This is a genomic window from Burkholderia sp. 9779_493 (assembly GCF_015712215.1).
GTDB lineage: Bacteria > Pseudomonadota > Gammaproteobacteria > Burkholderiales > Burkholderiaceae > Burkholderia > Burkholderia cenocepacia.
The window spans coordinates 1-41,753 of sequence record NZ_JACCQA010000048.1 but is presented as its reverse complement, the minus strand read 5'-3'; the positions used below and the strand labels follow the sequence as shown (position 1 = coordinate 41,753).

Here is a 41,753-nt window from a genome sequence, read left to right as displayed (position 1 = left end):
CTTCCGCTCGTTGGGTCTTCCGTCGCTGGGTCCATCGCCGATCAACTGATCCGAACCGCCGTGTACGGACCCGTACGCACGGTGGTGCAGGAGGGGTCGGGCCGCGAGGCCTGCCCCTATCCTAATTACCGTGGCAACCGCGGCCTGTTCTCGACCGTCCCGCCACCCCGCCCTAGACCCGCCCCAAACTCGGCCGCTTCGGGTCATACGTCCACCCCGGCACCAGATACCGCATCGCGACCGCATCATCGCGCGCCGTACCACCCACCGCGTTGTACAGCGCATGCGCGGCCTCGACCTGCGCGATGTCCAGCTCGATGCCGAGCCCCGGCCGTTCGGGCACGGCCACCTTGCCGCCGACGATCGCGAGCGGTTCGCGCGTGAGCCGCGCATCGCCTTCCTGCCAGATCCAGTGCGTATCGATCGCGGTGATCGTGCCGGGCGCGGCCGCCGCCGCATGCGTGAACATCGCGAGCGACACGTCGAAGTGGTTGTTCGAGTGCGAACCCCATGTGAGTCCCCAGTCGCGGCACAGCTGCGCGAGCCGCACCGAGCCGTGCATCGTCCAGAAATGCGGATCGGCGAGCGGGATGTCGACCGCCTGCAGCCGCACCGCGTGATCCATCTGTCGCCAGTCGGTCGCGATCATGTTGGTCGCGGTCGGGATCCCCGTCGCGCGGCGGAATTCGGCCATCACCTCGCGGCCCGAATAGCCGCCTTCCGGCCCGCACGGATCTTCCGCGTACGCGAGCAGGTGGCCTTGCCCGCGGCACAGCGCGACGGCCTCGTCGAGCGACCACGCGCCGTTCGGGTCGAGCGTCGTGCGCGCGTCGGGAAAGCGCGTCTTGATCGCCGCGATCGCTTCCATCTCGTCGGCGCCGGCCATCACGCCGCCCTTCAGCTTGAAATCGGCGAAACCGTAGCGCTCGACCGCGGCTTCGGCCTGCCGCGCGATCGCGGCCGGCGTGAGCGCCGCCTCGTTGCGCAGCCGGAACCACGGGTCCGGCGCCTGCGCCTCGTCGCGATACGGCAGATCGGTGCGGCGCCGGTCGCCGATGTAGAACAAATACGCGAGCATCGGCACCGCGTCGCGCTGCTGACCTTCGCCGAGCAGTGCCGCGACCGGCACGTCGAGGTGCTGGCCGAGCAGGTCGAGCAATGCGGCTTCGATCGCGGTGATCACGTTGTCGAGCCGCAGGTTGATCTCGTGCGGCTGGCGCAGCACTGCCGCCTCGCCGGCCGACGTCACTTCGTGGCGGATCGTGCGGCCGGCGCCTGCGCCGGACAGCGCCGCGCGCACCGCGTTGAGCGTCGCCTGGTAGCGCCCGATCGACTGGCCGACGACGCGATCCGTCATGCGTTCGAGCGCGTGGCGGATGCCTTCGCCGCCCGGTACTTCACCGACGCCCGTGTGCCCGCTGCTGTCGTCGAGGATCACGAGGTTGCGCGTGAAGTACGGCGCATGCGCGCCGCACAGGTTGAGCAGCATGCTGTCGCGGCCGGCGACGGGAATCACCTGCATGCGCGTGACGCGCGGGGTGCCGGCACGGCTCGGTTCGGACATCGGTTCGCTCCTGGTTTCGGTGGCGTGCGGGCCGCCGGACGCGCCGGCGCGGCCCGCGCCGTTCATTGAAGCTCGACGCGGCGGATCTCGCCGACGACGAACAGGTAGCAGATCACGGCGACGAGCGCGTGCGCGACGACATAGACGAGCGCGCCGTTGAACGAGCCGCTGCGGTCGACGATATAGCCGATCGCGATCGGCGTCGTGATGCTGGAAAGGTTGCCGCAGGTGTTGAGCAGCGCGCCGCTCAGGCCGGCGATCTGGCGCGGCGCGGTGTCGGCGTTGACGGCCCAGCCGAGCGCGCCGAGCCCCTTGCCGAAGAACGACAGCGCCATGAACACCACGACGAGCACGTGCGAATCGGTGTAGTTGCAGACGATCATCGACATCGACAGCAGCATGCCGATCACGATCGGCACCTTGCGCGCGATCGACAGCGACCGGCCCTGCCTGAGCAGCGCATCGGACACGACGCCGCCCAGAATCCCGCCGAGGAACCCGCACACGGCCGGGATCGACGCGACGAGCCCCGCGTTGAGGATCGACATCCCGCGCGCCTGCACCAGATAGACGGGAAACCACGTGATGAAGAAGTAGGTGAGGGCGTTGATGCAGTACTGCGCGACGTACACGCCGACCAGCATCCGGTTTCTCAGCAGCGCCTTCACGTGATGCAGCGACGGGCCGCCGTTGCGTCCGCCGATCGCCTGGTCGATGTTGACGAGCGCGCCGCCTTCCGTGAGATAGTCGAGTTCCGCGCGATTGATGCCCGGATGATCCTTCGGGTCGTACATCGTGCGGTTCCACACCAGCACGAGCGCGAAGCCGAGCACGCCCATCACCGCGAACACCGACTGCCAGCCGAACGCGTGCACGAGCCAGCCCATCAGCGGCGCGAACACGACGGTCGCCGCGTACTGCGCGGCGTTGAAGATCGCCGACGCGGTGCCGCGCTCGGGCGCGGGGAACCAGGTCGACACGATCCGGCTGTTGGCCGGGAACGACGGCGCCTCGGCCGCGCCGACCAGGAAGCGCAGCCCGAACAGCAGCGCGAACGCGGCCGCACCGCCGAAGAAGCCGATCCCGCCCTGCAGCAGCGTGAACAGCGACCAGAAGAAGATGCTGAATGCGTAGACGATGCGCGATCCGAAGCGGTCGAGCAGCCAGCCGCCCGGCAGTTGCGCGACCACGTACGACCAGCCGAACGCGGAGAAGATGAAACCCATCTGCACATGCGTCAGGTGCATCGAGCGGGCCAGCGCCGGGCCCGCGATCGCGATGGCCGCACGATCCGCGTAGTTGATCGTCGTGACCGCGAACAGGACGGCCAGCACGAGCCAGCGCACGCGGGTGCGCCGGGCCGTTGCCGACGCGGACGCCGGCAGCGCGTGAAGCGGATTCATGACTCGTCTCCTCCGAAGGGCGGAAGGTGCCGTCGTGCGGCACGCGCGTCGGTGCGCGCGTTGTGTGTATCGATGCCGCCGGCGGGAGACCGGGCACCGGACGCCGAGGCAGGCGGGGCGTCCGGGCCATTCTGTCATGTCGAAATTTGCGCTTTCATGCCAATTGCTGACTTGATCGATTCAGCATTTGAATCGATCGAATGGACGCATGCGGTCACGCGCGCGCGTCGTCCGGGCCGCTGCCGTGGTGACGCGCCACGTGCTGCGCGAGAAACTCGACGGCGGCGCGCACGCCGGGCAGCTGGCCGCGCCGGTGCGGCATCAGCAGCGTCGTCGTGACGGTGCCGGCGCACCAGCCGGGCAGCACGCGCACGAGCGTACCGGACGCGAGCGCGGCGCCGGCGATCCAGTCGGGCAGGCACGCGAGGCCGAGGCCGGCCGTCGCCGCCTGCAGCAGCAGCGTCGATTCATCGGCCTGCAGCCGCAGGCGCGGCGTCACGTCGACGGCGTCGCCGCCGCACTGCAGCCGCCACGGCTGCGGGCCCGGGTGGAGCCCGTCGTGCTGCGCGAGATCGGCCGGCGTGTCGGGCGTGCCGGCCCGCGCGAGATAGGCCGGCGCGGCCACGACGACGATCGGGGACGCCGCGAGCGGCCGTTGCACGAGCGCGGAATCGGGCAGCGGCGCGAAATGGCTGCGCACCGCGATGTCGAAGCCTTCCTGCGCGATGTCGACGAGTCGGTCGCTCGCATGAATCTGCAGCAGCAGCTTCGGGTGCGCGATCGCCAGTGCCGGCAGGCACGGCGCGAGGATGTGCTGCGCGACCGGCACCGAGCTCGTGATCCGCACGACGCCGGCCGGCTCGGCGGCCTGCCGCAGCACCGCGTCGCGCGCGCTGTCGGCCTCGATCACGGCCGCGCGCGCATGCTCGAAGAATTCGGCGCCGACCGGCGTGAGCCGGAAGCTGCGCGACGTGCGATGCACGAGCCGCGCACCGAGCGTGCGCTCGAGCTCGGCCACGCGCTTGCTGACCGTCGATTTCGGCAGGTCGAGCCGGCGCGCGGCCGCCGACATGCTGCCGGCATCCACCGCCTGCACGAACAGGTAGAGATCGTTCAAATTCACTTCCAGCGTCCACATGAAGAAACGAAGGGTTTCGATTTTAGCGGCTACTGCGTCATCGTTCGCCATGGGAGCATGACGGCTCGTTCAACTTTCACGGAATGTCCCGATGTCTCCGATCCTTCTCTACGGTATTCCCGCCGGCTGCTCGTTCGGCTCGATCGTCGCGCTCGAATGGACCGGCCGCCCGTACCGGCTGTCGCGCATCACGATGCCGGGCGCCGTGACGAGCGACGCGTTCCTCGCGCTGAACCCGGTCGCCGAAACGCCGGCGTTCGTCACCGCGAACGGCGACGTGCTGACCGAAAGCATCGCGATCCTCGGCCATATCGGCGCGCAGGCGCTCGACAGCGGCCTCGCGTTTCGCCAGGGCAGCGCGGAGTTCGACCGGCTGAACCGGATGCTGGCGTGGCTGAACACGACGTTCTTCAACGCGTTCGGCGCGCTCTGGTACGTATACGAACACGACACCGAAGGCGCCGAGAAAGCGGCGCTGCAGGCGTACGGTCGCGGCAAGGTGCTGAAGGCGCACCGTCAGCTCGAAGCGCTGCTCGAGCGCGGCGAAGGCCCGTGGCTGCTGGGCGCGCGGCGCACGCTGGCCGATGCGTACTTCACCGGGATCGCGCGCTGGGCCGACTATCACGCGGTGTTCGAGCCTGATGCGTTCCCGCGCGTCGCCGCGCTGCGCGCGCGGCTCGCCGACGATGCCGGCGTGCAGTTCGCGCACGCGATCGAGGAAAACCTGCCGCCGCCGGCGTCGTCGGCGTTCGAAGGACATGTGTCGCTCGACGACGCGCTGGCCAGCGCGCGCGGCATCGTGGTGTCGGCGCGGGTGGTGTGATCGGCTACTTCGGTCGCCCCCAAGGCGGAATCGGCTCCCCATGTTTTTACCCGGATAATATTGACATCCAATTAATACCCGGATAAAAATAGCGTCATTCCGATTCCAGCCTGCGGGCGACCACGATGACCTCTTCCACACTCCTTCCTTCGTACACGGCCTTCGACGGCCACCGGCGGCTCGCGTCGGGTCCGCTCGCGACGGTCGCGCTTGCCGTCCGGCAGGCGGCCGGCGACGCGATGCCCGGCACGATCCTGATCTTCGACGACGCGACGGGCCGCTCGATCGACCTCGACCTGCGCGGCACGGCGGACGACATCCGCGCGCGCTATGCGGCGCCGGCGGCCGACGCGTCCAGCGGCGCTGGCGAACCGGCAGGCGCTGGCGCTCCCGAACAGCGCGGCCGCGGCCGGCCGAAGCTCGGCGTCGTGTCGCGCGAGGTCACGCTGCTGCCGCGTCATTGGGAATGGCTCGGCGCACAGCCGGGCGGCGCGTCGGTCGCGCTGCGCAAGCTCGTCGAGGACGCGCGGCGCACGCACGCGGCGGCCGACCGGCAGCGCGACGCGCAGGCGCGCGCGTATCACTTCATGTCGGCGATGGCGGGCGACCTGCCCGGTTTCGAGGAAGCCGCGCGGGCGCTGTATGCGAACGATGCGGCGCGACTGGCCGAGCTGATCGCCGGTTGGCCGGACGACGTGCGCGACCATGCGCTCGCGCTGGCGCGCGGCGATCTGCCGCCGGCCGCCGAAGACTGCTGACGGAGCGCCGACGCGATGACCGTATTCGACCTGAACCGCGGCGCGCTCGCGCCGGTCGCCGACGAAGTGGACGTCGTCGAGCTGCGCGTGACGGGCGCCATTCCGCGCGAACTCGACGGCACGTTGCTGCGCAACGGCCCGAACCCGCCGGGCGGCCGTTTCGACGGCAACGACATGCTGTCGTGGTGGCCGGAGGCCGCGATGCTGCATGCGATCGCGTTCGACGACGGCCGCGCGGCCGGCTACCGGAACCGCTGGGCGCGCACGCGGCGCTGGGCGGCCGTCCACGCGCCCGGGCAGGCGCCGCAGCTGCCCGACACCAATCCGAACGTGAACGTGCTGCAGCATGCGGGCGAACTGCTCGCGCTGGCCGAGGGCGGCGCGCCGCTCGCGATCACTGCTGCGCTCGATTCGTTCGGCGCGCCGACGCGGCACGCGGGCATCGACGGCGGGATGACCGCGCATCCGAAGGTCGACCCGGTGACCGGCGAGCTGATCCTGTTCCGTGCGGACTGGCGCGCTCCGTGGCTGCGCTACGGCGTCGTGGATGCGCAGGGCGTGCCGCGCGTCAATCTCGAGATCGAACTGGACGCGCCGGCGATGATGCACGACCTCGCGATCACCGAAACCCGCAGCCTGCTGCTCGACCTGAACGTCGGCTACGACTTCTCGCTGCTGCAGCGGGGCCACCGGATGCCGCTGCGCTGGCACGACGACCGGCCCGCGCGCATCGGCGTGCTGCCGCGCCACGGCGGCGACGTGCGCTGGTTCGGCGTCGAGCCGTGCTTCATCCAGCACGTCGTGAACGCGTACGACTGCGACGCGTCGTGCATCGTGCTCGACGCGGTGCGCTACCCGTCGTTCCTGCGGCTCGACGCGCGCACGGGCCGCTTCGCCGACAACCCGGTCGGCGAGCTGTGGCGCTACGTGATCGATACCGCGAATGGGCTGATCGACGAAGGGCCGCTCGCCGACGGCGGCATCGAGCTGCCGCGCATCAACGAAAGCCGCACGGGGCGCCGCTACCGCTATCTGTACGCGGTCGAGCAGCCGAACAACGCGGAAATGCGTGGCGTGATGCGCTTCGACCACGCGCGCGGCACGACGACGCACTACGCGGTGCCGGCCGGCGACCAGAACGGCGAGCCGGTGTTCGTGCCGCGCCCGGGCGGCGCCGACGAGGACGACGGCTGGCTGCTGGTGATGGTCTACCGCGCGGCGACGGATACGAGCGACGTCGTGATCCTCGATGCGCGCGCGATCGACGCGGGGCCGGTCGCGACCGTGCACCTGCCGCGTCGCGTGCCGGCCGGGTTCCACGGCGCGTGGGTGCCGCGCGAACGTTGAGCGTGACCGGCGGCGTGCGTCACTGCGCGCGCAGCGCGTCGACGATCTTCAAGCGCGCGGCGCGCATCGCCGGCAGGAACCCGCCGACGAGCCCCATCACGAGCGAGAACACGAGCGTCTTCACGACGATCGCGGGCGTCAGCACGAAGCGGAACGACAGATCCGAGAAGGTCTGGAAGTTGGTCGTCGAGAACGACGCGAACTGCATCAGCGACGCGCACGCGAGCCCCGCGACGCCGCCGACGAAGCCGAGCAGCAGCGCCTCCAGCAGGAACGCGACGAGCACGCTGGTGCGCTTGAAGCCGAGCGCGCGCAGCGTGCCGATCTCGGCCACGCGGTTCGCGACCGACGCATACATCGTGATCATCGCGCCGATCATCGCGGCGATCGAGAAGATCGTCGACAGCGTGATGCCGAGGATGTTGATGAAGGTCGACAGCGCCTTCGACTGGTCGCCGTAGAAGGTCTGCTCGCGCTTCGCCTCGTCGGTCAGCCGCGGGTCGACGTCGATGTCGGCCTTGAAGCGCGCGAAGCCGACCGCGCTCGGGATGCGCAGCACCATCGACGAATAGCTGGTGCGCCGGAACGACTGCATCAGCTGGTCGACGTCGCCCCAGATCTCCGAATCGAAGCCGCTGCCGCCCGCATCGAAGATGCCGACGATGGTCCAGTCGCGCTGCGCGAAATGCAGGCGGTCGCCGAGCTGCGTGCCGCTGAAGCCTTTCGCGATCGCGCTGCCGACGACGATTTCCGACGAGCCGGGCGCGAACGGGCGGCCGGCCACGAGCTTCACGTGCGGACGCAGCGCGAGGCCGGCCGGCGATACGCCGCGGATCACGACGTTCGACGGCTTGCCGGTCGACGTCTTCACGAGCGAGATCAGCACAACGGCTTCCTTCGACACGAGCGGCCGGCCGTCGGGGCCGAGCGCGACGGCCGGGTGCATCTCGAGCGCGTTGGCCTGCTGATGGTCGATCGAACTCTGGATCTCGGTCTCGGCGCCCTTGCGGATCACCACCGCGTTGTCCGGTTCGCCGGTCGACACGAGCGTTTTCGTGAGCCCCGCATCGAGCATCTGCACCGTCGCGAACACGAAGATCACGAGCGCCATCCCGCCCGCGGTGAGCGCGGTGGTGAGGCGCCGGGTCCACAGGTTGCGCGCGATGTAGGTGAGCGGGATCGCCATGCGCGCCTCTAGCCGATCGCCCGCAGGCCTTCGACGACGCGCACGCGCGCGGCCTGCCACGCCGGCACGAGCGCGGCCGCGAGGCCGACCGCGACCGAGCACGCGGCCTGCAGCACGATCGTCTCGGTCGACACCTTGAACACCGGGAAGATGCCGCCGGCCGCCTGCTTGAACAGGCTCGCGGCGGGCGGCGTCGCGAGGATGCCGAGCCCGCCGCCGGCCACCGCGATCACGACCGATTCGCCGAACACGATCAACGCGAGGAACCCGGGGCCGAAGCCGAGCGCCTTCAGCGTCGCGTATTCGGCCGTGCGTTCGCGGGCGCTCATCGCCATCGCGTTGGCCATCACGGCCATGATGATCAGGATCACCACGTACGACACCAGGCGGATCGCCGCGATGATCTGGTTCGACATCGCGACGAAGCCGAGCTGGAACGCCTGCTCGGTCTCGGTCAACGTTTCGGCGAGCGAGTTCTTGAACACCGCGTCGACGTTGCGCGCGATCGACGCGCCGTCGTCGGGGTTCGCGACGCCGAGCACGAACACGCCGACCTGGTCGGCCTGCTTCGGCGTGCGCTTGCGCACCGTCTCGTTCAGGTAATCCCAGTGGAACACCAGCTGGCGCGTGATCGTCGAATCGTCGCGGCCGTCGAGAATGCCGCGCACGACGAAATCCCACGTGCCCGGATAGATCGTGCCCTTCAGCGGAATCACGTCGCCGACCTTGAAGCCGAACTGCGTCGCGAGCTGGCGGCCGACGAGGCAGCCGCGACGGTCGCGGTCGTAGTCGGCGCGCTGCTGCGCCGGCAGGATGAATTCCGGATACAGATCGAGATAGTTCTCCGACACCGCGAAGCTCGCGAAGAAGTTCTTCGGGTCGCGATAGATGCCGCCGAACCAGTTCGAGCGGACCACGGCCGTCACGCCGTCGACGCCGCGGATGCGGTTCTCGTAGCTGACCGGCAGCGGAAACACCAGCGAGATCGCGTTGCGCGTGACGAGCCGCCCGCTGGACGCGGCCGCCGCGCCCGCGTACCACGCGTCGACGACGGTGTGCAGCAGCCCGAACGCGAGCACTGCGATCGTGAGCCCGAGCACGGTCAAGAGCGTGCGCAGCCGGTGCCGCAACGCGTTGCGCGCGATCAGCTTCAGCACATACATCGCGCGCGCTCCCGCCGCCGGTCAGCCGGCGTGCCCATCGATCAGCTCCCCTTTTTCCAGATGGACGAGCGAGCGCGCGGCGCCGGCCGCATGCGCGTCGTGCGTCACCATGATGATCGTCTTGCCGAGTTCGGCGTTCATCCGCTGCAGCATCGCGAGCACGTCGGTGGCCGACGCGCGGTCGAGGTCGCCGGTCGGCTCGTCGGCGACGATCAGCACCGGATCCGTGATCAGCGCGCGCGCGATCGCGACGCGCTGCTGCTGGCCGCCCGACAGCTCGGACGGGTAATGGCTCGTGCGATCGCCGAGATTCACCATGTCGAGCACCAGCTCGACGCGTTCGCGCCGCTCGCGGCGCGACAGGTGTGTGAGCATCAGCGGCAGCTCGACGTTCTCGAACGCGGTGAGCACGGGCATCAGGTTGTAGAACTGAAAGATGAAGCCGACGTTCGCCGCGCGCCATTCGGCCAGTTGCGCCTCGGCGAGTTGCGAGATGTCGAGGCCGCCGACGCGCAGCTCGCCGCTGTCCGGCCGGTCGATGCCGGCCACGAGGTTCAGCAGCGTGCTCTTTCCGGAGCCCGACGGCCCCATCAGCGCGACGAAATCGCCTTCGCCGATGTCGAGCGTGATGTCGGTCAGCACCGGCACGATCTGGTTGCCGCGCCGGTACGACTTCGCGACGTGGCTGAGCTCGACGAGGGGCGGCGGGGCGTCGTTCACGCGCGCTACTTCTTCGCGACGGTCACTTTCGCGCCGTCCTTCAGCTTCGCGTCCGGCGCGAGCACGACCGTGTCGCCCGGTTTCACGCCGCGCACCGCGACCAGCTCGCCGATCCGCATGCCGCGCGTCACGGCCACCGCGTGCGCGCTGTCGTCCTTCACGACGAACACGACCGGCCGGCCGTCGCGCTCGACCACCGCGCTCGCCTGCACGGCCGTCACCGGCTGCCGGTCCTGCGGCGTCGCGGGTTTCGACAGGAATGCGATCTTCGCGCTCATGTCGGGCAGCACGCGCTCGTCGCGGTCGACGAAGCGCACCTTCACGAGCACGGTGGCCTTCGAGCGGTCGACGGTCGGCACGATGCGCGACACGCGGCCCGCGAAGCGCATGTCCGGCAGCGCGTCGAGCTGGATCTCGCACGGCTGCTCGGCGCGGATTTTCGCGATGTTCGATTCGGCGACGTCGGCCTCGACCTCGAGCGTGTCCATGTCGGCGATCGTCACGACCGCGCCCTTGCTGTCCGACGCGGACGAGAACGGCGTGATGTTGTCGCCGACGTTCGCATGCTTCGCGAGCACGATGCCGTCGAACGGCGCGCGGATCACCGTCTGGTCGACCGCGACCTGCGCGGCCTGCGCGTTCGCTTCGGCCGACACGATCGCGGCCTGGTCGCTGGCGAGCGTCGCGCGCGCCTTGTTCACGCGGGCCGTGTCGGTGTCGAGCTGCGCGGCCGGCACCGCGCCCTTCGGCGCGAGCGCGGACGTGCGGCGCAATGCGATCTCGGCGTCCTTCAGTTCGGCCTGCGCGACGCCGAAGTTCGCGCGGGACACCTGCACCTGCGCGCGCGCCTGCGCAAGCGACGCTTGCACGTCGTTGCTTTCGAGCCGCGCGATGATCTCGTCCTTCTTCACGCGCGTGCCTTCGAGCACGCCGAGCCATTCGACGCGCCCCTGGCCCTTCGACGCGACCGCGGCCTTGCGCTGCGGCACGACGTAGCCGGTCGCATTGAGCTGCGTGTCGTTCTGGTACGGGTAGGCGGACGTGACGGACGTGGTGTCGACGGTCGGCCGGCCGGTGAGGGCGAGGCCGGCGACGATCGCGACGACGATCAGCGCGGCGGCGACCGCATAGCGCGCCCAGCGGCGCCGGCGCGGCACCGGGGCGATCGGACGCCGGTCGATTTTCAGTTTGTCCAGATTGTGGTCGGGCAATTTGAGCGCCTCGAGACGGCGGGGGTCGTGGGTTTCCGGGAAAGGGACGGATGGACGCCAGTATAAGCGTCGCTCCGGCGCCGCGCGAGCCGGTTTGCGGCGCCGTGCGGCGGCGGCCTGTCGGGCCGGCCGGCATCGGCCGACGAGCGCGCCCCCGGGGAAACCCGAGGACGCAAGCAACGTGTCAACTTGCCGCGAAGGCGGTGCGTTATGGAACCAGTGCGTCAGGTTTTGTCGCGACGGCACGGCGCAAGCCGGCCATGCGGCCTGGGGCTCCGATGCGAATGCCTCGCATCTTTAATTACCGGTACGTTTGATTTTTTCTCCGCTAAAGGAAGAACAATGAAGAAGACGCTCGCTTCGATCATCGCCGCAGCATTCGCTCTCGCATCGGTTTCGGCATTCGCACAGGCGTCCGCGCCGGCAGCCGACACGTCGGCCGCCGCTCCGGCACCGGCCAAGAAGGATCACAGCAAGCCGAAGCACCAGCTGAAGCACCACGGTTCGAAGAAGGGCCAGGCGAAGGCTGCAGCCGCATCGGCCGCCGGCACGAACGACGCAGGCACGCAGAACTAAGCGGTTCGCCGCCACGGCCGGCGTTGCCGGCCATCGGTCGGCCAGCCCCGCATGCTTCGGCATGCGGGGTTTTGTTTTTTTCAGGCACCGGATTCACCCGGTTCGTCGGCCCGGACGGGCGGCGGCGCGCGCATCGCGTCGACCACCGCGCGCATGCGCCGCCAGTGCGAGCCTTCCCAGAACACGCGCCGGCACACGTCGCACGCGGCGAAGCGCCGGTGCCGCAGCCGGACGCCGGCCGGCACGCGCGGCGCGGCGGCGGCTGCATCGAGCGGCTGCAGCGGCGCGTTGCAGCGCAGGCACAGCCGGAACGGTCGCATGTGCGGCGCGAGATCGAGCCGCTCGAACAGCTCGTGCAACTGGTCGGCCGGCCGCTGCGCATGCAGGTAGCAGCCGCGCACGACCGCACGCCGCTTGAGCAGCTCGCGGTCGCGCGTCAGCACGATCCGGTTCTCCCGCTCGGCGAGCGCCGCGAGTTCGTCGTCGCGGTAGTGGTTGTCGTAGCAGGTGTCGAACCCGGCGAGGCGCAGCAGTTGCGCGAGGCCGCCGAGCTGCGCGTCGGCGACGAAGCGCCATGCCGCCGGTGGCGGCCCGGTTGCACCGTGGGCCGCCGGCCCGGCGCGTTCGGGCAGGACTTCGACACGGTCGCCGTCGTCGAGCGGCCGGTCGAGTGCGGCCGGCGCGTCGTTCACGTACAGCCGGCCGATTTCGGTGTGCGGGACGCCGAGCGCCTCGATCGCATGCTTGACCGTCGCGTCGCGGGCGCATGCGTGCGCGAACGCCCGGTCGCGCTGCGGGCGCGCGAGAAAGGCGTTCAGTTCGCCGTGAAAGCGGAAGGTCGCGGTCGCCATCCGTGCAGTATCGCACCGCGCCCGGCCGGCGGCAGGCGCTGCAGACCGCCGGCATCTGTGTTTAACTCGCGGCTTCACGGAGCGAAGGAGCAGGACATGGATCTCGGGTTTATCGGGCTGGGCGAAATGGGGCAGGCGATCGCGACGAACCTGCTGAAGGCGGGTCACCCGGTGCGGGTCTGGAACCGGTCGCGCGAGCGGGCCGAGCCGCTCGCGGCATTCGGCGCGCAGATCGTCGACACGCCGGCCGACGCGTTTCGCGGCGACGCCGTGTTCTCGATGCTCGGCGACGATGCGGCCGCGCGCGCGGTGTTCGACGAGGCGCTGCTGGCCCAGGCGCCGCGCGGGCTGATCCACGTGAACATGGCGACCGTGTCGGTCGCGCTCGCCGAATCGCTCGCGCACGCGCATGCGTCGCGCGGCATCGACTATGTCGCCGCGCCGGTGATGGGCCGGCCCGACGTCGCGGCCGCCGCGCGCCTGACCATCATGGCCGGCGGCCCGGCCGAGGCGATCGACCGCGTGCAGCCGCTGTTCGACGCGATCGGCCAGAAGACCTGGCGCTTCGGCTCGCTGCCGCAGCACGCGAACGTCGCGAAGATCGCCGCGAACTTCACGCTCGCGTCGGCGATCGAGACGCTCGGCGAGGCGTCCGCGCTGCTCGGCGCGCACGGCGTCGCGATGCGCGATTTCCTCGACGTGATCACCAGCAGCGTGTTTCCGGGGCCTGTCTACGAAGGCTACGGCGCGATGATCGCCGAGCGGCGATACGAGCCCGCGCGCTTCAAGGCGCGCCTCGGGCTGAAGGACGTCCGGCTCGCGCTGGAGGCGGGCGACGCGACGTCGGTGCCGCTGCCGGTGGCGAGCGTCGTGCGCGACAGCCTGCTCGACGCGCTCGCGCACGGCGGCGGCGATCAGGATTTCGCGGTACTCGGCGAGGTCGCGCTGCGCCGCGCCGGCCGCTGACACGCGACAGAAGCGCGACCCGCACGGCATAATCGGCGGTTCGTTTCCCCCTACATTTGAGGCAGAGGCAGTCATGAACTTGCATACGTGGTGGCTTTTCGTGGCGACGGTGTTCGTCGTGTCGGCGATTCCGGGCCCGAACATGCTGCTCGTGATGACGCACGGCGCGCGGCACGGGCTGCGGCGCTCGTCCGCGACGATGGCCGGCTGCCTGAGCGCGCTGGTGCTGATGCTCGCGGTATCCGCGGCGGGCCTCGGCGCGGTGCTCGAGGCATGGCCGGCGATGTTCAATGGGTTGCGCTTCGCGGGCGCGGCCTACCTGATCTATCTCGGCGTGAAGGCATGGCGCGCCCGCGTGGACGACACGCCGGCGGCCGACGTCGATGCCGTGTCGCACGGGGCGTCGGCGTCGCGCGCGGTGCTGTTCCGCAATGGCTTCCTGGTCGCGGGCAGCAACCCGAAGGCGATCCTGTTCGCGGCCGCGCTGCTGCCGCAGTTCATCAACGCGGCCGAGCCGACGCTGCCGCAGTTCGGCATCCTCGTCGTCACGTTCGCGGTGATCGAGGTGAGCTGGTATCTCGTCTACGCGTCGTTCGGCACGCGTATCGGCGCCACGTTGAAGAGCCAGAGCGTCGCGAAGGTGTTCAACCGGTTGACGGGCGGGCTGTTCGTCGGCTTCGGCGCGATGATGGCGCTGGTCCGTCACTGATTCCCGGCCGGCTCCGGCGTACCGAACGCCCCGTCCCTTGCAAGAGGGCGGGGCGTTCGGCTTTTGGAAGCCGCTCCACAGCGTTGCCTGCTCACGCACGCGGCCGATCCAGCGCCGCCTTGCCGGCCCCGCGTCCAGCCACCAGCCCGAACACGGCCGTCGCGCCCGCGAACGCGAACCCGACACCGCATACCGCGCTCCAGCCGCCCCATGCCCATGCACTGCCCGCGAGCGCCGCACCCAGCGCGCCGCCGCAGAAGAACAGCCCGACGAATAGCCCGTTCAGGCGTCCGCGCGCGGCCGGGTTCAGCAGGTTGATCTCGCGGCGGCCGATCGTCTGGTCGACGATGACGCCCGCATCGAGCAGCGCCGCGCCGCCGGCCAGCAGCGCGAGCGCGACGCCGCGATGCGCATGCGCATCGAAGCCGAACCAGCCGGCGCCGGCGACGCCGAGCACGACGAGCGCCGCGAGCATCGTGCCGTGCGCGAGCCGCTGCGCGGCCGGGCCGTGGCCGCGGTCGCCCGCGCGGCCGGCGAGCGGCGTGACGATCGCGCCGCTCGCGCCGGCGAACGCGAACAGCGCAATGCCGTGCAGGTCGAGCGCGAACGGCGGCTGCGCGAGCCGCAGCCCGACGGCGGTCCAGAACGCGCTGAACGCGGCCATCGCGAGCGCGGCCGACAGCGCATGCCGGCGCAGCACCGGCTCGTCGGCGAGCAGGCGCCCCATCGACGCGAGCAACGCGCGGTAGCCGGCCGTGATCGACGGCGTGCGCGCCGGCAGGCGCAGCGCGAGCACGACGGCGATCGCCGCGTTCGCGAGCGCGGCCAGCAGATAAAACGCGCGCCAGCCGGCCGACCCGGCGATCAGGCTCGCGAGCGGCCGCGACAGCAGGATCCCGAGCATCAGCCCGCTCATCACGTTGCCGACCGCGCGGCCGCGCTGCGCTTCGGGCGCCATCGACGCGGCCATCGGCACCAGCATCTGGATCACGCTCGACGCGGCGCCGGCCACGAGCGTCGCGAGCAGGAACACGGTGCCCGACTGCGTGAACGCGGGCAGCGCGAGCGCCGCCGCGCAGACGGCGAGCGTCGCGACGATCAGCCGGCGGTTCTCGAGCAGGTCGACCAGCGGCACGAGCAACGCGAGTCCGGCCGCGTAGCCGAGTTGCGGCAGCATCGCGACGAGGCCGGCGAGACCGGGCGGCAGGTGCAGGTCCGCGCTGATCGGGCCGGTCAGCGGTTGCGCGGCGAACAGGTCCATCACGATCACGCCGACCGTCGCGGCGAAGAACAGCGTCATGCCGGTGCTCAGCACGGGCGGCGCGGCGACGGACGGGGAAACCGGGGCGGAGCAACGGTGGGCAGGGCAGTTCATCGGAAGCCTGGGAGGGAGATCGAAGGAACTCCCATCGTAGGGGCCCGATGTTTATGCGACAATTGAAATATGTCTAACATGATTATGCGAGTTTGTTTTGAATACGCGTGATCTCCAGGCGTTCGTCGCGGTCGTCGACAGCGGGTCGATGGTCGCCGCGGCCGCGAAGCTCCACCTGACGCAGCCGGGCCTGACGCGGCGCGTGCAGAACCTCGAAACGCTGCTCGGCGTGCCGCTGCTCGAACGGCAGAGCAAGCCGCTGAAGCCGACCGCGGCCGGGCGCGACGTCTACGCGCTCGCGCGCAACGTGCTCGGCGCGGTCGACGAGTTGATGGCGGCGGGCGCGCCGGACAGCGAGCCGTCGGGCGAGCTGCGCATCGGCGTGCCGCCGTTCCTGTCCGAGCTCGCGCTGGAGCGGCCGATCGACCGGCTGCGCGATGCATTCCCGCGCCTCACGCTGCGCGTGACGGCAGGCTGGTCGCCTGCGCTGGTGCAGGGCATCGAGCGCGGCGCGCTCGACGTCGCCACCGTGATGGTGCCGGCGAGCGCGACGCTGCCCGACGCGCTGACCGCGACGCTGCTCGCCACGCAGCCGACGGTGCTCGTCGCCGCGCGCGATTTCCCGCTGCCGGACGGCCCGCTGTCGCTCGACACGCTGTCGGGTTTTCCGTGGGTGCTGAGCCAGGACGGCTGCGGAATGCGCTCGGCGCTGAGCCGCGCGCTCGGCGCGGCCGGGCTGCCGTTCGACGTCGCGGTCGAGGCCTTCGGCTCGGAGCTGCAGTTGTCGCTCGTCGCGCGCGGCGCCGGCATCGGCATCGCGCCGCCGAACGCGCTGGCGCGCAGTGCGCATCGCGATGCGCTGCGGGTCGTGGAAACGGCGGGGCTGGAAACGCGAATCAACGTGTGGATCGTGCACGGCACGTTACCGGGCCGGCTGATGCGGCCGGTCGCGCTGCTGCGCGACGCGCTGGGCGAGGTGCTCGAGCGGGAGAACGGAACGGGGTCAGGTGCCGTTACGGCGGACTAGAGGCCGCATTCGAGGGAAAATCCTTATTTTCTCTACGGAAATGTTGCATTGCGGAAACCGATTCGATATGATTGGAACTGTCTCCTCCATGTCTCCTCTGATATGGATTCAGCCCGCCACTTAGGCGGGCTTTTTTTTGCGTGCGATTTTGTCGCGGCGCTTCCGTTGCCGACTGTCGCCGCGCTCAGAACTTGTACGTCATCCCGACGTAGCTGATGATCGGGTCCGCCTTCAGGTCCGATTTCGACTCGGCGAGCACCGAGCCGTCGGCCGCCTTGATCGTCACCGTCGACGTCGTCTTCAGCGGGATGTAGGTGACCGACGCCACCAGCCCGAAGTGTTCCGTCATGTTGTACTGCAGGCCCGCGTTGAACACCGGCTGCCAGGACGACGACGCCTTCGCTTCCACCGAGGTCGTGCCCGGCTTGCCCGCGCCCGCCGCGAGAATCGCGCCGAGGTTGTCCTGCGTCTGCTTGATGAAGTTCGTGTTGAGCTGCAGGTCGCTGAACCAGTTGTACGACACGCCGAGGCCGAGGAACGGCCGGAACTTCGCGGTGGCCTGCCCGAAGTAGTACTGCAGGATCACCGCGGGGCTCCACTGCCGCACGCTCTTCACGATCGGGTTGACCGAGCCCAGCCCGATGTTCTGCGTGCCGAGCGCGCCGGCCGGGCCGGGCGGCTTGATCGTGCCCTGGCCCGACACCTTGAATACCGGCGGCACGCCGGCCACCGACGTGACCGCGATGTGGTCGGTCAGGAAGTGGCTGACCGTCAGGCCGACGGTGTCCGCGCCGCTCGTGTGCAGCCCGGTGCCCGGCGACGTGAACGACGGCGGCAGCCGCAGCGGCGTGTTGATCGGCGTCGGCGCGACGTTGGTCGTCATCGGCGTGCTGCTCTGCTGCGGCATGATGTGGAACCAGCCCAGCGTGACGACGTTGCTGCCGGCGCTCTGCGCGTGCGCCGCGAGCGGCGCCACGGCGGCGGCGCCGGCCGCCGCGCAGAGAAGGGTTTTCTTCATCACGGCTTTTCCCTCCGCTTACTGGACGAATGCGCCGATCGTGAAATACGGCGTCGATCCCGCGTTGTCGAGGAAACCGAACACGCCACCCGTGAAGATGAACTTGCCGGTCGGCGACGTGCTGCCCGAACCCGTGTGGATCGTCGTGACCGTGCCCGGCACCTTCTGCGTGTAGTCGAGATCGAGCGCGGTCGCGAGCGATGCCTGCGACGGCTGGAACGGATCGAGCAGCGTGGCCTGCTTGTCGATCAGCGCGGTGGTCCGGTAGTCGAACTGGCTGTCGACGCCGATGTACTCGCCGTTCTGCGAACCGGCCGCCACCGCCGTCTGCGGCGCGAGGATCGAGATGCTCGATTCGTCGTCGGCGGTCAGGCCCGGCACGCCGTTGCTGTCCGGCGTCGGGTTCGGGTTCGCGACACCCGTGCGCACGAGGATCGGCACGAGCTGGTTGCGCAGCTTGCCGACGATCATGAAGCCCTTGCCCTGCGGCGTGGCCGACAGCGTCGGCTTCAGCTGGCTCCGGTAGTTGTTCGACTGGAACGCGCCGCTGCCGTCGGCCGACTGCACGAAGTTCGTGCCTTGCTGCACGCACGCGCCGCCCGCGAACTGGCCCGTCGTGTCGCACTTGGTCCACGTGCCGTCCGCGTTGATCGTCACCTTCGCATCGATCGACGCCGGCGCGAATTTCTGCGACGGCACTTCGCCGAAGCCGATGTGGCTGTACGTGCCCGCGACCTTCGTGATGTCGGTTTCGATCGACGAGAAGCCGATGAACGGGTAGTACGGGAATTTCGTGTCGGGCACCGCCGCCTGGCCGAGCACGCCGTCGAACTGGATCTCCTTGCCGGGAATCGTGCCGCCCGCGACGCCGAAGCCGACGAAGATGCGCGCCGGACGCGACGCGTCGAGGCTCGCGCCGTTCAGGCGGAACGCGCACTGGTTCAGCTTGTTGGTCGGCAGCAGCGTTTCCTGCGTGAGCGTGCCGCTGTCGACGGTGCCCGCGCGGGTCGGCACGACGGTGCCGGTCTTTTGCGGTACCGGCGATTCGACATAGGTGACCTGCCAGGTCATCTTGGTCGTGTCGAGCTGCACCTTTGCGAGTTCGCCGCTGCCCGCGCCGCCCGTGAACACGGTGTTGTAGTCGAGCGTGGCCGGGCAAAGCCGGTCTTCGACGAGCGGGGGCGGATTGTCGCTGCCGCCGCCGCAAGCCGAAAGAAGGGGGGCGGCAAGGGCCGCCGCCAGAATGAGGTTGCGCTTCATGTTGCTCCTCCAGATTTGTCTTTGTGCGGCGGCCAGCTCCCTGTCGGCCGCTTCTGTTGGTCGTGCTCGTCCTGCTTGCGCCGTGCCGAGCGCCTTCGTGCCTTCCCTGCAATGCGCGGCGGCGGGCCGGCCGCCGCGTCCTCGATCGCTACTTGCTGATCTGCGCGCCCACGCCGAAGTACGGGGTCGACGACGTCGTCGAATTCGCCGACGTCGGCGTGACGCCGCCGTTCACCGTGCCCTGGATCAGCGCCGCATACAGGCCGCCCGTCGCGATCACCACGCCCGATGCGGACGGGTAGCTCGCGCCGCTCGGCGGGGTAGTCTTCGCGTTCAGCAGGCCCGGCGTCGCCTGGCCGTAGTCGAGCGTGAAGCCGTCTTCCTCGGCCTGCGTGGACGGGTTGATGAACGACGCGTTGCTGCCGCGGATCAGCGCAGCCGTGTACTTGAAGTTCGAGTCCGCGCCCGCGTAGCCGCCGTCGATCGCGCCCGACGTGATCGCCGTCGCCGCGCCGAGCACCGCGATGCCCGATTCGTCGTCGACCTTTGCGTCGGTGTGCAACGGCGGCGTGCCGAGGTTCACGTAGCCGGTGCGCACGATCACCGGCACCGTCGCGCCGTTGAGCTGGCCGATCACCATGTGCGCGGTGGCCGACTTGCCGGTCGCGCCGATCAGGGGCAGCTTCGTTTGCGGCAGGATCTGCGGTGCCTGGGTGCTGTCGAAGTAGCCGCCGTTCGCGCTCGTCTTCCACGGATCGCCGGTGGTCTGGCAGCCGCCCGAACCGCTCGACGTGCACGCGCCGTTCGCATCGAACGTCTCGCTGGAGTTGATGCCCTTCGTTGCATAGTTGCCCGACGGCACGAGGTGATAGAGCAGCGCGTTGTACGTGCCCGGCAGCTTCGTGAGGTCGGTCGTCGTGTTCGCGAAGCCGAGGAACGGGTAGAAGTCGAAGTGGCGATTGGGCACCTGGCCGACGTTCTGGAATACGGGGAGGCCGATCACGCTGATCGTCAGCCCGTCGTACTGAACCGTCGCGCCGGGAATGCCACCGCCCGCCACGCCCATGCCGACCAGCAGCATCGGCGGGTTCGCCTGGTTGAAGTCGGCGGCCGTCGAATAGGTCGAACCGTCCGGCGCGGTGCCGGTGCCCGGCGTGAGGACGAACGCGCAGCGCGTCTGCTCGGCGGTCGGCAGCGTGCCGGTCGGCGGATGGACGACATTGCCGGTGATCGTCGTGCCGGCGCGGCTCGGCGTGACGGTGCCCGTCTTTAGCGGAATCGGCGATTCGAGCCACTTGAGCGTGTACGTCATCGCGACCGCGTCGATGTTGACGCTGACGATCTCGCCGCTGCCAGCGCCGCCGAGATACGTGCTCTTCACGATATCCGCGTTGGCCGGGCACAGTGCGCCGTTGATCGGCTGCGAAGGCGGCGGCCCTTGCGTGCCGCAGTTCGAGCCGGAACATTGGGGCGCATCGATCGGCGCGAGCGCGCCGCCAGAGTCCCCCCCACCACATGCAACCAGGAAAGGGGCAATGGCAAAGGCCGTTGCCACCCCCTTCGATAAGGCGTGCGACATGCCGCTGTCTCCAATCGTTTAATTGTGCGAGCTAATGTCGCTGCCTGGATTTTTGCTGTCAATTGATGAACCCGTCTAAAAAAGGCGATTGAAACGGGAACGGCAATTTGAATCCTTGCCCGATAAGGCGGTTGGTAAGAATTAAAACGCGCGGCGGGCCGTCGAAAGCTGCCGGAGTGGGGGCTGCGCGACGCCTGGCACGCTCTCGCCGCGCCTTCCTGCGTATAACGGCAGCGTTTAAATCGACGGTATCCGGTTTATCCCTATTCGGGATTGACTGGATAAAGAACGGGCTGGATTAATTCACTGGTAATCGCGCAATGGAAAGCTTGTAAATATTTGTAAATGCGCGATCCGGTGTTTTTATATATTGCCTGATACGGGTAAATAAAAAGCCGGCCAGTGGCCGGCTTTGCATGGCATGCGATGCTGAATCAGCGTTTGAGGCCGGCGTCCTCGGCCGCGCCGATGTTGAGGTTCATGCACTGGATCGCGGCGCCCGACGCGCCCTTGCCGAGGTTGTCGAGGCGCGCGACCGTGACGAAGCGCTCCGCGTTGCCGAACACGAACAGGTCGACGCGGTTCGTGTCGTTGTTCGCCTGCACGTCGAAGAAGCCGCTGTCGAGGTTCGCATCCGCGTCGAACGGTGCGACGCGCACGAACGCTTCGTCCGCGTAGTACTCGGCGAACACGCGCTGCACGTCCTGCGGCGTCGCGCGCTTCGCGAGCTGCCCGGGCGTGAAGTAGGTCGTCACCGCGAGGCCTTTCAGGAACGGGCCGACGATCGGCGTGAAGATCGGTGCGTTCGCGAGGCCGGTGTGCGCGGCCATTTCGGGCAGGTGCTTGTGCGCGAGGCCGAGCGCATACGGGCGCGGGCTCGCGAGCTTGCCGCCCGGCGCGGCGCTTTCGTACTCGGCGATCATCGACTTGCCGCCGCCGCTGTAGCCGGTGATCGAGTAGCTGTGCGCGGCGAACGTCGGCGCGACGATGCCCGCATCGACGAGCGGCCGCATCGCGAGCACGAACGCCGATGCGTGGCAGCCGGGCACCGCGATGCGCTTCGACGTACGAATCTTCTCGCGCTGCGCGCGGGTCAGCTCGGGCAGGCCGTAGGCCCAGTCGGCATGGGTGCGGAACGCGGTGCTCGCGTCGATCAGCGTGGTGTTCGGGTTCTCGACGAGCGACGCGGATTCGCGCGACGCGACGTCCGGCAGGCACAGGAACGTGACGTCGGACGCGTTGATCAGGCGACGGCGCTCGTCGACGTCCTTGCGCTTCGCTTCATCGATGCGCAGGATCTCGATGTCGCTGCGTGCCGACAGGTATTCGAAGATCTTGAGGCCGGTCGTGCCTTCCTGGCCGTCGACAAAAACTTTGGTGCTCATTTCGCTCTCACTGAATGAAACGGGAGCCGCGGCGCCCTGAAACCGCCATTTTAAGACGTCATCCGGCGGGCCTGTACCGCACGGGGCGAAAAAAAGACGGCCCGCGGGCCGTCTTGTGTCCCTTTGGCGCACCCCCACGCTGCGCGGCCACGCCAGCGGCCGGTGCGAGCGGGCGGGTGCCCCGGGCGCGCTCAGCGGCCGCCGGCCACCCAGCGCGCCGTCGCTTCGGCGACGCGCCGGCCGAACGCCTTCGCGGTATCGAGGTCGCCGGGCAGCGGGCCCTCGTCGGGCGTCGCGTCCGCCGGCGACTGCGCGAGCAGGCCCGTGAAGCCGCCGACGTAGTTGATGTCGTTGCGCGTGGCCGCCTTCGAGTTGGCCGGCATCATGCCCGTGCCGACCCACACCATCCCATGTTGCATCGCCAGCGTGACGAAATACTGAATCGTCGAGAACTTGTCGCCGTTCATCGTCGCGGAGTTCGTGAAGCCCGCGGCGATCTTGTCCTTCCATTTCTGCGTAAACCACGGTTTCGAGGTCGCGTCGGCGAATTGCTTGAACTGCGCGGACGGGCCGCCCATGTAGGTCGGCGCGCCGAAGACGATCGCGTCCGCCGCGTCGAGCGCGGCCCAGCCCGCGTCGTCGAGCTCGCCGACGGCGAGGAGGCGTGCGGCGGCGCCGGCATCCTGCGCACCGGCGTGCACGGCCTCGGCCAGTTTCTGCGTGTGACCGTAGCCGCTGTGATAGACGATGACGATGTTCGACATGAAGCGTTCTCCGGAAAGGGACGGGAACGGCGGCCCGCAGGCTCGCCGCGACACGCGCCGCAGTTGGGCGGCGCGACGGATGCGCGGCGGGATGCCGCGACCGGTGCAGCCGAGTCTAGCAAGCCGAAATGACCGGAAGAAAGCGCGCAGGCCGCGCACAGAAATTCGCGGGCGCGGGCAATCGCGACCGCCACGGGCGGCGGCGCGCGCTTACCTACTGCCCGTAAGTGACCGTGAGTCGCGCGGTGCCGATCGCGAGCGTGCCGATCTCGTGCTCGAACATCGGCGCGGGGCGGCCTTGCGAGATACGCAGGTCGGTGCCTTTCAGCGCGTAGACGGTGATCACGTAGCGATGCGGTTTGCCGGGCGGTGGGCACGGGCCGCCGTAGCCGTCGATTCCGAAGTCGTTGCGCGCCTCGCTCGCGCCGATGCGGCGCAGGAAGCCGGACGCGCTCGCATCGGCCGGCAGGCTCGTGACGGTCGCCGGGATGCCCGCGACGGCCCAGTGCCACCAGCCGTGCCCCGGCGCGTCGGGATCGAAGATCGTGACCGCGTAGCCGCGCGTGCCCGGCGGCGGGTTGTGCCATGCGAGTTGCGGCGAGCGGTTCGCGCCCTTGCAGTCGCCGCGGTCGAACACGTTCGCGGGCCGCACGCGGGCGCCCGCCGTCAGGTCGTCGCTCGTCACGGTGAACGGGCCTTCCGCATGCGCGGGCAGCGCCGCGAAGACGGCGGCGCACAGGAGGGCGGAGAAACGGAGCGGAGAAGGGCGACCCGATGGCGCAGGCGGAGTGATCCGGCGATCCACACGCATATGGCGCTTCTCCCGTCACGTGGGCCGGGCCGAGGCTCCCGGCATTGTTGGCGTTGTATGTTGCCCGCGCAGCTGAGGGCGGCGATGGATCAAGTCTAGCATTAGGGTTCGATGAGCGACGCACACCGGCGCCCGCGATTGCGCGCGGTCGGCGCGCAACGCGACGGACGAAAAAAAACCGCCTGCGATGAAGCAGGCGGCTCGTTCAGCCAGTGCGCCGGCATGCGTGCCGGCGGGGCGTCATTCCTTCGGGGCCGTCGCGCCGCCGTGCGCGGCCGACCATTCGGCCGGTGCGTGCAGGAATTTCTCGACTTCGTCGAGCGTCTTCGTCTCGAAGTAGCCCGACGCCTTCGCGACGCGCAGCACGTCCCACCACGTCGCGAGCGCGTGCAGGTCGACGTCGATGTCCTTCAGGACCGACACGCTTTCCTTGAAGATGTTGTAGTGGAACAGCACGAAGCAGTGGTTCACCGTCGCGCCCGCGGTGCGCAGCGCGTTGACGAAGTTGATCTTGCTGCGGCTGTCGGTGGTCAGGTCTTCCACCAGCAGCACGCGCGAGCCTTCCTCGAGATGGCCTTCGATCTGCGCATTGCGGCCGAAACCCTTCGGCTTTTTGCGCACGTACTGCATCGGCACCATCATCCGGTCCGCGATCCATGCCGCGAACGGGATGCCGGCCGTCTCGCCGCCCGCCACCGCGTCGATCTGCTCGAAGCCGATGTCGCGCGTGATCGTCGTTTCCGCCATTTCCATCAGCGCGCGGCGCACGCGCGGATACGAGATCAGCTTGCGGCAGTCGATATAGACGGGGCTTGCCCAGCCGGACGTGAAGATGAACGGTTTTTCGGCATTGAAGTGCACCGCCTGCACTTCGAGCAGGATTTTGGCGGTCGTATCCGAGATCGACTGACGATCGTAGCCTGTCATGGGCATTCCTTGGGTGATGAGCGAGGAGCGGGCGCGGGCCCGGTGGCGCAGCAAGGGGAACCTGCCCGAAGGGCCGGGGTGCGATCGGCGGGCCGATCGCATCGCTGCGCGCGTAGCCCGCTATTTTACCCGATTCAGGCAGGTTTTCGGCGGAATTCGCGCGGGTTCGCTGCCCGGCTCACCACCGGCGAAACAAACGGGGGTAGACCATCCCGGCGCTGATGCCGGAGATGCGGCGTCGCAGCAACGGACGTCATTTAGGGGGTGTACACTAGGCGACCCTTAGAAATCGTTCAGTACTTTGTACTTTCCTCTTGCCATCCGCCAAGGTTCGATGGCGTGCCGATCCGGTGCGTCGCGGGCCGTCTCGCAGTCGACCATCCCCTCGATTCAAGCAGACGCGGCCGAAGGTGCTGTGTACTGAGTCGTCAATATTCCGCATGTCTCTCGCAGGTCAATCATGGACGAACAACTGAAGCAGGCCGCTCTCGCTTATCACCTGAACCCGAAACCCGGCAAGATTTCGGTCACCCCGACCAAGCCGCTGTCGAACCAGCTCGATCTGTCGCTCGCGTATTCGCCGGGCGTCGCCGCCGCGTGCGAGGCGATCCACGCCGATCCGCTCGACGCGCAGAAGTACACGTCGCGCGGCAACCTCGTCGGCGTCATCACGAACGGCACCGCCGTGCTGGGTCTCGGCAACATCGGCCCGCTGGCCGCGAAGCCGGTGATGGAAGGCAAGGGCTGCCTCTTCAAGAAATTCGCGGGCATCGACGTGTTCGACATCGAACTGTCGGAGTCGGACCCCGACAAGCTCGTCGAGGCGATCGCGATGCTCGAGCCGACGCTCGGCGGCATCAACCTCGAGGACATCAAGGCGCCGGAATGCTTCTACATCGAGCAGAAGCTGCGCGAGCGAATGAAGATTCCGGTCTTCCACGATGACCAGCACGGCACCGCGATCATCGCGTCGGCCGCGATCCTGAACGGCCTGAAGGTCGTCGGCAAGAAGCTGTCGGAAGTGAAGCTCGTGTGTTCGGGCGCGGGCGCGGCGGCGATCGCGTGTCTGGACCTGCTGGTGAATCTCGGCCTGACGAAGTCGAACATCCTCGTCGCCGATTCGAAGGGCGTGATCTACGAAGGGCGCGGCAACCTCGATCCGTCGAAGCAGCGCTATGCGGCCAACACCGACGCGCGCACGCTCGCCGACGCGATCGTCGGCGCGGACGTGTTCCTCGGCTGCTCGAGCGCGGGCGTGCTGAAGCAGGACATGGTCAAGACGATGGGCGACAAGCCGCTGATCCTGGCGCTCGCGAACCCGGAACCGGAAATCCGCCCGGAAGACGCGAAGGCCGTGCGCCCGGACGCGATCGTCGCGACCGGCCGTTCGGACTACCCGAACCAGGTCAACAACGTGCTGTGCTTCCCGTTCATCTTCCGCGGCGCGCTCGACGTCGGCGCGACCACGATCACGGAAGAAATGAAGCTCGCGTGCGTGCGCGCGATCGCCGAGCTGGCCGAGGAAACCGACCAGAGCGAGGAAGTCGCGAAGGCGTATGAAGGCCATTCGCTCGAATTCGGGCCGGACTACCTGATCCCGAAGCCGTTCGACCCGCGCCTGATCATCAAGATCGCGCCGGCCGTCGCGCAAGCCGCGATGGATTCGGGCGTCGCGACGCGCCCGATCCAGGACATGGACGCGTACCGCGAGCAGCTCGGCGCGACCGTCTACCGCACCGGCATGGTGATGCGCCCGGTGTTCGCGGCCGCGAAGCAGAAAGAGGCCCGCATCGTGTTCGCCGAGGGCGAGGACGAGCGCGTGCTGCGCGCCGCGCAGTTCGTGCTGCTGGAAAAGATCGCGAAGCCGATCATCGTCGGCCGTCCGTCGGTCGTCGACATGCGCTTGCAGAAGATCGGCTCGAAGCTGAAGGCCGGCGTCGATTTCGAAATCGTCGATCCGGAAGACGATGCGCGCTACCACCGCTACTGGCAGGCGTATCAGGAGATCGGCGCGCGCGACGGCGTGACGCCGGAAGTCGCGAAGGCCGCGATGCGCAAGTTCAACACGCTGATCGGCGCGATGCTCGTGCATCTGGGCGATGCGGACGGGATGATCTGCGGGATGATCGACACGTTCCACAGCCACCTGAAGTTCATCGAGCAGGTACTGGGCCGCGCGAAGGGCGCCGAGCACTTCGCCGCGATGAACCTGCTGATGCTGCCGGGCCGCAACCTGTTCGTGTGCGACACGTACGTGAACGAGCTGCCGAGCGCCGACCAGCTCGCCGACATGACGATCCAGGCTGCGGCCGAGATCGAGCGCTTCGGCATCGCGCCGAAGGCCGCGCTGCTGTCGAACTCGAACTTCGGCAGCGCGCCGTCGGCGTCGTCGCGCCGGATGTCCGAGGCCCGCAAGCTGATCGTCGAGCGTGCGCCGAACCTCGAAGTCGACGGCGAAATGCACGGCGACGCGGCGCTGTCGGAACTGATCCGCAAGCAGGCGTTCCCGGGCACGACGCTGTCGGGTGAAGCGAACCTGCTGATCATGCCGAACGTCGAAGCGGCGAACATCGCGTACAACCTGCTCAAGATGGTCGGCGGCGAAGGCGTGACGGTCGGCCCGTTCCTGCTCGGCGCCGCCAAGCCGGTCCACATCCTGACGCCGGCCGCGACCGTGCGCCGGATCATCAACATGACGGCCGTTGCCGCCGCGAACGTGAACACGAAGTAAGCTCACGCCCGCGTGTGCCGCGCGTCAGGCGCGGCGCAATGAAAAACGCCACGGAACCTGGGTTCCGTGGCGTTTTTTTTGCGTGAACCGCGACGGGCGGCGGCGCGGGCGGGCGTTCCTGCTTCGAACGCCGCGCCGCGACCGCGCGTTACGCGACCTGCTGGTGCGACTGGCCGCCTGCCGGCGAACGCCACTTCGCGAGCAGCGTGTCCCACTTCTGGCGTACCGCGCGCAGGTTGTTCTCCTTCACGTGGCCGTAGCCCCGAATGCCGTTGGGCAGCATCGCGAGTTCGAGCGCGAGCGGCCGGTTGGCCGCGTTCAGCCTCGCCAGCACCTCGCCGATCAGCGCTTCGTACTCGCCGATCAGCGCGCGCTCGGTGCGGCGCTCCGCGGTGCGGCCGAACGGATCGAGCGCCGTGCCGCGCAGGAACTTCGCCTTCGCGAGCAGCCGGAACGCCGACATCATCCACGGGCCGTACGCCTTCTTCACGAGATGGCCGTGGGCGTCCGTCTTCGCGAACAGCGGCGGCGCGAGGTGGAATTTCAGCTTCCAGTCGCCTTCGAACTGCGCGCGCAGGCGCGCGAGGAACGCGGGGTCGGACTGCAGCCGCGCGACCTCGTACTCGTCCTTGTACGCCATCAGCTTGAACAGGTTGCGCGCGACCGCTTCGGTCAGCGGTTCCTGCACCGTGTCGCCGTCCGCCAGTGCGCGCTCGGTGGCGCGCACCTTGTCGACGAACGCCGCATAGCGCGACGCGTACGCGGCGTTCTGGTACGCGGTGAGGAACTCCACGCGCTTCGCGATCAGCGCGTCGACCGCCTTCTTCGTGTGCAGCGAGATCACCGTGGCGCCTTGCGCGGGCCGGGCGTCGCCGGCCGCCGCCTGCTTCACGCTGGCCAGGTCGTACGCGGCGCGGCGGCCCCAGTCGAACGCCGCGCGGTTCTTGTCGACCGACACGGCGTTCAGCTCGATCGCGCGTTCGAGCGACGCGAGCGTCAACGGCAGCCAGCCCTTCTGCCATGCGTAGCCGAGCACGAACGGGTTCGTGTAGATCGCGTCGCCGAGCAGCGCGACCGCGAAGCGGTTCGCGTCGATGAAGTCGACCGCAACACCGGCCGCCGCGCGGATGTCGTTCTCGGCGGACAGGCCCGGGAACGCCCAGTTCGGGTTCTTGATGAACTCGGCGGTCGGCGTCTGCGCGCTGTTGACGACCACCCGCGTCGTGTCGTGCCGCATCCGCGACGTGCACTCGTCGCCGGCCGTGACGATCGCATCGCAACCGATCACGAGATCGGCTTCGCCCATTGCGATCCGCGTCGCGTGGATGTCGGTCGGCGCGTGCGAGATCTGCACGTGGCTCATCACGGCGCCGCCTTTCTGCGCGAGGCCGGTGACGTCGAGCACGGTCACGCCCTTGTTTTCCAGGTGCGCGGCCATCCCGAGCAGCGCGCCGATCGTCACGACGCCCGTGCCGCCCACGCCGGTGACGAGCACGCCGTACGCGCGGTCGATCGCCGGCAGCGTCGGTTCCGGAATCGGCGGCAATGCGCTGCCGTCGACCGACACCGCCTTCGGCTTCTTCAACTGGCCGCCCTCGACCGTGACGAAGCTCGGGCAGAAGCCCTTCACGCACGAAAAGTCCTTGTTGCAGCTCGACTGGTTGATCTGGCGCTTCGTGCCGAATTCGGTTTCCAGCGGCTCGACCGACAGGCAGTTCGACTGCACCGAGCAGTCGCCGCAGCCTTCGCACACCGCGTCGTTGATCACGACGCGCTTGGCCGGGTCCGGATACGTGCCGCGTTTGCGGCGGCGGCGTTTCTCCGTCGCGCAAGTCTGGTCGTAGATCAGGATCGTCGTGCCTTCGATCTCGCGCAGCTCGCGCTGCACGTCGTCGAGCTGGTCGCGGTGATGGATCGTCACGCCGGGCGCGAGCAGCGCCTTCTGGCTGTCGTACTTCTCCGGTTCGTCGGTGACGATCACGATCTTCTTCGCGCCTTCGGACGCGAGCTGGTGCGTGATCTGCGGCACCGTCAGCACGCCGTCGACCGGCTGGCCGCCCGTCATCGCCACCGCGTCGTTGTAGAGGATCTTGTAGGTGATGTTCGCCTTCGACGAGATCGCCGCGCGCACCGCGAGCAGGCCCGAGTGGAAATAGGTGCCGTCGCCGAGGTTCGCGAACACGTGCTTCTCGTCGGTGAACGGCGCCTGGCCGATCCACGGCACGCCTTCGCCGCCCATCTGGCTGAAGGTGCTCGTGCTGCGGTCCATCCACACGGTCATGTAGTGGCAGCCGATGCCGGCGATCGCGCGCGAGCCTTCCGGCACGTTGGTCGACGTGTTGTGCGGGCAGCCCGAGCAGAACCACGGCTTGCGCTCGGTCTGCACGTGCGGCTTCGCGAGCGCCATTTCCTTCGCGTTGATCACCGCGAGCCGCGCGGCGATGCGCGCGCGCACGTCGGACGGCAATTCGAACTTCTCGAGCCGCGTCGCGATCGCCTTCGCGATGATCGCGGGCGACAGCTCGTAGTGCGCAGGCAGCAGCCAGTTGCCCATCGGCACCGACCATTCGCCGCCGGCGCCATCCTTCTCGTCGAACTTGCCGAACACGCGCGGGCGTTGCGCGTCGGGCCAGTTGTACAGCTCTTCCTTGATCGCGTATTCGAGGATCTGGCGCTTTTCCTCGACCACCAGGATTTCGTCGAGGCCGCGCGCGAACGCCTGCGCGCCCTGCGCTTCGAGCGGCCACACGCAGCCGACCTTGTAGAGCCGGATGCCGATCCGCGCGCAGGTTTCGTCGTCGAGGCCGAGGTCGGTCAGCGCCTGGCGCACGTCGAGATACGCCTTGCCGCCGGTCATGATCCCGAAGCGCGCGTTCGGCGAATCGATCTCGATCCGGTCGAGTTTGTTCGCCCGCACGTACGCGAGCGCCGCGTACCACTTGTAGTCGAGCAGCCGCGCTTCCTGCACGAGCGGCGGATCGGGCCAGCGGATGTTCAGCCCACCTTCCGGCAGGATGAAATCGGTCGGCAGCACGATCTCGGTGCGATGCGGGTCGATGTCGACCGACGCCGACGATTCGACGACGTCGGTCACGCACTTGAGCGCCACCCACAGGCCCGAGTAGCGGCTCATCGCCCAGCCGTGCAGGCCGAAATCGAGATATTCCTGCACGTTCGACGGGAACAGCACCGGCAGCCCGCAAGCCTTGAAGATGTGTTCGGACTGGTGCGCGAGCGTCGACGATTTCGCCGCGTGGTCGTCGCCGGCGAGCACCAGCACGCCGCCGTGCTGGGACGAGCCGGCCGAGTTCGCGTGCTTGAAGACGTCGCCGGTGCGGTCGACGCCCGGGCCCTTGCCGTACCACATGCCGAACACGCCGTCGTATTTCGCGCCGGGGTACAGGTTCACCTGCTGGGAGCCCCACACGGCGGTGGCGGCGAGATCTTCGTTGAGGCCGGGCTGGAACACGATCTGATGGGCGGCCAGGTGCTGTTTGGCTTTCCAGAGCGACAGATCGAGGCCGCCGAGCGGCGAGCCGCGATAGCCGGAGATGAAGCCGGCCGTATTGAGACCGGCGGCGCGGTCGCGTTCCTGCTGGAGCATCGGCAGGCGCACGAGGGCCTGGATGCCGCTCATGTACGCGCGGCCGCGTTCCAGTGTGTATTTGTCGTCAAGCGTGACGGACTTCAGCGCGGCTTCTAGCGACGCGCGTTGGTCTGCGTCTAGCGGGGCATTCATTAACTGTCTCCTCCACCCGGTCTGGGATCACCAAAACTTCGGTTGCGTCGGCATCTTTTGGACGCGTCTGCAGTGGCCGGCATGTTCGCCGGTTTTAAGGGATGGTAGCACTGGGGCAAACCCGCCGCCCATCGGTTGCAACGCGGGGAATGCGCGGCGGCGCCCCGCGAAAACGGGGCGGATGATGCGTTACATCATGTAAAAGCATGTAAAGCTGCGTTGATCTTCGGGCAAATGCCGTTAATCTTGTCGGCCTGCCGGAGGTGCCCGGCCGCGTGGGTTCGTTCCGACGCAGTCGGGGAGGCGCCGGCAGTTTTACAGGAGGTGCAATGAACACACGTCATATCCAGAGTTTCCTGATCGTGTCCGCCGCGTTTTTCTCGATGACCGGCCCGGTGCACGCGCGAGGCGCGAGCGCACTGGCGGCAGCCGGCGCGCAGATGCAGCAGATCGTGCCGGCCCAGGACGCCGCAGCCCAGCCGTCGGCCGAGCGTGCCGCCGAGTCGAAGGCGAACGTGCGTTGATGCGATCGCGCGGCTTGCGAGCCGCGCCGAAATACAAAAGGGCGGGAATCCGAGGATTCCCGCCCTTTTTCTTTGTGCGGCCGGATCGCGCGGGCGGCCCGGCTGTCGAGGCCGCTGCCGCGCGGTGCAAGCGTCAGGCCTTGTCCTGCACGACGCCGCGGCGGATCTGATCGAGCTCGATCGATTCGAACAGCGCCTTGAAGTTGCCTTCGCCGAAGCCCTGGTTGCCCTTGCGCTGGATGATCTCGAAGAAGATCGGCCCGATCTGGTTCTCGGTGAAGATCTGCAGCAGCAGGTCGTCGCGCGCGCCGTCGATCAGGATCTTGCGTTTCTTCAGCTCGGCCAGCGATTCGCCGTGGTTCGGCACGCGGCGGTCGACCAGCTCGTAATACGTGTCGATCGTGTCGAGCAGCTTCACTTCCTTGCTGCGCAGCCCGTCGACCGCCTGGTAGATGTCGCTCGCGCCGAGCGCGATGTGCTGGATGCCTTCGCCGTGATACGCGTCGAGGTATTCCTGGATCTGGCCGGCCGTGTCCGAGCCTTCCTCGTTGATCGGGATGCGGATCTTGCCGCACGGCGACGTCATCGCCTTCGACTTCACGCCGGTCACCTTGCCTTCGATGTCGAAGTAGCGCACTTCGCGGAAGTTGAACAGGCGCTCGTAGAACTCGGCCCATTCCTGCATGCGGCCGCGATGCACGTTGTGCGTCAGGTGGTCGATGTAGGTGAGGCCGTGCCCGACCGGGTTCGGGTTCGCGCCGGGAATCGGCTCGAAGTCGACGTCGTAGATGCTGATGTCGCCGATCGCGCCCGGCTGCGCGCCGTTCTTGCCGCGCCAGCGGTCGACGAAATAGATCAGCGAATCGCCGATCCCCTTGATCGCCGGGATGTTCAGCTCCATCGGGCCCGTCTTGTTGTCGAAGCCCCACGCGCCGAGTTCCAGCGCACGCTGGTACGCCTTCGCGGCGTCCTGCACGCGGAACGCGATCGCGCAGATCGATGGGCCGTGCAGGCGCGCGAAGCGTTGCGCGAACGAATCCGGTTCGGCGTTGATGATGAAATTGATGTCGCCCTGGCGGTACACCGTCACGTCCTTGTGGCGGTGGCGCGCGATCGCGGTGAAACCCATCCGTTCGAACAGGTGTCCGAGCGCTTTCGGGTCCGGTGCCGTGTATTCGATGAATTCGAAGCCGTCGGTGCCGACGGGGTTGTCCCAGTTGGGGATCTGCATGTCGTGTCTCCTGTGCGGGGCGATCGGCCGGGGCGGCGTGCGCGTGCTCGGCCTGGTTCGATGTCGACGGCCGCCTCCGCAATGAGCGTGTGCGGCGCGTCGAGACATGCGACAGAGTGTAGCGGGCGGCCGCGAGCGGAAACTTGCGAACTTGATCGCCCGCGCCTACGATGGCGCAATTTCCAGTCTCAAAATAATCAACGGAGGGCAGAAGATGGCGCAAGCCGAATTGGATGCCATCGATCGGCGAATTCTCGCGATTCTTCAGGAGAACGGGCGCCTGTCGAACCAGGAGATCGCCGAGCGCGTGAACCTGTCGCCGAGCCCGTGCCTGCGGCGGATCCGGCGGCTCGAGGACATCGGCGTGATCACCGGCTACGTCGCACTGCTGAATCCGCAGAAGCTCGGGCTCGACCTGCTCGCGTACGTGAGCGTGCGGCTCGAAAAGCGTGGCGGCCTCGCGCCGGTCCGGGTCGACGAGACGTCGGCGCGCGCGGGCGCGACGCACGCGGAGCTGTTTCGCGCGGCCGTGCAGGCCTGGCCGGAAGTGGTCGCGTGCCACGCGATGACGGGCGACATGGATTACCTGCTGCGCGTGCAGGTCGAGGACATGGCGCATTTCTCCCGCTTCGTGCAGGAGCATCTGCTGCATCACCCGTCGGTGATCGACGTGAAGACGAGCTTTTCGCTCGACTGCTTCAAGGAAACGACGGCGTTGCCGATTCGGTCGGTGCGCTAGCGGGCGGGGAAAGGAGGGGAGCCGGGTGCGCCACAGGCGCGGCCCGGCTGGCCGACGCCGTCGACGTCAGGCCGTCAGTGCGGCGGGTATCAGCGATTCGATGAACTTCGTCGTGCGGCGCGCCTGGCGCTTCATCGCGTAGTCGAACACCGCGGCCTGTTCCTGCAGCATCTCGGCGATGATCGTCGAGTGGTCGGCGGGCGGCAGCGACAGGTACGCATCGGCTTCGCCGTACGCGTACTCGATCCGCATCCCGGATTTCTTCGCGATGTGCATCATCGTCGCGTTACGCGACAGGCAGTGCATGTACAGCATCGTCACGTGCGTGTTGCGGCTGCGGATCGCCGCGCGCTCGAACAGCTTCGAGCCGACGCCGCGGCCGCGTGCGCTTTCGAGCACCGACACGCCGAATTCGGCGGTGCGCTTGTCGCCTTCGGCCGGCAGATAGGCCAGGTGGCCGACGCCGATCAGTTCGAGATCGTGGTCGAACACGCCGAATACGGTATCGCGACCGAAATCGATCGTGCGGACATAGTTCTCGATCACGTGGTCGGGCACCACCTGGCCGAAGCGCAGCAGGCGGTCCTCTTCGTCGAGCGAGAGAAAGTGGGTGAGCATCTGCTCACGGTCTTTGGAAGCCAGTTCCCTGACGAGAACCGGCGCAGTACCGGCGTGGCCGACAGCATCGGCACGGCGGTTGGATCGCGTGTTCATCGTGGGTTCCTCAGTGTGTGGCTGCACAAGCGGCTTGTGCAATGCAACAGCATTCTACCCGACCGAGGTAGGGGAAAACCCGCATTTGACGTTATTTGTGCCGAGGGTGAATTCTAAATCCGCTTAATTATTCGTCTATCTATTTGATTTTTAATGGATTTAAAATTCATCATATGAAACGCGCGACGGGCGGTCGCACTGTGCCCGCCGCGCAACGCATGCTGCTGCGCGGCATCAGGCCGCTGTCGACAGCCCGCGTTCGATCAGGTCGATTACCTGTTCGGCGAAGTCGCGGTAGCCGAGGCGCCCGCCCGGCTTCAGCCATGTGAAGGTCCAGTTGATCATCCCGAAAACCATCATCGTCACGGAGGTCTGGTTTTCCTTCGAGATGCGGTCGGGATACGCGCGCGCGAGCTGCCGCGTGAACGCCGCGACGATGTCGCGCTGGCGGTCGAGCACGATTTCGCGCTGCGCATCCTCCAGATACTTCACGTCGTTGAGCAGCGCGACGTGACGGCTGTGCGACGTCTCGTATTCGGCGAGGAACGCGCGTACGAGCTCGGCGAACGCGTCGCGCTCGCTGAGGCCGCGCCGCTGGCTCGCACCCTCGACCTCGGCGATGATCAGCATCAGCCGTTTGGTGTAGCGATCGAGCAGGTCGAACAGGATCGCTTCCTTGCTCTCGTAATAGTGATAGAGCCGCGCCTTCGACGTGCCGCTCGCGGTCGCGAGATCGGACATCGACGTGCTCGGGTAGCTCGTCTGCGCGAATTTCTCGGCGGCCAGGTCGAGGATCTGCTCGCGCTGGGATTCGTGGTCGGGCGCTCGGGTTCGGGCCATGGTCGAAGAAGATTAGCGGTGCGCGGCGGCCGGGGCCGCGCGCACCTGCGTGGAAGAGAGGGCCGCGGGCGCGTCGTCCTGCAGCTCGAGTCGGCCGGTGGCCGCGAGTTCGCGGCAGCGCCACCACGCGATCGAGTCGCTGACGAACAGCCCGCCGCGGTCGGCGGCGGCCATGATGCTGCCGACGAGGCGCCGCGCGGGCTGCCAGTCGGTTTCCGCGCGCGCGACGATCAGCGCGTCGAGATCGGCGTAGTGGCCGCTCTTGATCGTGTTGCTGACCCAATAACGCAGCTCGGCGTTCAGGTGCTTCGCCTCCTGCCACTCGAGCGCAAGGCGGCCGATGCGCAGGACCGAGATCGGCGCGGCCACCGGCCGCTTGCGCGCCAGTTCCGCGGGCGAGAACATCCCGGTCGCGCAGGCCTGGTCGGTACGCGACAGCGATGCGCGCTGCGCGGCGTCGAGGTCGGCGGCCGACAGCCGTACCTCGTTCAGGCGCTGCGGCACGTTGCGCAGGTGATAGGCGACGCGGCGCAGCAGCAGCTTGTCGCCGACGCTCGGCGCATGCCACACGACGACCTGGCCGGTATCCATCGCGAGCTGGTCGAGGCGGGCGAATTCGCCTTCGATTTCCGCGTTCCAGTCGGGAATCTGGTCGCCGAGCACGTGCTGCCAGAAAGCGGCGCGCGTGTCGGGCGTCTCGTCGGCGCCCTTCAGTGGCCCGACGCCGAGATCGTCGAGCAAACCGACGACGCGCTCGTCGCGTCCGGCTTGCACGAGAGCCTCGCGCAGCGACGCGGCGGCGGTGCCGCCCTGAATCACATGAATGGTACTCATCGGCCTGTCGTCAACAAAAGAAAACCGCCGACGGGCGGACGTTGCGATGTCCAGCCGGCCGGCGGCCCCTAGTGTAAGCGAGATGTGTGACGGCGAGAAACCGTCGGGCGCCGCGACGCGATGCCGCTCAACGTTCGTCGAAGCTCACGACGACCTTGTCGCTGATCGGGTGGCACTGGCACGTCAGCACGAAACCATCCTTCACCTCGTGCTCCTCGAGCGTGTAGTTCTTCTCCATCCGCACTTCGCCTTCGACCACCTTCGCGCGGCATGTGCAGCACACGCCGCCCTTGCACGCATACGGCAGCGCGAGGCCCGCGCGCAGGCCCACGTCGAGCAGGCTCACGCCTTCGTACGGCAAGCGCAGCTTGCGCTTCTTGCCGTCGAGCACGATCTCGAGATCGGCGGCCGGCGTCTGGTCGGTGATCTCGACGACCGGTGCGCCGGCCTGCGGCAGCGGCGTGCCGAAGCGCTCGACGTGCACCTTCGCCTGCGGCACGCCGGCCGCCTTCAGCGCGGCTTCGGCGGCGTCCATCATCGGCGCCGGGCCGCAGATGAACGCCTCGTCGATCGCGTCGGCCGGTGTCAGCGTGGCGAGGAATTCCGCGCATTTCGCCTGGTCGAGCACGCCGTTGAACAGCTCGACGTCCTGCAGATCGTCCGACAACACGTGGTAGAGGACGAAGCGGTTCATGTAGCGGTTCTTCAGGTCCTCGAGCTCCTCCGCGAACATGATCGCGTCGACGCTGCGGTTGCCGTAGATCAGCGTGAACGTGCTGCGCGGCTCGAGTTCGAGCGTCGTCTTCACGATCGCGAGCACCGGCGTGATCCCCGAGCCGCCGGAAAACGCGACGTACTGCTTGCCGTGGTCGGCGTTCAGGTGCGTGAAGAAGCGGCCATCCGGTGTCATCACGTCGATCATGTGGCCGGGCTTCAGCGTATCGAACGCGAAGTTCGAGAAGCGGCCGCCGCGCACGCGCTTGATGCCGATGCGCAGTTCGCCGTCACGGTCGTAGTCCGTCGTGCCGACGCAGATCGAATACGAGCGGCGCGTCTCCTCGCCGTCGATGTGGGTCTTCAGCGTGACGAACTGGCCCTGCGTGAAGCGGTACGCGTCGCGCAATTCGGGCGGCACGTCGAACGAGACGGTCACGGCGTCGGCGGTCTCGGGCCGCACGTCGCGGATACGCAGCGGGTGAAATTGCGGGGTCGCCATATTCAGTAGGGTTTGAAGTAGTCGAAGGGTTCGCGGCAGTCGACGCAGCGATACAGCGCCTTGCAGGCCGTGGACGCGAATTGCGCGAGACGTTCGGTGCGCGCAGAGCCGCAGCGCGGGCAGGTGGGTGCCGCGACCGGCCGCGGCACGAAGCGCACGACGTTCTCCCGCGGCGCGGCGCTGCCGCACTGGCCGACCGGCGGCGCGATACCGTACGCGCGCAGCTTGTCGCGCGCTTCCTGCGTAATCCAGTCGGTCGTCCACGCGGGAGCGAGCACCGTCTCGATCCGGTGCGGCGGCAAGTCGGCGGCCTGCAGCGCGGCGGCGATGTCCTCGGCGATCTGCGACATCGCCGGGCAGCCCGAGTAGGTCGGCGTGATCACGACTTCGAGCTGGCCGTCATCCGCGCGGCGGACGTCGCGCAGGATGCCGAGCTCGCGGATCGACACGACCGGGATCTCCGGATCGGGCACGGCTTCGAGCACGTCCCACGCGCGGGCGAGCAACGGATCGTCGCGGTGCGCGGCGGGGGCAGGGGCGGCGGTCTGGGCGGACATCGTCGGGCTCCGTGGCGTGGGCCGGTTACCAGCTCGCGCCGGGATGCTGGCGCGCGAGGCTCTGCATTTCGGCGAGCAGGTAGCCCATGTGCTCCGAGTGCTCGCCCTGCTTGCCGGTCGTCACATGCTTCACCGGCGTCGGCAACGTGAGCGTGGCTTCCGCGAGCGCGTCGTCCACGTCCGCGCGCCACGCGGCCTCGATCGCGGCCGGCGCCGGGCCGATGCCCGGTGCGACGATCGCGTCGTCGATCGCATCGGCGGCGAAGAATTCGCGCGTGTACGGCATCAGGTAGTCGAGCGCGTCCTGCGCGCGGCGGTGCGATTCGTCGGTGCCGTCGCCGAGGCGCACGAGCCACTCGCGCGCATGCTGGACGTGATAGCGGGTTTCCTTCACCGATTTCGCGGCGATCGCCGCCAGTTGCGTGTCGGTCGACGTCTCCAGCGCGCTCCATACGTGCAGCATCAGCGCCGCGTACAGGAAGTTGCGCACGATCGTCACCGCGTAGTCCTTGTCGGCGTGCGCGGTGCCGGAGACCGGGCCGTAGTGCGGCAGTTCGGCGAGCGTGAAGTTCGCGAATTCGCGCTCGGTGCGGAAGTACGCGTAGTCGTCCTCGGTCTTCGTCGCGCCGGTGAGCTGGCGCTCGAGCTCGGCCGCGTGCGTGTACAGCATGCGCGCCTGGCCGATGAGGTCGAGGCTCATGTTGGTGAGCGCGATGTCTTCCTCGAGGATCGGGCCGTGGCCGCACCATTCGGCGTTGCGCTGACCGAGGATCAGCGCGTTGTCCGCGAGGCGCAGCACGTAGGAGAGGTGTTCGGGCGTGATCGTCATGGCGCGGGCGTTACATGTGGTTGACTTCGTCGGGCAGCGTGTAGAACGTCGGATGACGGTAGATCTTGTCGCCCGCCGGTTCGAACAGTTCGGCCTTATCGCTCGGGTCCGACGCGGTGATCGCCGACGACGGCACCACCCAGATGCTCACGCCTTCCTGGCGACGCGTGTAGACGTCGCGCGCCATGCGCAGCGCCATCGTCGCGTCGGCCGCGTGCAGGCTGCCGCAATGCTTGTGGTCGAGGCCCTGCTTGCTGCGCACGAACACTTCCCAGATCGGCCATTCCTTGTTCATCGTTTTCTCCTGATTCCTGAATTCGAGGGGGCCGCTCAGGCGGCCTGCTGTTCGGCGCGGGCGCGGCGCTTCGCTTCGTGCGCGAGCGCGGCTTCGCGCACCCAGGCGCCATCCTCGTGGGCTTTCACGCGCGTCGCGAGGCGTTCCTTGTTGCACGGGCCGTCGCCGTTGACCACGCGCCAGAATTCGTCCCAGTCGATCGCGCCGTAGTCGTGGTGGCCACGCGCTTCGTTCCATTTCAGGTCGGGGTCGGGCAGCGTCACGCCGAGCACCTTCGCCTGGTCGACCGTCGCGTCGACGAATTTCTGGCGCAGATCGTCGTTCGAGATCCGCTTGATGCCCCATTTGGCGGACTGACTGCTGTGGACCGAATCGGCGTCGCTCGGGCCGAACATCATCAGCACCGGCCACCACCAGCGGTTCACGGCCTGCTGGACCATCGCGCGCTGCGCGTCGGTGCCCTTCATCATCGACAGCAACGCGTCGAAACCCTGGCGCTGATGGAACGACTCTTCCTTGCACACGCGAATCATCGCGCGCGCGTACGGACCGTACGTGCAGCGGCACAGCGGGATCTGGTTCATGATCGCGGCGCCGTCGACCAGCCAGCCGATCACGCCGACGTCGGCCCAGGTCGGCGTCGGGTAGTTGAAGATGCTCGAGTATTTCGCCTTGCCGGCGTGCAGCGCGTCGATCAGCGAATCGCGCGATACGCCGAGCGTTTCGGCCGCGCTATAAAGATAGAGGCCGTGGCCGGCTTCGTCCTGCACCTTCGCGAGCAGGATCGCCTTGCGCTTCAGGCTCGGCGCGCGCGAGATCCAGTTGCCTTCCGGCAGCATGCCGACGACTTCGGAGTGCGCGTGCTGCGAGATCTGGCGCACCAGCGTCTTGCGATACGCGTCGGGCATCCAGTCCTGCGGTTCGATCTTGCCGTCCGCGGCCATCACCGCATCGAACCGCGCCTGCTCGGGCGACTCGGCTGCGGCGTCGAGCGGCGCGACGTTGCCGGGGATGTCGAGGGATTGCGTGTACATGGCGAAGGCTCTCGTCCGGTTGAGTGTGTGCGAAGTATAAACCAACCGACCGGTCGGTTAATAAATTTCTTGTGGATTTGCGGCGGGACTCGGGTAAACGAGGGGCATCGGGGCACGATCAAGCGGAGCAAGTGCGGCTCCGCACGTGGCTCCAGCATCTTCTGCGGCACAATGCCCGCTTTCCGATGAGGATTTTGCCGATGTCATTCCGAAGCAGTTTCGCCGCGGCTGTGCTGGGTGCGGCCGTTCTCGTGTCGCCGCTTGCAGCGTCGGCCGCGCCGGCCGGGTGGGTCGCTGCGTGGGCGACCGCGCTGCAGCCGATTCCCGACCTCGCCGCACCGCCGCCGCTCTACCGCGCGCCAGACGTGGCCGGGCGAACCGTGCGTCAGATCGTCTACCCGACCGTGTCGGGGCGGACGGCGCGGATTCGCGTGAGCAACGCATACGGTCGCGCGCCGCTGGTCGTCGAGGCCGCGAGTCTCGCGCGCGCCGGCGAAGGGGCCGCGCTCGCCGGTGGTGCGGCGGTGCCGGTCCGGTTCGGCGGCAAGGTGTCGGTGACGCTCGCGCCGGGCCAGGAACTCGAAAGCGACCCGGTGGCGATCCGCGTGACGGCCGCGCAGCCGTATGCGATCAGTCTCCAGATGGGGCCGAACCAGCGGATGACGGTCTGGCATCGCGTGTCGAACCAGTTCAACTACGTGTCCGCGCCGGGCGATCACGTGAACGATCCGGGCGCCGCGACGTTCCGCACCCGCTTTACCCAATATGCGTGGGTGACCGAACTGGCCGTCGAAGCTGGTCCCGCACACGCCAGCGTCGCGGCGATCGGCGATTCGATCACCGACGGGCTGCGCTCCAGCGTGAACCGGAACCGCCGCTGGCCCGACGCGCTCGCGCGCCGGCTGGCGGCAGCGGGTGCCGATTCGGTCGGCGTCGTAAATCTCGGCATCAGCGGGAACCGGCTGCTCAGCGATTCCGCGTGTTACGGCACGTCGCTGGCGTCGCGGTTCGAGCGTGACGCGCTGTCGCGCTCGGGCGTGAAGGCGGCGATCGTGCTGATCGGGATCAACGACATCAATTTCGCGGCGATGCCGCCGCGCGCGGGGCTCGATTGCGATCACCCGCATACGCAGGTGACGGCTGCATCGCTGATCGATGGCTATCGCCGGCTGATCGAGGCGGCGCACCGACAGGGCGTGAAGGTCTTCGGCGCGACACTCACGCCGGCGGCGCTGCCGGCCGGGCGCGAGGCGATCCGGCTCGAGGTGAATCGGTGGATCCGCAGCGGCGGCGGGTTCGACGGCGTCGTGGACTTCGACGCGGCGCTGCGCGATCCGACGCGCCCGAGCGTGCTGCAACGCCGATACGATAGCGGCGACGGTATCCATCCGAGCGACGCCGGCTACACGGCGATGGCCGACGCGGTGCCGATTGAGCGACTGCAGGCTGCTGCGGGCGGCAGCTGACACGCTCGCTATATAGAGAAGGGAACGTTGCCGACGGCTGGTGGATCGACCGCGCTTCCCGGCCCGTCGAGCCCAAAGCCACCGTGCACGTGAGCGCACGGAGGCTTTTTCAAACTTTCTTCACAAAGCGCTTGCATGGATGGGGGCAGGTGCTTAGAATCACGCCTCTTTCGCGCTAACGGAAACGCGGCGCGGAGGGAAGGGAAGCAGTGCTGTTGGGGTTCGGAAGTAGCGAGCCTCGGCGGTACGGAAGTTGAGCCTCGCAGTCGCAACGAAGTCGTTCAGAAAGTTGTTGACGAACTGCGAAACACGGTTCATAATCTCGCTTCTCTGCTGCTGAAAACGCAGCGCTGCTGAGGGGTTCAAGATCCCTCGCAGACATGCTCTTTAAAAATTAACAGCCGATAAGTGTGGGCGCTTGATGACAGCGAGCTGATCCTCGG

General features: G+C 68.1%; 37 protein-coding genes. 11 read left to right on the top strand and 26 right to left on the bottom strand.

What is annotated here, in order from left to right; genetic code table 11:
• Nucleotides 1–172 precede the first annotated feature (172 nt).
• The 3 genes from H0X95_RS32040 to H0X95_RS32030 all read right to left on the bottom strand — a co-directional run bounded on the left by H0X95_RS32040 (nucleotide 173) and on the right by H0X95_RS32030 (nucleotide 4,156).
• Nucleotides 173–1,564: an enolase C-terminal domain-like protein gene (locus H0X95_RS32040; RefSeq protein ID WP_059721147.1), complete on the bottom strand. Its 1,392-nt coding sequence runs from the start codon at nucleotides 1,562–1,564 to the stop codon at nucleotides 173–175.
• 62 nt (nucleotides 1,565–1,626) lie between these two features.
• Entirely contained in the window at nucleotides 1,627–2,967 is a 1,341-nt protein-coding gene (locus tag H0X95_RS32035) for an MFS transporter (protein ID WP_059721079.1), read from the bottom strand.
• Between the two features lie 214 nt (nucleotides 2,968–3,181).
• A complete protein-coding gene (locus tag H0X95_RS32030; RefSeq protein WP_059721078.1) occupies nucleotides 3,182–4,156 on the bottom strand; it encodes a LysR family transcriptional regulator in 975 nt (324 codons plus the stop codon).
• A 40-nt stretch (nucleotides 4,157–4,196) separates the two neighbouring features.
• Between H0X95_RS32030 and H0X95_RS32025 the strand changes: the two genes are divergently transcribed.
• The 3 genes from H0X95_RS32025 (at nucleotide 4,197) to H0X95_RS32015 (ending at nucleotide 7,033) form a co-directional block, all read left to right on the top strand.
• On the top strand, nucleotides 4,197–4,928 hold the full coding sequence (locus H0X95_RS32025) for a glutathione S-transferase family protein (RefSeq protein ID WP_059721077.1): 732 nt from the start codon (nucleotides 4,197–4,199) through the stop codon (nucleotides 4,926–4,928).
• A gap of 125 nt (nucleotides 4,929–5,053) precedes the next feature.
• The gene (locus H0X95_RS32020; protein WP_059721076.1) at nucleotides 5,054–5,686 is read left to right on the top strand and encodes a DUF2239 family protein; all 633 of its coding nucleotides are present in this window, start codon (nucleotides 5,054–5,056) and stop codon (nucleotides 5,684–5,686) included.
• Between the two features lie 15 nt (nucleotides 5,687–5,701).
• Entirely contained in the window at nucleotides 5,702–7,033 is a 1,332-nt protein-coding gene (locus H0X95_RS32015; RefSeq protein ID WP_059721075.1) for a carotenoid oxygenase family protein, read from the top strand.
• A gap of 19 nt (nucleotides 7,034–7,052) precedes the next feature.
• Here H0X95_RS32015 and H0X95_RS32010 read toward each other — a convergent pair whose 3' ends face one another.
• Genes H0X95_RS32010 through H0X95_RS31995 form a run of 4 tightly spaced genes read right to left on the bottom strand, consistent with a single transcriptional unit; the run spans nucleotide 7,053 to nucleotide 11,313 of the window.
• On the bottom strand, nucleotides 7,053–8,219 hold the full coding sequence (locus H0X95_RS32010; RefSeq protein ID WP_059721074.1) for an ABC transporter permease: 1,167 nt from the start codon (nucleotides 8,217–8,219) through the stop codon (nucleotides 7,053–7,055).
• A gap of 8 nt (nucleotides 8,220–8,227) precedes the next feature.
• Nucleotides 8,228–9,382: an ABC transporter permease gene (locus tag H0X95_RS32005; RefSeq protein WP_006484503.1), complete on the bottom strand. Its 1,155-nt coding sequence runs from the start codon at nucleotides 9,380–9,382 to the stop codon at nucleotides 8,228–8,230.
• Between the two features lie 21 nt (nucleotides 9,383–9,403).
• Nucleotides 9,404–10,102, bottom strand: a complete 699-nt coding sequence (locus H0X95_RS32000) for an ABC transporter ATP-binding protein (protein ID WP_006484506.1) — start codon at nucleotides 10,100–10,102, stop codon at nucleotides 9,404–9,406.
• 5 nt (nucleotides 10,103–10,107) lie between these two features.
• The gene (locus tag H0X95_RS31995; RefSeq protein ID WP_034201102.1) at nucleotides 10,108–11,313 is read right to left on the bottom strand and encodes an efflux RND transporter periplasmic adaptor subunit; all 1,206 of its coding nucleotides are present in this window, start codon (nucleotides 11,311–11,313) and stop codon (nucleotides 10,108–10,110) included.
• Nucleotides 11,314–11,655: 342 nt separating this feature from the next.
• Here H0X95_RS31995 and H0X95_RS31990 point away from each other — a divergent pair, with 342 nt between their 5' ends.
• Nucleotides 11,656–11,889 (top strand): hypothetical protein, encoded by a 234-nt coding sequence (locus H0X95_RS31990; protein WP_006494172.1) that lies wholly within the window; start codon nucleotides 11,656–11,658, stop codon nucleotides 11,887–11,889.
• Between the two features lie 80 nt (nucleotides 11,890–11,969).
• On the opposite strand, the gene H0X95_RS31985 is transcribed toward H0X95_RS31990, so the two are convergent.
• A complete protein-coding gene (locus H0X95_RS31985; protein ID WP_059721073.1) occupies nucleotides 11,970–12,740 on the bottom strand; it encodes a Mut7-C RNAse domain-containing protein in 771 nt (256 codons plus the stop codon).
• Here H0X95_RS31985 and H0X95_RS31980 point away from each other — a divergent pair.
• Together H0X95_RS31980 and H0X95_RS31975 are read left to right on the top strand one after the other, a co-directional pair.
• Complete coding sequence (locus H0X95_RS31980) at nucleotides 12,630–13,706, top strand: NAD(P)-dependent oxidoreductase (protein ID WP_268258401.1); 1,077 nt, start codon at nucleotides 12,630–12,632, stop codon at nucleotides 13,704–13,706. The two genes, H0X95_RS31985 and H0X95_RS31980, sit on opposite strands and share 111 nt — an antisense overlap.
• Nucleotides 13,707–13,779: 73 nt before the next feature.
• Nucleotides 13,780–14,415: a LysE family translocator gene (locus tag H0X95_RS31975; protein ID WP_006489505.1), complete on the top strand. Its 636-nt coding sequence runs from the start codon at nucleotides 13,780–13,782 to the stop codon at nucleotides 14,413–14,415.
• 91 nt (nucleotides 14,416–14,506) lie between these two features.
• Here H0X95_RS31975 and H0X95_RS31970 read toward each other — a convergent pair whose 3' ends face one another.
• The gene (locus H0X95_RS31970) at nucleotides 14,507–15,790 is read right to left on the bottom strand and encodes an MFS transporter (RefSeq protein ID WP_196446351.1); all 1,284 of its coding nucleotides are present in this window, start codon (nucleotides 15,788–15,790) and stop codon (nucleotides 14,507–14,509) included.
• A 97-nt stretch (nucleotides 15,791–15,887) separates the two neighbouring features.
• Between H0X95_RS31970 and H0X95_RS31965 the strand changes: the two genes are divergently transcribed.
• Nucleotides 15,888–16,817, top strand: coding sequence for a LysR family transcriptional regulator (locus tag H0X95_RS31965; protein ID WP_006497430.1), 930 nt, complete (start codon nucleotides 15,888–15,890; stop codon nucleotides 16,815–16,817).
• Between the two features lie 184 nt (nucleotides 16,818–17,001).
• Here H0X95_RS31965 and H0X95_RS31960 read toward each other — a convergent pair whose 3' ends face one another.
• The 7 genes from H0X95_RS31960 to H0X95_RS31930 all read right to left on the bottom strand — a co-directional run bounded on the left by H0X95_RS31960 (nucleotide 17,002) and on the right by H0X95_RS31930 (nucleotide 24,561).
• The gene (locus tag H0X95_RS31960; RefSeq protein ID WP_006491960.1) at nucleotides 17,002–17,835 is read right to left on the bottom strand and encodes an OmpW/AlkL family protein; all 834 of its coding nucleotides are present in this window, start codon (nucleotides 17,833–17,835) and stop codon (nucleotides 17,002–17,004) included.
• A gap of 18 nt (nucleotides 17,836–17,853) precedes the next feature.
• Nucleotides 17,854–19,095 carry a DUF2957 domain-containing protein gene (locus H0X95_RS31955; RefSeq protein ID WP_006481600.1) on the bottom strand — a complete coding sequence of 414 codons (1,242 nt, stop codon included), beginning with the start codon at nucleotides 19,093–19,095 and terminating at the stop codon, nucleotides 17,854–17,856.
• A 148-nt stretch (nucleotides 19,096–19,243) separates the two neighbouring features.
• The gene (locus H0X95_RS31950; protein WP_196446350.1) at nucleotides 19,244–20,674 is read right to left on the bottom strand and encodes a DUF2957 domain-containing protein; all 1,431 of its coding nucleotides are present in this window, start codon (nucleotides 20,672–20,674) and stop codon (nucleotides 19,244–19,246) included.
• Nucleotides 20,675–21,108: 434 nt separating this feature from the next.
• On the bottom strand, nucleotides 21,109–22,059 hold the full coding sequence (argC, locus tag H0X95_RS31945; RefSeq protein WP_006481596.1) for an N-acetyl-gamma-glutamyl-phosphate reductase: 951 nt from the start codon (nucleotides 22,057–22,059) through the stop codon (nucleotides 21,109–21,111).
• Nucleotides 22,060–22,250: 191 nt separating this feature from the next.
• The gene (locus H0X95_RS31940; protein ID WP_006497426.1) at nucleotides 22,251–22,823 is read right to left on the bottom strand and encodes a flavodoxin family protein; all 573 of its coding nucleotides are present in this window, start codon (nucleotides 22,821–22,823) and stop codon (nucleotides 22,251–22,253) included.
• A 214-nt stretch (nucleotides 22,824–23,037) separates the two neighbouring features.
• Entirely contained in the window at nucleotides 23,038–23,634 is a 597-nt protein-coding gene (locus tag H0X95_RS31935) for a YbhB/YbcL family Raf kinase inhibitor-like protein (RefSeq protein WP_006482912.1), read from the bottom strand.
• A gap of 240 nt (nucleotides 23,635–23,874) precedes the next feature.
• Complete coding sequence (locus H0X95_RS31930) at nucleotides 23,875–24,561, bottom strand: orotate phosphoribosyltransferase (RefSeq protein ID WP_006482887.1); 687 nt, start codon at nucleotides 24,559–24,561, stop codon at nucleotides 23,875–23,877.
• 460 nt (nucleotides 24,562–25,021) lie between these two features.
• Between H0X95_RS31930 and H0X95_RS31925 the strand changes: the two genes are divergently transcribed.
• Nucleotides 25,022–27,292, top strand: coding sequence for an NADP-dependent malic enzyme (locus H0X95_RS31925; protein ID WP_006497424.1), 2,271 nt, complete (start codon nucleotides 25,022–25,024; stop codon nucleotides 27,290–27,292).
• A 148-nt stretch (nucleotides 27,293–27,440) separates the two neighbouring features.
• Here H0X95_RS31925 and H0X95_RS31920 read toward each other — a convergent pair whose 3' ends face one another.
• Nucleotides 27,441–31,031, bottom strand: coding sequence for an indolepyruvate ferredoxin oxidoreductase family protein (locus H0X95_RS31920; protein WP_059721069.1), 3,591 nt, complete (start codon nucleotides 31,029–31,031; stop codon nucleotides 27,441–27,443).
• A gap of 329 nt (nucleotides 31,032–31,360) precedes the next feature.
• On the opposite strand from H0X95_RS31920, the gene H0X95_RS31915 reads away from it, so the two are divergent.
• Nucleotides 31,361–31,555, top strand: coding sequence for a hypothetical protein (locus H0X95_RS31915; RefSeq protein ID WP_006482893.1), 195 nt, complete (start codon nucleotides 31,361–31,363; stop codon nucleotides 31,553–31,555).
• A gap of 133 nt (nucleotides 31,556–31,688) precedes the next feature.
• On the opposite strand, the gene hppD is transcribed toward H0X95_RS31915, so the two are convergent.
• Nucleotides 31,689–32,786 (bottom strand): 4-hydroxyphenylpyruvate dioxygenase, encoded by a 1,098-nt coding sequence (gene hppD / locus H0X95_RS31910; RefSeq protein WP_034201099.1) that lies wholly within the window; start codon nucleotides 32,784–32,786, stop codon nucleotides 31,689–31,691.
• Between the two features lie 214 nt (nucleotides 32,787–33,000).
• On the opposite strand from hppD, the gene H0X95_RS31905 reads away from it, so the two are divergent.
• Nucleotides 33,001–33,525 carry an Lrp/AsnC family transcriptional regulator gene (locus H0X95_RS31905; protein WP_006482889.1) on the top strand — a complete coding sequence of 175 codons (525 nt, stop codon included), beginning with the start codon at nucleotides 33,001–33,003 and terminating at the stop codon, nucleotides 33,523–33,525.
• A 66-nt stretch (nucleotides 33,526–33,591) separates the two neighbouring features.
• On the opposite strand, the gene H0X95_RS31900 is transcribed toward H0X95_RS31905, so the two are convergent.
• The 8 genes from H0X95_RS31900 to paaA form a co-directional block, all read right to left on the bottom strand.
• Nucleotides 33,592–34,239 carry a GNAT family N-acetyltransferase gene (locus H0X95_RS31900; protein ID WP_059721068.1) on the bottom strand — a complete coding sequence of 216 codons (648 nt, stop codon included), beginning with the start codon at nucleotides 34,237–34,239 and terminating at the stop codon, nucleotides 33,592–33,594.
• A gap of 234 nt (nucleotides 34,240–34,473) precedes the next feature.
• Nucleotides 34,474–35,079, bottom strand: a complete 606-nt coding sequence (locus H0X95_RS31895; protein WP_006482923.1) for a TetR/AcrR family transcriptional regulator — start codon at nucleotides 35,077–35,079, stop codon at nucleotides 34,474–34,476.
• A gap of 12 nt (nucleotides 35,080–35,091) precedes the next feature.
• Nucleotides 35,092–35,913: a DUF1835 domain-containing protein gene (locus H0X95_RS31890; protein WP_012492290.1), complete on the bottom strand. Its 822-nt coding sequence runs from the start codon at nucleotides 35,911–35,913 to the stop codon at nucleotides 35,092–35,094.
• Nucleotides 35,914–36,040: 127 nt separating this feature from the next.
• The gene (paaE, locus tag H0X95_RS31885; protein ID WP_048992256.1) at nucleotides 36,041–37,129 is read right to left on the bottom strand and encodes a 1,2-phenylacetyl-CoA epoxidase subunit PaaE; all 1,089 of its coding nucleotides are present in this window, start codon (nucleotides 37,127–37,129) and stop codon (nucleotides 36,041–36,043) included.
• Nucleotides 37,130–37,131: 2 nt separating this feature from the next.
• A complete protein-coding gene (paaD, locus tag H0X95_RS31880; protein WP_006482879.1) occupies nucleotides 37,132–37,686 on the bottom strand; it encodes a 1,2-phenylacetyl-CoA epoxidase subunit PaaD in 555 nt (184 codons plus the stop codon).
• 25 nt (nucleotides 37,687–37,711) lie between these two features.
• Nucleotides 37,712–38,515, bottom strand: a complete 804-nt coding sequence (gene paaC, locus H0X95_RS31875; RefSeq protein WP_034201098.1) for a 1,2-phenylacetyl-CoA epoxidase subunit PaaC — start codon at nucleotides 38,513–38,515, stop codon at nucleotides 37,712–37,714.
• A 10-nt stretch (nucleotides 38,516–38,525) separates the two neighbouring features.
• Nucleotides 38,526–38,810 (bottom strand): 1,2-phenylacetyl-CoA epoxidase subunit PaaB, encoded by a 285-nt coding sequence (gene paaB / locus H0X95_RS31870; protein WP_059721067.1) that lies wholly within the window; start codon nucleotides 38,808–38,810, stop codon nucleotides 38,526–38,528.
• Between the two features lie 35 nt (nucleotides 38,811–38,845).
• The gene (paaA, locus tag H0X95_RS31865) at nucleotides 38,846–39,844 is read right to left on the bottom strand and encodes a 1,2-phenylacetyl-CoA epoxidase subunit PaaA (RefSeq protein ID WP_034201096.1); all 999 of its coding nucleotides are present in this window, start codon (nucleotides 39,842–39,844) and stop codon (nucleotides 38,846–38,848) included.
• Between the two features lie 200 nt (nucleotides 39,845–40,044).
• Here paaA and H0X95_RS31860 point away from each other — a divergent pair, with 200 nt between their 5' ends.
• Nucleotides 40,045–41,310, top strand: coding sequence for an SGNH/GDSL hydrolase family protein (locus tag H0X95_RS31860; RefSeq protein WP_196446349.1), 1,266 nt, complete (start codon nucleotides 40,045–40,047; stop codon nucleotides 41,308–41,310).
• Nucleotides 41,311–41,753: the final 443 nt, after the last annotated feature.

What these genes read in the sequence shown, in the direction of transcription:
- H0X95_RS32040 (WP_059721147.1), bottom strand. Translation starts at nt 1,564, where the DNA reads ATGTCCGAACCGAGCCGTGCCGGCACCCCGCGCGTCACGCGCATGCAG.
- H0X95_RS32035 (WP_059721079.1), bottom strand. Translation starts at nt 2,967, where the DNA reads ATGAATCCGCTTCACGCGCTGCCGGCGTCCGCGTCGGCAACGGCCCGG.
- H0X95_RS32030 (WP_059721078.1), bottom strand. Translation starts at nt 4,156, where the DNA reads ATGGCGAACGATGACGCAGTAGCCGCTAAAATCGAAACCCTTCGTTTC.
- H0X95_RS32025 (WP_059721077.1), top strand. Translation starts at nt 4,197, where the DNA reads ATGTCTCCGATCCTTCTCTACGGTATTCCCGCCGGCTGCTCGTTCGGC.
- H0X95_RS32020 (WP_059721076.1), top strand. Translation starts at nt 5,054, where the DNA reads ATGACCTCTTCCACACTCCTTCCTTCGTACACGGCCTTCGACGGCCAC.
- H0X95_RS32015 (WP_059721075.1), top strand. Translation starts at nt 5,702, where the DNA reads ATGACCGTATTCGACCTGAACCGCGGCGCGCTCGCGCCGGTCGCCGAC.
- H0X95_RS32010 (WP_059721074.1), bottom strand. Translation starts at nt 8,219, where the DNA reads ATGGCGATCCCGCTCACCTACATCGCGCGCAACCTGTGGACCCGGCGC.
- H0X95_RS32005 (WP_006484503.1), bottom strand. Translation starts at nt 9,382, where the DNA reads ATGTATGTGCTGAAGCTGATCGCGCGCAACGCGTTGCGGCACCGGCTG.
- H0X95_RS31990 (WP_006494172.1), top strand. Translation starts at nt 11,656, where the DNA reads ATGAAGAAGACGCTCGCTTCGATCATCGCCGCAGCATTCGCTCTCGCA.
- H0X95_RS31980 (WP_268258401.1), top strand. Translation starts at nt 12,630, where the DNA reads ATGCTTGACCGTCGCGTCGCGGGCGCATGCGTGCGCGAACGCCCGGTC.
- H0X95_RS31985 (WP_059721073.1), bottom strand. Translation starts at nt 12,740, where the DNA reads ATGGCGACCGCGACCTTCCGCTTTCACGGCGAACTGAACGCCTTTCTC.
- H0X95_RS31975 (WP_006489505.1), top strand. Translation starts at nt 13,780, where the DNA reads ATGAACTTGCATACGTGGTGGCTTTTCGTGGCGACGGTGTTCGTCGTG.
- H0X95_RS31970 (WP_196446351.1), bottom strand. Translation starts at nt 15,790, where the DNA reads ATGAACTGCCCTGCCCACCGTTGCTCCGCCCCGGTTTCCCCGTCCGTC.
- H0X95_RS31960 (WP_006491960.1), bottom strand. Translation starts at nt 17,835, where the DNA reads ATGAAGAAAACCCTTCTCTGCGCGGCGGCCGGCGCCGCCGCCGTGGCG.
- H0X95_RS31955 (WP_006481600.1), bottom strand. Translation starts at nt 19,095, where the DNA reads ATGAAGCGCAACCTCATTCTGGCGGCGGCCCTTGCCGCCCCCCTTCTT.
- H0X95_RS31950 (WP_196446350.1), bottom strand. Translation starts at nt 20,674, where the DNA reads ATGTCGCACGCCTTATCGAAGGGGGTGGCAACGGCCTTTGCCATTGCC.
- argC (WP_006481596.1), bottom strand. Translation starts at nt 22,059, where the DNA reads ATGAGCACCAAAGTTTTTGTCGACGGCCAGGAAGGCACGACCGGCCTC.
- H0X95_RS31940 (WP_006497426.1), bottom strand. Translation starts at nt 22,823, where the DNA reads ATGTCGAACATCGTCATCGTCTATCACAGCGGCTACGGTCACACGCAG.
- H0X95_RS31935 (WP_006482912.1), bottom strand. Translation starts at nt 23,634, where the DNA reads ATGCGTGTGGATCGCCGGATCACTCCGCCTGCGCCATCGGGTCGCCCT.
- H0X95_RS31930 (WP_006482887.1), bottom strand. Translation starts at nt 24,561, where the DNA reads ATGACAGGCTACGATCGTCAGTCGATCTCGGATACGACCGCCAAAATC.
- H0X95_RS31925 (WP_006497424.1), top strand. Translation starts at nt 25,022, where the DNA reads ATGGACGAACAACTGAAGCAGGCCGCTCTCGCTTATCACCTGAACCCG.
- H0X95_RS31920 (WP_059721069.1), bottom strand. Translation starts at nt 31,031, where the DNA reads ATGAATGCCCCGCTAGACGCAGACCAACGCGCGTCGCTAGAAGCCGCG.
- H0X95_RS31915 (WP_006482893.1), top strand. Translation starts at nt 31,361, where the DNA reads ATGAACACACGTCATATCCAGAGTTTCCTGATCGTGTCCGCCGCGTTT.
- hppD (WP_034201099.1), bottom strand. Translation starts at nt 32,786, where the DNA reads ATGCAGATCCCCAACTGGGACAACCCCGTCGGCACCGACGGCTTCGAA.
- H0X95_RS31905 (WP_006482889.1), top strand. Translation starts at nt 33,001, where the DNA reads ATGGCGCAAGCCGAATTGGATGCCATCGATCGGCGAATTCTCGCGATT.
- H0X95_RS31900 (WP_059721068.1), bottom strand. Translation starts at nt 34,239, where the DNA reads ATGAACACGCGATCCAACCGCCGTGCCGATGCTGTCGGCCACGCCGGT.
- H0X95_RS31895 (WP_006482923.1), bottom strand. Translation starts at nt 35,079, where the DNA reads ATGGCCCGAACCCGAGCGCCCGACCACGAATCCCAGCGCGAGCAGATC.
- H0X95_RS31890 (WP_012492290.1), bottom strand. Translation starts at nt 35,913, where the DNA reads ATGAGTACCATTCATGTGATTCAGGGCGGCACCGCCGCCGCGTCGCTG.
- paaE (WP_048992256.1), bottom strand. Translation starts at nt 37,129, where the DNA reads ATGGCGACCCCGCAATTTCACCCGCTGCGTATCCGCGACGTGCGGCCC.
- paaD (WP_006482879.1), bottom strand. Translation starts at nt 37,686, where the DNA reads ATGTCCGCCCAGACCGCCGCCCCTGCCCCCGCCGCGCACCGCGACGAT.
- paaC (WP_034201098.1), bottom strand. Translation starts at nt 38,515, where the DNA reads ATGACGATCACGCCCGAACACCTCTCCTACGTGCTGCGCCTCGCGGAC.
- paaB (WP_059721067.1), bottom strand. Translation starts at nt 38,810, where the DNA reads ATGAACAAGGAATGGCCGATCTGGGAAGTGTTCGTGCGCAGCAAGCAG.
- paaA (WP_034201096.1), bottom strand. Translation starts at nt 39,844, where the DNA reads ATGTACACGCAATCCCTCGACATCCCCGGCAACGTCGCGCCGCTCGAC.
- H0X95_RS31860 (WP_196446349.1), top strand. Translation starts at nt 40,045, where the DNA reads ATGTCATTCCGAAGCAGTTTCGCCGCGGCTGTGCTGGGTGCGGCCGTT.